The 51,717-nt window shown below is 44.1% G+C and carries 41 protein-coding genes, 1 tRNA gene and 1 other RNA gene; 33 read left to right on the top strand and 10 right to left on the bottom strand.

Annotated elements, in window-relative coordinates:
• The first annotated feature begins 74 nt into the window (after positions 1-74).
• The 13 genes from E0485_RS15425 to E0485_RS15365 all read left to right on the top strand — a co-directional run bounded on the left by E0485_RS15425 (position 75) and on the right by E0485_RS15365 (position 12,740).
• Complete coding sequence (locus E0485_RS15425) at positions 75-1,007, top strand: IS3 family transposase (protein ID WP_132417162.1); 933 nt, start codon at positions 75-77, stop codon at positions 1,005-1,007.
• 253 nt (positions 1,008-1,260) lie between these two features.
• Positions 1,261-1,992, top strand: a complete 732-nt coding sequence (gene hisA, locus E0485_RS15420) for a 1-(5-phosphoribosyl)-5-[(5-phosphoribosylamino)methylideneamino]imidazole-4-carboxamide isomerase (protein ID WP_132418964.1) — start codon at positions 1,261-1,263, stop codon at positions 1,990-1,992.
• Positions 1,993-2,014: 22 nt separating this feature from the next.
• Entirely contained in the window at positions 2,015-2,773 is a 759-nt protein-coding gene (hisF, locus tag E0485_RS15415; protein ID WP_132418963.1) for an imidazole glycerol phosphate synthase subunit HisF, read from the top strand.
• On the top strand, positions 2,770-3,423 hold the full coding sequence (gene hisIE, locus E0485_RS15410; protein WP_132418962.1) for a bifunctional phosphoribosyl-AMP cyclohydrolase/phosphoribosyl-ATP diphosphatase HisIE: 654 nt from the start codon (positions 2,770-2,772) through the stop codon (positions 3,421-3,423). Before hisF ends, hisIE begins: the two co-directional genes overlap by 4 nt.
• Before the next feature lie 10 nt (positions 3,424-3,433).
• Positions 3,434-4,240, top strand: coding sequence for a histidinol-phosphatase HisJ (hisJ, locus tag E0485_RS15405; RefSeq protein WP_132418961.1), 807 nt, complete (start codon positions 3,434-3,436; stop codon positions 4,238-4,240).
• A gap of 115 nt (positions 4,241-4,355) precedes the next feature.
• The gene (locus E0485_RS15400) at positions 4,356-5,309 is read left to right on the top strand and encodes a ribose-phosphate diphosphokinase (protein WP_132418960.1); all 954 of its coding nucleotides are present in this window, start codon (positions 4,356-4,358) and stop codon (positions 5,307-5,309) included.
• A gap of 160 nt (positions 5,310-5,469) precedes the next feature.
• A complete protein-coding gene (locus tag E0485_RS15395) occupies positions 5,470-7,212 on the top strand; it encodes a tetratricopeptide repeat protein (RefSeq protein ID WP_407944854.1) in 1,743 nt (580 codons plus the stop codon).
• A gap of 82 nt (positions 7,213-7,294) precedes the next feature.
• On the top strand, positions 7,295-8,242 hold the full coding sequence (trxB, locus tag E0485_RS15390; protein WP_132418958.1) for a thioredoxin-disulfide reductase: 948 nt from the start codon (positions 7,295-7,297) through the stop codon (positions 8,240-8,242).
• Between the two features lie 300 nt (positions 8,243-8,542).
• Entirely contained in the window at positions 8,543-9,490 is a 948-nt protein-coding gene (locus E0485_RS15385; RefSeq protein WP_132418957.1) for an ROK family glucokinase, read from the top strand.
• An 18-nt stretch (positions 9,491-9,508) separates the two neighbouring features.
• The gene (rapZ, locus tag E0485_RS15380) at positions 9,509-10,396 is read left to right on the top strand and encodes an RNase adapter RapZ (RefSeq protein WP_132418956.1); all 888 of its coding nucleotides are present in this window, start codon (positions 9,509-9,511) and stop codon (positions 10,394-10,396) included.
• Positions 10,397-10,426: 30 nt separating this feature from the next.
• The gene (locus E0485_RS15375; RefSeq protein ID WP_268957588.1) at positions 10,427-11,413 is read left to right on the top strand and encodes a gluconeogenesis factor YvcK family protein; all 987 of its coding nucleotides are present in this window, start codon (positions 10,427-10,429) and stop codon (positions 11,411-11,413) included.
• 4 nt (positions 11,414-11,417) lie between these two features.
• On the top strand, positions 11,418-12,350 hold the full coding sequence (gene whiA / locus E0485_RS15370; protein ID WP_132418955.1) for a DNA-binding protein WhiA: 933 nt from the start codon (positions 11,418-11,420) through the stop codon (positions 12,348-12,350).
• A gap of 120 nt (positions 12,351-12,470) precedes the next feature.
• Positions 12,471-12,740: an HPr family phosphocarrier protein gene (locus tag E0485_RS15365; RefSeq protein ID WP_132418954.1), complete on the top strand. Its 270-nt coding sequence runs from the start codon at positions 12,471-12,473 to the stop codon at positions 12,738-12,740.
• A 119-nt stretch (positions 12,741-12,859) separates the two neighbouring features.
• Here E0485_RS15365 and clpP read toward each other — a convergent pair whose 3' ends face one another.
• Together clpP and E0485_RS15355 are read right to left on the bottom strand one after the other, a co-directional pair.
• Positions 12,860-13,444: an ATP-dependent Clp endopeptidase proteolytic subunit ClpP gene (gene clpP, locus E0485_RS15360; RefSeq protein ID WP_132418953.1), complete on the bottom strand. Its 585-nt coding sequence runs from the start codon at positions 13,442-13,444 to the stop codon at positions 12,860-12,862.
• Between the two features lie 169 nt (positions 13,445-13,613).
• Positions 13,614-13,685: transfer RNA gene (locus tag E0485_RS15355), tRNA-Arg, on the bottom strand.
• A gap of 211 nt (positions 13,686-13,896) precedes the next feature.
• On the opposite strand from E0485_RS15355, the gene E0485_RS15350 reads away from it, so the two are divergent.
• The 10 genes from E0485_RS15350 to ssrA all read left to right on the top strand — a co-directional run bounded on the left by E0485_RS15350 (position 13,897) and on the right by ssrA (position 25,328).
• Positions 13,897-14,922 carry a sugar-binding transcriptional regulator gene (locus E0485_RS15350; RefSeq protein WP_132418952.1) on the top strand — a complete coding sequence of 342 codons (1,026 nt, stop codon included), beginning with the start codon at positions 13,897-13,899 and terminating at the stop codon, positions 14,920-14,922.
• Positions 14,923-14,995: 73 nt separating this feature from the next.
• Positions 14,996-16,000: a type I glyceraldehyde-3-phosphate dehydrogenase gene (gap, locus tag E0485_RS15345; RefSeq protein ID WP_132418951.1), complete on the top strand. Its 1,005-nt coding sequence runs from the start codon at positions 14,996-14,998 to the stop codon at positions 15,998-16,000.
• Between the two features lie 94 nt (positions 16,001-16,094).
• Positions 16,095-17,276 carry a phosphoglycerate kinase gene (locus tag E0485_RS15340; RefSeq protein ID WP_132418950.1) on the top strand — a complete coding sequence of 394 codons (1,182 nt, stop codon included), beginning with the start codon at positions 16,095-16,097 and terminating at the stop codon, positions 17,274-17,276.
• Between the two features lie 21 nt (positions 17,277-17,297).
• On the top strand, positions 17,298-18,053 hold the full coding sequence (tpiA, locus tag E0485_RS15335; protein ID WP_132418949.1) for a triose-phosphate isomerase: 756 nt from the start codon (positions 17,298-17,300) through the stop codon (positions 18,051-18,053).
• Positions 18,054-19,592 carry a 2,3-bisphosphoglycerate-independent phosphoglycerate mutase gene (gene gpmI / locus E0485_RS15330; protein ID WP_132418948.1) on the top strand — a complete coding sequence of 513 codons (1,539 nt, stop codon included), beginning with the start codon at positions 18,054-18,056 and terminating at the stop codon, positions 19,590-19,592. It abuts the gene before it with no gap.
• 67 nt (positions 19,593-19,659) lie between these two features.
• Complete coding sequence (gene eno, locus E0485_RS15325; RefSeq protein ID WP_132418947.1) at positions 19,660-20,955, top strand: phosphopyruvate hydratase; 1,296 nt, start codon at positions 19,660-19,662, stop codon at positions 20,953-20,955.
• A 145-nt stretch (positions 20,956-21,100) separates the two neighbouring features.
• Complete coding sequence (gene secG, locus E0485_RS15320) at positions 21,101-21,337, top strand: preprotein translocase subunit SecG (protein WP_132418946.1); 237 nt, start codon at positions 21,101-21,103, stop codon at positions 21,335-21,337.
• 89 nt (positions 21,338-21,426) lie between these two features.
• Positions 21,427-24,159, top strand: coding sequence for a ribonuclease R (gene rnr / locus E0485_RS15315; RefSeq protein WP_132418945.1), 2,733 nt, complete (start codon positions 21,427-21,429; stop codon positions 24,157-24,159).
• 114 nt (positions 24,160-24,273) lie between these two features.
• Positions 24,274-24,759: an SsrA-binding protein SmpB gene (gene smpB, locus E0485_RS15310; RefSeq protein WP_132418944.1), complete on the top strand. Its 486-nt coding sequence runs from the start codon at positions 24,274-24,276 to the stop codon at positions 24,757-24,759.
• A gap of 205 nt (positions 24,760-24,964) precedes the next feature.
• Positions 24,965-25,328, top strand: a transfer-messenger RNA (tmRNA) gene (ssrA, locus tag E0485_RS15305).
• A 100-nt stretch (positions 25,329-25,428) separates the two neighbouring features.
• Here ssrA and E0485_RS15300 read toward each other — a convergent pair.
• A complete protein-coding gene (locus E0485_RS15300; protein ID WP_132418943.1) occupies positions 25,429-26,418 on the bottom strand; it encodes a zinc-binding dehydrogenase in 990 nt (329 codons plus the stop codon).
• Positions 26,419-26,547: 129 nt separating this feature from the next.
• Here E0485_RS15300 and E0485_RS15295 point away from each other — a divergent pair, with 129 nt between their 5' ends.
• Positions 26,548-27,405, top strand: a complete 858-nt coding sequence (locus E0485_RS15295) for a LysR family transcriptional regulator (protein WP_132418942.1) — start codon at positions 26,548-26,550, stop codon at positions 27,403-27,405.
• Positions 27,406-27,606: 201 nt separating this feature from the next.
• Here the strand turns inward: E0485_RS15295 and E0485_RS15290 are convergent, their stop codons facing one another.
• Both E0485_RS15290 and E0485_RS15285 read right to left on the bottom strand, forming a co-directional pair.
• Complete coding sequence (locus tag E0485_RS15290; protein ID WP_165921202.1) at positions 27,607-28,791, bottom strand: twin-arginine translocation signal domain-containing protein; 1,185 nt, start codon at positions 28,789-28,791, stop codon at positions 27,607-27,609.
• On the bottom strand, positions 28,757-29,392 hold the full coding sequence (locus E0485_RS15285) for a TetR/AcrR family transcriptional regulator (protein WP_165921201.1): 636 nt from the start codon (positions 29,390-29,392) through the stop codon (positions 28,757-28,759). The genes E0485_RS15290 and E0485_RS15285 overlap by 35 nt, the downstream gene beginning before the upstream one ends.
• A gap of 443 nt (positions 29,393-29,835) precedes the next feature.
• Between E0485_RS15285 and E0485_RS15280 the strand changes: the two genes are divergently transcribed.
• The 4 genes from E0485_RS15280 to E0485_RS15265 all read left to right on the top strand — a co-directional run bounded on the left by E0485_RS15280 (position 29,836) and on the right by E0485_RS15265 (position 35,267).
• Positions 29,836-30,531 (top strand): response regulator transcription factor, encoded by a 696-nt coding sequence (locus tag E0485_RS15280; protein ID WP_132418939.1) that lies wholly within the window; start codon positions 29,836-29,838, stop codon positions 30,529-30,531.
• A 20-nt stretch (positions 30,532-30,551) separates the two neighbouring features.
• The gene (locus E0485_RS15275) at positions 30,552-31,985 is read left to right on the top strand and encodes a HAMP domain-containing sensor histidine kinase (RefSeq protein ID WP_132418938.1); all 1,434 of its coding nucleotides are present in this window, start codon (positions 30,552-30,554) and stop codon (positions 31,983-31,985) included.
• A gap of 100 nt (positions 31,986-32,085) precedes the next feature.
• On the top strand, positions 32,086-32,853 hold the full coding sequence (locus E0485_RS15270) for an ABC transporter ATP-binding protein (protein WP_132418937.1): 768 nt from the start codon (positions 32,086-32,088) through the stop codon (positions 32,851-32,853).
• A 5-nt stretch (positions 32,854-32,858) separates the two neighbouring features.
• Complete coding sequence (locus tag E0485_RS15265; protein ID WP_132418936.1) at positions 32,859-35,267, top strand: ABC transporter permease; 2,409 nt, start codon at positions 32,859-32,861, stop codon at positions 35,265-35,267.
• A gap of 191 nt (positions 35,268-35,458) precedes the next feature.
• Here the strand turns inward: E0485_RS15265 and E0485_RS15260 are convergent, their stop codons facing one another.
• Together E0485_RS15260 and E0485_RS25165 are read right to left on the bottom strand one after the other, a co-directional pair.
• A complete protein-coding gene (locus tag E0485_RS15260; RefSeq protein WP_268957586.1) occupies positions 35,459-36,238 on the bottom strand; it encodes an alpha/beta hydrolase in 780 nt (259 codons plus the stop codon).
• Between the two features lie 720 nt (positions 36,239-36,958).
• Positions 36,959-37,105, bottom strand: coding sequence for a hypothetical protein (locus E0485_RS25165; RefSeq protein WP_165921200.1), 147 nt, complete (start codon positions 37,103-37,105; stop codon positions 36,959-36,961).
• 268 nt (positions 37,106-37,373) lie between these two features.
• Between E0485_RS25165 and E0485_RS15255 the strand changes: the two genes are divergently transcribed.
• From E0485_RS15255 to E0485_RS15235, 5 genes are all read left to right on the top strand, one after another.
• On the top strand, positions 37,374-39,332 hold the full coding sequence (locus tag E0485_RS15255) for a putative thiazole-containing bacteriocin maturation protein (RefSeq protein WP_132418934.1): 1,959 nt from the start codon (positions 37,374-37,376) through the stop codon (positions 39,330-39,332).
• Complete coding sequence (locus E0485_RS15250) at positions 39,329-41,272, top strand: TOMM precursor leader peptide-binding protein (RefSeq protein ID WP_132418933.1); 1,944 nt, start codon at positions 39,329-39,331, stop codon at positions 41,270-41,272. The genes E0485_RS15255 and E0485_RS15250 overlap by 4 nt, the downstream gene beginning before the upstream one ends.
• A gap of 53 nt (positions 41,273-41,325) precedes the next feature.
• Positions 41,326-42,906, top strand: a complete 1,581-nt coding sequence (locus E0485_RS15245) for a SagB family peptide dehydrogenase (RefSeq protein WP_132418932.1) — start codon at positions 41,326-41,328, stop codon at positions 42,904-42,906.
• Positions 42,907-43,217: 311 nt separating this feature from the next.
• Positions 43,218-44,114: an alpha/beta hydrolase gene (locus tag E0485_RS15240; protein WP_132418931.1), complete on the top strand. Its 897-nt coding sequence runs from the start codon at positions 43,218-43,220 to the stop codon at positions 44,112-44,114.
• 315 nt (positions 44,115-44,429) lie between these two features.
• Positions 44,430-46,163, top strand: coding sequence for a methyl-accepting chemotaxis protein (locus E0485_RS15235; protein WP_132418930.1), 1,734 nt, complete (start codon positions 44,430-44,432; stop codon positions 46,161-46,163).
• A 30-nt stretch (positions 46,164-46,193) separates the two neighbouring features.
• On the opposite strand, the gene E0485_RS15230 is transcribed toward E0485_RS15235, so the two are convergent.
• From E0485_RS15230 to E0485_RS15220, 3 genes are all read right to left on the bottom strand, one after another.
• A complete protein-coding gene (locus E0485_RS15230) occupies positions 46,194-46,811 on the bottom strand; it encodes a DUF1796 family putative cysteine peptidase (RefSeq protein WP_132418929.1) in 618 nt (205 codons plus the stop codon).
• A gap of 341 nt (positions 46,812-47,152) precedes the next feature.
• On the bottom strand, positions 47,153-49,630 hold the full coding sequence (gene cdr / locus E0485_RS15225; protein ID WP_132418928.1) for a CoA-disulfide reductase: 2,478 nt from the start codon (positions 49,628-49,630) through the stop codon (positions 47,153-47,155).
• A 246-nt stretch (positions 49,631-49,876) separates the two neighbouring features.
• Positions 49,877-51,717 (bottom strand): S-layer homology domain-containing protein (locus tag E0485_RS15220; protein WP_132418927.1); only part of this gene is annotated, 1,841 nt, incomplete at its 5' end.

Raw genomic sequence — 51,717 nt, 5'->3', positions numbered from 1 at the left:
GAGAAAGAACTTGAGAACGAAATCTTGCGTGAACTAGTAAAAAAGCAGAACCCTGCTTATCTGAAAAATTTGAAATAGCTCATCGTTTCATTAAGCAGGGAAATCCAGCCACACTTGTTCTAAGGATCATAGGGTTAGCAGAGTCCACTTATTACGCACGAATTAAACGAGCCAAGCAACCTAAAGAACATAAACAAACCGCTCGTAAAGGCCGTCCCTGCCCGGGATACTCCTTGACAATTAGTGGCGTTCAAATAGACGATGAGCAAATTAAGAAATGGCTCTTGGAGCTCCTAGAGGGCGAAGAGCACATCTATGGTTATAGGTGCTTAGCTCAGTGCCTTAGGAACAAATATGGACTTAGTTTGAATCCTAAAAAGTGTTATCGCTTATGCAAAGAGCTGGAAATTCTTCAGCAGCAACGCAAGAAGAAAATCAATTATCCACGTAGATTGCCTGTGAATCGAATGGTTACAGGTTCGAACCAGCTATGGCAAATGGATATTAAGTATGGTCGCGTAGTAGCTAGAAACCGCTTCTTTTTCATTCTGAGCATCATCGATATATTTGATCGTGTAATCGTTGGTTACTATGTTGGCACAACTTGTGAAGCGAAACATGCCGTTCAAGTCTTAGGAAAGGCTCTACAGGATCGCATACAACCCGGCGAGCCGCTGCCAACCATACGTACTGACAACGGCCCACAGTTCGTGAGTGCACTCTTTGAAGATATGTGTACAGCTTGGGGCGTTGTACACGAGAGGATTCCTCCGAAAACCCCTGATTTGAATGCATATATTGAGTCATTCCATAGTTTGGTGGAGCGAAATCTATTTGCCATGGAGATATTTATGACACTAGAACAGGCTTATGAAGCTATGGATCGTTATATGGACTTTTACAACAATCGTAGATTGCATGGAAGTTTGAAGCGCATGCCGCCAGCGAAGTTTTCTAAATGGATTTTAGAGCAAGAAGATCGGACGAAATTCTACAGAGCCTTGTAAACAGATGAAATAATGAGCTTTGCTAACCAAACTGGTTTTTTAATAAGGTAGACTCCAGAATAAGGGGGCCTAACCGAAAAATACAGTCAAATCCAGCCAAATATACTAATTTCCAATAATCATACGATTTTGACTGTACGAAATGCAGTCAAATGCTCAAATTAGCTGAATGTCGCCCATTTGACTGTACAAAATGCAGGCACACTCAGCATTTTTAAGGCTAAATACTCAGGAACGAAAGGAAGAGTCTATAATGTCAGATTTTATTATTTATCCCGCTATTGATATTCGCGATGGTAAATGCGTACGTCTCGTGCAGGGTGACTATAATCAAGAAACGGTCTATAACGACCAGCCAGTAGAAGTAGCGGCAGAGTGGGAAGCACAGGGGGCGCAGTGGATTCATCTGGTCGATCTTGATGGTGCTAAGGCAGGTTATCCTGTAAATGCTGACTTGATCGGGCGTATTGCGAAGTCAGTTGGCGTGCCTGTTCAGCTTGGGGGCGGGATTCGTACAGAGTCTGACATTGATCGCTTGCTCTCTCTCGGCGTATCGCGTGTGATTCTAGGTACGGCGGCAATTGAGGATCGGAAGTTCGTACATGAAGCACTTCGTAAGCATGGCGAGCGCATTGCAATAGGGATTGATGCCAGAAATGGATTCGTTGCAACTCGCGGTTGGCTTGAAACTTCAGAAGTCAAAGCCGTTGATCTCGCTGTTCAGTTAGCTGAGTATGGGGCAAGAACCTTTATTTTTACAGATATATCGCGGGATGGCATGATGGGTGGACCGAATGTCGAAGCGATTGTGGCAATGGCTGAAGCTTCAGGGCAGACGGTTATCGCATCAGGGGGTGTGAGTCAGCTAAGTGATTTAACGCGTTTAGCTCAGTATTCCACATCTGGCGTTGGTGGAGCTATTGTTGGCAAAGCTCTGTATACAGGAGCCATTCAATTATCGGATGCATTGCAGCAGATAAATTAATCTACATGAAAGGAGGAGTATTATGTTAGCCAAACGTATTATCCCTTGTCTGGATGTGAAAGACGGGCGAGTCGTAAAGGGCGTTAATTTTGTTAATTTGCGTGATGCAGGAGATCCTGTTGAGCTGGCTTCTATCTACGATAATGAAGGCGCGGATGAGCTTGTATTTTTGGATATTTCAGCTTCCGTAGAAGGCAGATCGACCATGATTGAGGTTGTTCGTAAAACTGCTGGCGAGATTACGATACCTTTTACCGTGGGCGGAGGAATTTCAACTGTTGATGATATGACAAGACTCCTCCGAGCGGGTGCAGATAAAATAAGTATTAATACGTCAGCAGTCAATAATCCGAGTCTTATATCCGATGGTGCAAGACGCTTTGGATCCCAGTGTATCGTCGTTGCTATTGATGCAAGATACAACCCCGAGTGGGGTGAGTGGGAGGTCTATACGCATGGAGGACGTAAGGAAAGCGGAATGAAAGTATTAGAGTGGGCTAAACGCGTACAAGAGCTTGGTGCAGGGGAAATTCTGTTGACATCGATGGGTGCTGATGGTACCAAAGATGGATTCGATCTGCCTCTAACGCGTGCTGTATCCCAAGCGGTATCCATACCTGTGATTGCTTCTGGTGGTGCAGGCAGCATATCCGATTTCTATGATGTATTTACAGAAGGAGCTGCTGATGCGGGATTAGCTGCGACTATTTTTCACTATAAAGAGATTGCGATTGCGGAAGTTAAAGATGATCTTCGCAGTAAAGGAGTGGAAGTACGATGACGACAATCGATCTAACAAAAATTCAATTTGATGCAAACGGACTTATACCTGCTATTGTACAGGACGCCACATCGAAGGATGTGCTTATGCTTGCCTACATGAATGAGGAGTCTCTACAACGTACGATCGAATCGAAGCAAACCTGGTTCTGGAGTCGTTCGCGTGGAGAATTGTGGAACAAGGGAGCGACATCTGGCCACATACAGCAAGTAAGAGATATCCGTTATGACTGTGATGCAGATACGCTGCTAGTGCTTGTTGACCCGCAAGGACCTGCTTGTCACAATGGTACTTACACTTGCTTTACACAATCGTTAGACGAAGCGGCTCAGCCACTGGAAGGCGAAGCGGAACGATTTGCGATTTTATCCAATCTGGAATCTGTCATCGCATCTCGCGATTTGGAGCGCCCGGTAAATTCTTATACGACTTATTTATTCGAGAAGGGAATCGATAAAATTCTGAAGAAGATTGGCGAAGAGGCTTCAGAAGTGATTATTGCCGCCAAGAATTCAGATCCTGAAGAACTAAGATATGAAGCTAGCGATCTTATTTTTCACTTGATGGTATTGCTCCGAGAACAGAAGTTGTCGCTAGATGAATTAATGGCAGAGCTTGATCGTCGTCATCTAAAAACGCGCAAAGGCTAGGTACGATAAGATGTTAATTGATTATCATACACATCATGCTCGGTGCGGTCATGCTGAGGGTAATCTTGAAGACTATGTGAAACGTGGAATTGAGATTGGATTATCCCAGCTTGGGTTATCTGATCATATGCCGCTCATTCATGTAGATCCTGCTACTTACCTCCCAGGTATGGCGATGCCAATGGAAGAGATGCCTTTTTATGTAGAAGAGGCGCTTGAACTGAAGGACAAATACAAGGGTCAGATCGATCTGCGGGTTGGATTAGAATGCGATTATATTGAAGGCTATGAAGATCAAATAGCTTCGATTATCAAGCAGTATCCTTGGGATTATGTCATAGGTTCGGTTCATTTTCTCGGAACATGGGATGTTTCGGATTATCGGCAGTTAGATGGCTGGAATAATCGTGATGTCGATGAAGTATATAGACAGTATTATGATGCTGTTCAGAAGGCAGCTCGTACAGGACTGTATGATTTTCTTGGCCATATCGATATGATCAAACGATTTGGTTACAAACCATCGGGAGATATGACCCAGTTAGAACGTCAAACGCTCGATATCATTCAAGCAAGTGATACCGCAATTGAGCTTAATGCTTCTGGATTGCGCCATACGGCTAATGAGATGTATCCTAGTCCATCCATGCTGGAATACGCTTGCCAAATAGGAGTTCCGATCACGATAGGCTCAGATGCACATCAGCCGGAACGGCTAGGAGAGAACCTGAATTTAGCATTAATTGAACTGAAAAAAGCAGGGTATTCCCAAATTGCCACTTTTTGTTCAAGAGAACGTAGACTTATTTCTTTTTAATTTCGACGGATTTCATGTATAATGGAAAAATAGGTAACAATAATCGACAGCCTGAACGAATAACTTCCCGATAAGGGAGGTTATTCGTGCGGAATCTATCCCTCGGAGGTTATCCATGCTCTCACCAGAACAAGTTAAAATTTTTTCAGGTTCATCCAATCCTCAGCTCGCACAAGATATTTGTGATGAATTAGGCTTACCGCTTGGCAAAATTAAGCTATCAAAATTCAAAAGTGGTGAAAGCTATTGCTGCTACCAGGAAAGCGTTCGTAATTGCGACGTATACTTAGTTCAAACGTTCTCTCATCCGATCAATGATCATATGATGGAACTGTTAATTATGATGGATGCAGCAAAAAGGGCATCGGCAAGAACGATTACCCTTGTGATTCCTTATTACGGTTATTCCCGTCAGGAAAGAAAAGCAGCGCCTCGTGAGCCGATCTCGGCTAAACTGGTTGCAGATTTGTTCAGAGCAGCAGGTGCACATCGTCTAATTACAATTGATCTTCATGCACCAGCTATTCAAGGTTTCTTCAACATTCCTGTTGATCACCTGACAGCACTTGATGTAATCAGTGATTATATGATGAAAAAGAATGTTAAGAATCCGATCATCGTATCTCCTGATGCAGGCCGTGCAACAACTGCCGAGAAGATGGCTAACATCCTGAATGCGCCATTTGCTATCATGATCAAAAAACGTCCAGAGCATAATCAATCCGTAATTACACATGTCATTGGGGATGTTAAGGATCGTACTCCTATTATCATTGAAGATATGATTGACACTGGTTCTACGATTGTTAATGTGGTTGAAGGACTTAAGGAGCGTGGTGCACATGATGCATTCATATGCGCGACACATCCTGTATTCTCTGGTCCAGCACTAGAGCGTCTTGATCATCCAAATATTCAAGAAGTTGTTATTACGGATTCTATCGCGATTCCAAGTGACCATCCAGAACGCTTTAAGGTTCTATCTGTTGCTCCATTATTAAGCAGCGCGATCAACATTGTTTCAGCAGGTGGTTCTATTTCATCCTTATTTAAACACGGTGGCGTATAGTCCTGATTTGGTATGTGAAGTGGTCTATGCTATACTTAGCAAAACTTAGATTTGAAATATTAGCAAGTATATCCAATACTTAGCTTCTATTTCTCGCAGAAACGACAGCCGTCTTTTCACAAGACGGTGTAATCGTATCTACTTGCCTAGGAGGTGCCTTATTATGGACAAAAAGCGAGTTTCCGCGAACACACATATGAAAGTCATACCCATTCGTTTGGATGCTTCGTTCTTTTTCGAAAGAGCTGTCCAATCGCTCGATCGATACCACTACGATAAGGCATTAAAATATTTTCGTCGGGCTATCGAATTCGAGAAAGATAACCCAATGAATTATTGTAATCTAGCTGGTGTATTATCTGAAATGGGCCAATTCGAAGAGTCCAATCAGGTGCTCCAGGAAGTAATAGATACCATAGACCCTTCCATGATTGAATGCCATTACTATATGGCTAACAATTATGCCAATATGGAACGTTTTGAATTAGCGGAAGAAGCTCTCGGATACTACTTGGAGAATGACCCCAAAGGGAGTTTTCTAGAAGAATCCGATGAATTGATGGATTATTTGTCTTATGAGCTTCAACGTCCAACACGAATTAAACAGATTAAAGCCAGAGAGGGATTGTTTGAGCACGACGGCGCGCGTGGTCTATTGGAGGAAGGTCGATTTACGGAAGCGACAAGAATGCTTGAAGCAATCGTAGAGAAGCAGCCAGACTTCATGGCAGCCCGTAATAATCTGGCTTTAGCCTATTACTATACAGGTTTATTTGATAAATCGGTTGCAACGATCAAGGAAGTACTGGAGCTAGAGCCTGGCAATTTGCATGCGTTATGCAACTTGGCTATTTTCTATCAGCATCTAGGCCTTGAAGCTGAAGTGCAAGAACTGATTCGCACACTTCGCAAAACCTATCCTATGCAGCTTGATCATATGTTCAAAATGGCTACGACGATGGGAATTCTAGGCGAGCATGATGGAGCCTATCAATTGTTTAAGCGTCTGCTTAAACTTGGTGAAGGTGAATCCGACCCTAGTTTGTTCCACTATACAGCCGTAGCTGCTTGCAGCATTGGACGCTATGAGGAAGCTAGACGGATGTGGAAGCAGGTACAGAAGCTGGATCCAGGTTCTGAAGTTGCAGCCTACTACCTTCGCTATCTGGATACGAAGGACGAAAGTCAAGAAGCTATTAAATTGCATTATCATTATCATTTGCCGTTCGAGGAGCAATTTCGTGCCCTTACGAAATCCGAACATGGAATACCAGAGGGGCTGAAAGAAGATCCACTCGTACGGTCGTCTTTTTTCTGGGCGCTTAGACATGGTGATTATGCGACAAAGCTCCAAGTGATTCAAGCGTTCGGTTTAATAGGGGATAATGAAGTGCGAGAAGCCCTTACCGATTTCATCGCGGATGCGAATGAAGACGACTATTTGAAGCGTGCAGCCATATTCGTACTTCGTGATATGGGAATCAAAGAGCCGCTAATGGCTCATCTTGGTGGCGAATCTAGAATGGTCAAGGATGCAGCATTCGGTCTGAATTTGCCAACTTGGGAAGCCAAGTGGCAGGCAGTGATTGAGCTTGCCCATCGCAATATGCACGGTCGATATGATTTAATTGAGCAGCATGACTTAGAAACGATGTGGATTGAATTTCTAACGCGTGTTTATCCCAATGTTCCTAGAATTACCAAAGTCGAGGGATGGGCTGCTGCACTTGAATATTTAACAGCCAAAATGTATCATCGTGCTATTTCCTACCATGAAGTAGCCGCTCGTTATCAAGCTTCCGTATCAACAATTAGGAAGAATGTCAAACTAATTGATGAGGTATGCGGCTTGAAAGACAAAATGGATGCAATCCTTTCACAGCTATTGAAGATCAAGCAGTAATTGCGATATGATCTTCAGCCAATGAATCGACGTATAAGCTAATTACCTCATAGATTCTTACGATGGAAGGATGTTTGAGTGTATGCATAAGGTGATTGTTGTTGGAACTGGTCCTGCTGGATATACAGCAGCGATTTACTTAGCTCGTGCGAATATGATGCCTCTTGTAATTGAAGGACCTGAGCCAGGTGGGCAGCTAACCACTACGACAGAGGTTGAGAACTTCCCGGGCTTTCCTGATGGAATTACAGGTCCAGAATTAATGGCCAATATGCGCAAGCAAGCGGAACGATTCGGTGCGGAGTTTAAGCCTGGATTCGTGACGCGAGTTGATCTTAGCAAGCGTCCATTTCAAGTAGAGGTTGAAGGAGTCGGGGAGCTTGAGACTGAAGCGCTCATTATCTCGACAGGAGCTTCAGCCAAATATCTAGGTATAGTTGGGGAAAAGGAGAATATTGGTCAAGGTGTAAGCACTTGCGCAACATGCGATGGCTTTTTCTTTAGAGGAAAAAGATTGGTCGTTATTGGCGGTGGTGATTCAGCGATGGAGGAAGCCAATTTCTTAACTAAATTTGCTACAGAGGTTCGACTTGTTAATCGCCGTACGGAACTTCGTGCATCTAAAATTATGCAGGAACGTGCTCGTGAGAATGAGAAGATCACTTGGAGTCTCAATTATACACCTCTTGAAGTACAATCAGATGGCATGAAGGTTACGTGTCTTAAAGTACGCAATAATGATACAGGCGAAGAAGAGTTGTTTGAGACAGACGGTATTTTCGTTGCAATAGGGCACAAACCGAATACTGATTTTCTTGGCGGACAGATTACAACGAATGAAGTTGGCTACATCGTTGTTAAACCAGGTACGACCGAGACGAATGTTGCTGGTGTATTCGCTTGTGGGGATGTCCAGGATCCGAAATATCGGCAAGCAATAACGGCTGCAGGCAGTGGCTGTATGGCAGCTCTTGATTGTGAGAAGTTTCTGGAAGGAAGTATCGTGGCAGACTGGAGTCAATCACTTTAACAATCGAATGTTCCAAGCGCTAAGAGACGTGGCTGAAGCAACTTGCATCCGCGTTTTCTTCAGTTATTCAGAAAGTATAAGTTTTCACTATACTTCCTCTGAATAACCTTAGGAAACGCTCCGTCCCCAAAGGACGAATAGCCGTTTCCTCTTGGTTATAGAGTAGATCAGGTATGTAATTATCAGGAACTAACCCGTTTCCTTGACCTGCTCAGGAGGGTTCGCGTATAGTTCTAATTAAAGCTTGTGTTAACGAAGACTGCTTTCCTGAGGGGAAGCATTTTGAGAGGATGAATAGAGATGACAGATCAGATCTATGTTGGTGTCGATCTAGGCGGGACGACAATTAAGGTAGGCGTATGCGACAGCGAGGGTAATTTGCTTCACAAGTATGAAGGTCCAACAGGTGTAGAATTTGGTCAAGATCATGTTATTGGCAAAATTGCCGAATATGCGCGTGCAGCGGTGTCAGAGACATCCTATGCATGGGATCAAGTGGTTGGAGTTGGAGCTGGTATAGCTGGCTTCCTTAACATTGCTGAAGGTATTATCGTTGCATCGGTTAATCTTAATTTGCATAATGTTCCAATCAAACAGCGTTTAGAAGAGATGCTCGGGAAACCTGTTAAGATCGATAATGATGCCAACGTAGCAGCGCTTGGTGAAGTATGGAGCGGTGCAGGCAAAGGCTTGTCTGATGTTGTCTGCTATACACTTGGTACAGGTGTTGGCGGTGGTATTGTTGAGAACGGTAAACTGCTGCACGGATTCAAAGGTATGGCTGGCGAAATTGGCCACTTATGTGTGGTGCCAGATGTAGAAGCTATTCAATGTAATTGCGGTCGCGTGGGTTGTCTAGAAACGGTATCCTCTGCTACTGGTATAGTTCGTATGGCAACGAATGCAGTAGAACGTGGCGAATTCACTTCGTTAAGCCTGCTGGATAAAATTGAAGCGAAAGATGTATTCGAGGCGGCAAGAGGCAAGGATGAGGTTGCCCTACGGATTGTCAATCGAGCAGCTTATTATATTGGCAGATCGATGGCAACGCTAGCCGTGATCACAAATCCGCAACGCTTTATTATTGGCGGTGGCGTGTCTCGCGCTGGTGAAATTTTGTTTGAGCCAATTCGTGCTGCATTTAATAAATATACACCTGAGCCAATTAAAGATGGCGTTGATATCGTTGCGGCTACACTAGGGAACGATGCTGGTATTGTGGGAGCTGCGGGACTGAATTTGAAGTAATTAAGGGAGAGGGAAAGCATGGACAGTACGAGCGGGGCTGCTAAGCTCGTTATTATCACAGGCATGTCTGGTGCTGGTAAGACGATTGCCGTTCAATCTTTTGAAGATCTTGGTTTCTTCTGTGTTGATAATCTACCTCCAATTCTAATTCCTAAGTTTGCTGAGCTGATTGAACAGTCTCAAGGCAAAATTGGAAAAGTCGCACTTGTGATCGATCTAAGGGGAAGAGAGTTCTTCACCTCTCTAAATGAATCGCTTCGTACCTTGAAGGATCATCCTTCGATTACTTACGAGATTTTGTTCCTTGATGCTACAGATGCATCTCTTGTTCAGCGTTACAAAGAAACGCGCAGACGTCATCCGCTTGCGAATGGAGGTCTACCGTTAGACGGGATTCATTCCGAACGGAAGCTGCTGGAGGAGCTCAAAGGCTTTGCTACGCAAATTATAGATACAACTTCTCTTAAGCCAGTGCAGCTTAAAGAGCAGATTTCTTCTAGATTCACCAATCTTCAGTCTAATTGCATATCTATAAATGTGATTTCATTCGGATTTAAGTACGGCGTTCCAATTGATGCTGATCTTATCTTTGACGTGCGGTTTCTGCCTAACCCACATTATGTAGATACACTTAGACCCAAAACGGGTCAAGACCAAGAGGTCTATGATTATGTAATGAAATGGCAGGAAACACAAGAATTTTTAACTAAGTTGCTTGATATGCTTCAATTCCTTATGCCACAGTATCAAAAAGAAGGCAAGAGTCAAGTTGTCATCGGAATTGGATGTACGGGCGGTAAACATCGTTCGGTTGCGATTGCAGAATACCTCGGTAAAATGATGGGGAGTTCTGAAACAGAATCTGTCAGAGTCAGCCACCGGGATGCGGAACGAGATCGTAATTAGTCAAGCTAATAGGGTTATAGGGGTGAAATTTTGTCAACGGATCTCAAGCTACCAAACAATCCAAAAATAGTCGTTATCGGTGGAGGAACTGGGCTATCGGTAATGCTCCGCGGCCTGAAGAATAAACCGCTCGATATTACAGCAATTGTGACTGTTGGAGATGATGGAGGCAGCTCTGGGATTCTACGCGCAGAGCTTGGTATGCTGCCACCAGGTGATATTCGCAACGTGCTAACTTCTATGGCGGATGTTGAGCCGCTGCTTGCACTTATGCTGCAATATCGTTTTCCTGAAGGAACAGGCCTTGCGGGACATTCACTAGGTAATTTAATTCTAGCTGCGATGAAGGATATTACGGGAGACTTTGTGACGGGCATCAGAGAGATGAGCCGGGTATTTGCTGTTCGCGGCAATGTTCTTCCTGTATCTAGTCAACTTATTACGCTTAAAGCAGAAATGGAAGATGGGTCAATTGTAGAAGGAGAATCCAAAATCCCTCAATCAGGTAGACGAATCGATCGACTTTTCATTGAACCTGCTAATGTAAAGCCTCTTCCTGAAGCAATACAAGCTATTCGTGAAGCTGATGCGATTCTATGCGGACCTGGATCTTTATATACAAGTATACTTCCCAATTTGCTAGTAAAAGGAATAGCTGAGGAACTGGTTAAATCGAATGCGGTCAAAATGTTCATTTGTAATGTAATGACACAGCCAGGTGAGACCGATGATTACTCTGTTAGTGATCACCTTGAAGCGATTCATAAGCATGTGGGACATCAATTGTTCGATTATGTTATCGTCAATGATGGAGAGATTCCTCCACAGGTCCAAAGCAAATATGCGGAAAAAGGCTCCAAAGCCGTTCATCTTGATTTAGAAGAAGTGACAAGACGAGGCTATCAGGTAATTGCGGATACGCTAGTTTTGTTCCGAACTTATTTACGTCACGATGCTGAGAAGCTCAGTGATCATATTTACCAGATCGTAGATAATTGGATGTCCAGAAAGAGGTGATGAAGTGTCTTTTGCAGCGCAAACCAAAAAAGAATTAACCTTAATTGAATCGGAAGCTTGCTGCGAGAAGGCTGAGTTGTCTGCGCTAATTCGGATGAATGGCTCAGTTCAATTCAGCAACGGACGTGTGATTCTCGACATTCTGACAGAGAACGCTGCAATTGCTAGACGAATTTATTCTCTCCTCAAAAAAACATACGGCATCCATACTGAATTGCTTGTACGTAAAAAAATGCGGTTGAAAAAGAATAATGTCTACATCGTTCGCGTTCCGGTAGGTGTTCAAGAGCTGCTTAAGGATTTGTGCATCGTTTCAGAGGGATTCTTGTTCACAGATGGAATAGATAAGCGAATTATCCCATCTGCTTGCTGCAAACGAGCTTATTTACGTGGTGCATTCTTGGCAGGTGGATCGGTGAACAATCCAGAAGGCTCGTCCTACCACTTGGAAATCGCCTCCATTTACGAAGAGCATTGTCAGGCTCTTGCTAAGCTTGCAAATCGTTTTGATCTAAATGCGAGATTCATTGAGCGCAAAAAAGGATTTGTGTTATATATCAAAGAAGGCGAGAAAATCATTGAATTCTTATCCATCATTGGCGCTCATCAAGCTTTGCTTAGATTTGAAGATGTGCGAATCATGAAGGATATGCGCAATTCCGTGAATCGAATCGTTAATTGTGAAACAGCTAATCTGAATAAAACCATTGGGGCGGCTGTGCGGCAAATTGATAATATTCGATTGCTGCAAAAAGAAATCGGTCTTGAGAATTTGCCTGATAAGCTTAGAGAGGTAGCTGAGATGCGACTTAAGCATCCTGATATAAACCTTAAAGAGGTAGGCGATTTGCTAAAAGGCGGAGTGAGCAAGTCCGGTGTGAATCATCGTTTACGTAAAATTGATGAGCTTGCTGAAAAAATCCGAAGCACTCAGTAACGGATCTTCATAATAATTCCTAGTTTATTTTGCACTAGAGTGGTATAATATTAATAATTATGCGTTTTTGTGTGCCGTAATAAGCAAAGATTTTTACAGATAAAAGGGGGAATTGGTTCGATGTCAAGACGCCCAGTGATAGTGAAACTGAAAACCGGTTTACATGCAAGACCGGCAGCTCTATTCGTACAAGAAGCTAATAAATTTTCATCTGAAATTTTCGTTGAGAAGGATGAAAAGAAGGTCAATGCGAAGAGCATTATGGGGATTATGAGTTTAGCTATTTCAACAGGCACTGAGGTTTATATCTCAGCAGAGGGTTCAGATTCAGATCAAGCCGTAGATGCTTTGATTTCCCTGGTGAGTAAAGAGGAATTAGACAATCAATAATGCGGATCTGATTGTTAACGCATTCATTGTCTTAACTTGTCACTAACTAAAACAACGTGTCATCTTATTGAGTTCCAATAGGATGACACGTTGTTTTATCTATATGTCCCGAAATTGAATTACAGCTTTTCGATTACTTTATCAATTAAGCCGTATTCCTTCGCTTCTGCTGCAGACATGAAGTAGTCGCGGTCTGTATCGCGATCGATACGCTCAAGCGGTTGGCCTGTGCGATCAGCTAGAATTTTGTTTAAGTTCTCACGCATTTTAATAATGCGGTTCGCGCGAATTTGAATATCGGAAGCCTGACCTTCAACGCCGCCTAATGGCTGATGAATCATCACTTCAGAATTCGGCAGCGCATAACGCTTACCAGGAGCGCCAGCAGTTAGAAGGAATGCACCCATTGATGCAGCCATACCAACACAGATGGTGGATACATCGGATTTAATGAATTGCATTGTGTCGTATATTGCCATTCCAGCAGTAATTGAACCACCAGGTGAATTGATGTAGATCGAAATATCTTTCTCTGGATCTTGGGCATCAAGGAATAGCAACTGAGCGATAATGGCATTAGCCACTTGATCATTTACTTGTGATCCAAGAAAAATGATGCGGTCTTTGAGTAAACGGGAGTAAATATCATACGCGCGCTCCCCTCTCGCGTCTTGTTCGACAACCATAGGAACTAATAGGCTCATATGTAACAACCTCCTTGTGTGTTGATCTTTTACTTGTTTGAATATATCCATATCATACTCCAAATAAACCTAAAGGTCAATTAAGGTCAAACATTATAAGCAGATTATTTAAAAGCCTATAGAAAAGAGCTCCCAACTGTGGGAGCTCTCTTTAGTTTGAAGATTATAACGCGCCCACGAGGAATCGAACCTCGATCTCAGGCTCCGGAGGCCTACGTCATATCCGTTGGACCATGGGCGCATAATAGCAAGTGTTGACTCTGAAATAAGCGAGTGCAACAGCAAAGGTAATTATATGATAGATAGGCATGAAAATCAATCTAAAATTAATGCAGTTAGCAGGTTGCACCATGAAAAAAAATGGGATATAATGAAAACGTAGCTAGCGGGACTAAAAATGTACTAACGGGACATTTTTTGTCCAGCATGGTGTGGGAGAGATTAGATATATTATGAAACGGATTCTGGAAGTACAGAAACAACTAGTACCTGATTTGCTCGATGTGATGAAGAAGAGATATACAATCCTACATCACATCATGATTTCAGGTGTGATTGGCAGAAGAACACTCGCCGTATCACTTAATATCACGGAACGTGTTCTTCGCGGAGAAGTCGATTTTCTTAAATCACAAGGTCTTCTGGAAATTGAATCTAACGGTATGCGAATCACTCCTGCTGGGCAACTATTGCTTGATCAAATAGAGCCCATGATTAAAGAGGTATTCGAATTAACGGATCTGGAATCGCAGATTCGAACTACTTATGGATTATCCCAAGTTATTATCGTTCCAGGGGATTCCGATCGTTCATTCTTTACCAAGAAGGAACTTGGACGAACGGCGGCAACCATTCTCCGTAAGCTTGTAACTAATGGTGATGTCGTTTCGGTTACAGGCGGCTCGACAATTGCAGAGGTAGCGAATCATATGAGCAGTTCGGCTCCTATTAAAGAAGCTTGGTTCGTTCCTGCTAGAGGCGGTCTTGGAGAAAGCGTGGAATTGCAAGCTAATACCGTCGCATCGCAAATGGCGCAGCGTATTGGTGGACAATATCGCTTGCTACATGTACCTGACGATCTTGGCGAAGAAGCTTACCAAAGCTTGCTTCAAGAGCCGAGCGTAAAGGAAATTGTCAGTTTTGTCCGCAACTGTCGCATTGTTGTTCACGGAATTGGAGATGCTATGGTCATGGCTAAACGACGGAAAGTTGGAGAAGCTACGATTAGCATGCTGCAAAATGTTGGAGCGGAAGCTGAAGCATTTGGGTATTATTTTGACAACAACGGACATGTCGTTCATAAGATGATGACACTTGGTCTTCAGCTTGAAGACATTCAGGAAACAGAGGTTGTTATTGGAGTAGCTGGTGGTCAAAGTAAAGGCAAAGCAATTGCAGCTTTTTTGAAATTCGGCCATGAGGATATTCTTGTGACAGATGAAGCTGCCGCTCTTGAAATCATCAAGTACGCACCTTAAGCAAGTTATCTCGACTCGCCCCTTAAGGCTAGTCTTGAAATATATATATTATTTTTAGGGAGGAACCATAATTATGACTAAAGTTGGTATTAATGGTTTTGGACGTATTGGACGTAACGTATTCCGCGCAGCACTTAACAATCCAGAAGTTGAGATCGTAGCGATTAACGATCTAACAGACGTAAAAACACTTGCTCACCTTTTGAAATATGACACAACTCATGGCAAGCTTGATGCTACAGTAGAAGCTGGCGAAGGCGAACTTAAAGTTAACGGTAAATCCGTTAAAGTATTTGCTGAGCGCAACCCTGCTGATCTTGCATGGTCAGACTTCGGCGTTGAAGTAGTAGTAGAATCCACTGGTATCTTCACAGCTAAAGAAAAAGCAGAAGCACATATCAAAGGTTCTGTTAAAAAAGTTATTATCTCCGCTCCAGCAACTAACGAAGATATTACAATCGTTATGGGCGTTAACGAAGATAAATACGATGCTGCAAGCCACAACGTTATTTCCAACGCATCTTGCACAACAAACTGCTTAGCACCATTTGCTAAAGTTATTAATGACAAATTCGGTATCGTTAAAGGTATGATGACTACAGTTCACTCCTACACTAACGACCAAAACGTTCTTGACCTTCCGCACAAAGACCTTCGTCGTGCTCGTGCAGCAGCTGAGAACATTATCCCTTCAACAACTGGTGCTGCTAAAGCCGTTTCTCTAGTATTACCAGAACTTAAAGGTAAATTGAACGGTATGGCTATGCGTGTTCCTACACCTAACGTATCCGTTACTGACCTTGTAGTTGAACTTAGCAAGAACGTAACTGTTGAAGAAGTTAACGGTGCTTTGAAAGAAGCAGCTAACGGCCCACTTAAAGGCATCATGAACTACACTGAAGAGCCGCTTGTATCTTCAGACTTCAACAGCGACCCAGCTTCCTCCACAATCGACAGCTTGTGCACAATGGTAGTTGGTGACAACATGCTTAAAGTTGTTTCCTGGTACGATAATGAGTGGGGTTACTCCAACCGCGTAGTTGACCTTGTACAATTCATTGCTAAAAAAGGTCTATAATAGTACCCACTTATACGGGTGATTTGTAAAAATAAGAGGAGAAGTGATTCTCCTCTTTATCTCTGATACAGACAAACTTTGGGGAGGCTATCCTATGAACAAGAAGAGTGTACGCGACGTTGAAGTTTCAGGCAAAAAGGTGTTTGTGCGCGTTGATTTTAACGTGCCGATGGAGAACGGACATATTACCGACGATACTCGTATCCGTGAAACATTGCCAACGATTAAATATCTCGTTGAGCGCGGTGCGAAAGTAATTTTGGCTTCTCACCTTGGTCGTCCAAAAGGTAAGTTCGTTGACGAGATGCGTTTAACACAGGCTGGAGTTCGTCTTTCTGAATTACTTGGTAAGCCAGTAGCTAAGGCTGATGAAGCAATTGGCGATGCGGTGAAAGCACAAGTAGCGGCGATGAATGATGGTAATGTGCTGCTTCTTGAAAACGTTCGTTTCTATGAAGGTGAAGAAAAGAACGATGCTGAACTGGCTAAATCATTTGCAGAGCTTGCTGATCTGTATGTTAACGACGCATTTGGCGCTGCACACCGTGCTCATGCTTCAACAGAAGGTATTGCTCATTACTTGCCAGCGGTATCCGGACTATTGATGGAGAAAGAGCTTAGCGTACTAGGCAAAGCACTTTTAAATCCTGAACGTCCTTTTACAGCGATTATCGGGGGCTCCAAAGTTAAAGATAAAATCGATGTTATCAATAAAATGATTGAAATCGCAGATAATGTGATCATTGGCGGCGGTTTATCTTATACATTCATCAAAGCGCTAGGCCACGAGATCGGTAAATCACTAGTTGATAACGAGAAGCTTGATATGGCGTTAGGCTTTATTGAGAAGGCAAAAGCGAATAACGTGAATCTATTGCTTGCAGTTGATATTGTCGTAGCAGATGATTTCAGTCCGACAGCGAATACCAAAGTCGTCGATGTAACGGATATTCCTGCTGACTGGGAAGGTCTAGATATTGGGCCGAAAACTCGCGATATTTATGCTGATACAATTAAAAACTCCAAGCTTATCGTTTGGAATGGTCCAATGGGCGTATTCGAAATGGATGCTTTTGCAAACGGTACGAAAGCTGTTGCAGAAGCATGTGCGCAAACAGCAGGTTACACAGTCATTGGCGGTGGCGATTCTGCAGCAGCAGTTGAAAAATTCGGTCTAGCTAGCAAGATGGATCATATTTCAACTGGTGGCGGCGCATCACTAGAATTCATGGAAGGCAAAGCACTGCCAGGTGTTGTTGCACTTAACGATAAGTAATAGAGAGGAAGCTTGATTTAGATGACTAGAACACCAATCATTGCAGGAAACTGGAAAATGTTCAAAACAGTTTCCGAAGCTACAGCATTTGTAAATGAAATTAAAGGCGGCGCGGAAGTTGCAGGAGTAGAGAGCGTTGTATGCGCACCTTATACTTGCCTTCCTGCACTTGTGGAAGCTGTTAAAGGCACTTCCATTAAAGTAGGCGCACAAAATATGCACTGGGAAGAAAATGGCGCATTCACTGGGGAAATCTCTGGCCTAATGCTTCAAGATCTAGGCGTACACTATGTCATTATCGGACACTCCGAGCGTCGTGCTTATTATGCAGAAACAGATGAAACAGTGAACAAGAAAGTTCACGCTGCATTTAAGTATGGTGTTACACCAATCGTCTGTGTTGGAGAGAAGCTTGAGGAACGTGAAGCTGGACAGACGAAAGACGTGTGTAAAGTGCAAACAGAAGCTGCATTCGCTGGACTTTCTGCTGAGCTTGCTAAGCAGGTGGTTGTTGCTTATGAACCAATCTGGGCGATTGGAACAGGCAAATCCTCGACAGCAGCAGATGCACAAGATGTTATTGGCTACATCCGCAGCTTAATTGCAGCTTTATATGATTCATCCGTAGCAGATGCTGTTCGTATTCAATATGGCGGTTCTGTTAAACCTAATAATGTTACTGAATATATGGGCGAGCAAGACATCGATGGTGCTCTTGTTGGTGGAGCGTCTCTTGAGCCTGCTTCCTATATCGCACTTGTTCAGGGGGCGAAATAAATGGCTGCTCGTAAACCTGTTGCGTTAATTATTATGGACGGATTTGGTTTGCGTGACGAAGTACAAGGCAATGCGGTTGCGCAAGCAAAGAAACCTAATTATGATCGGTTTCGTCAGGAGTTCCCTTTTACAACTTTAACTGCTTGTGGTGAAGCTGTTGGTTTGCCTGAAGGGCAAATGGGCAACTCGGAAGTCGGACATTTGAACATCGGTGCAGGTCGCATCGTATATCAAGATCTAACTCGTATTACCAAATCCATTCGTGATGGAGAATTCTTTGAAATTGACAAGCTTGTAGACGCAGTACGAAGTGCTAAAGAGAAAGGCAAGCAATTGCATTTACTCGGTCTTCTATCTGATGGTGGTGTTCACTCGCATAACTCTCATCTATATGCCTTGCTAGAATTAGCAAAGCGTGAGAGCTTCAATAACGTTTATGTTCATGCTATTTTGGATGGACGAGATGTAGCACCTAGCTCGGCTGTTGGTTATTTAGAAGAGCTCCAAGCAAAAATCAAAGAAATCGGTGTAGGACAGATTGCTACAGTCCAAGGCCGTTACTATGCAATGGACCGCGATAAGCGCTGGGAACGTGTGGAGAAATCTTATCGTTCTATGGTTTATGGCGATGGTCCTACGCATACAGATCCAATCCAGGCGGTTAAAGAATCGTATGAACAGAACGTACTTGATGAGTTCTTTGTACCAACTGTTATCACGGATGGCAGTGGTAAGGCGCTTACTACAGTAGCATCAGGCGATTCCATGATTTTCTTTAACTTCCGTCCTGACCGTGCGATTCAAATTTCACAAGCTCTAACAAATCCTGAGTTTAATGGTTTTGATCGTGGTGCTAATCACCCAGAGGAGCTTAACTTTGTATGCATGACGACTTATGATGCGTCTGTTAAAGGATCTGTAGCTTTCTCTCCTAAAGATATTACGAACACAATCGGTGATGTGGTATCGAATAAAGGACTTAAGCAATTGCGAATTGCTGAGACAGAGAAGTATCCGCATGTAACGTTCTTCTTCAATGGTGGACGTCATGAAGAGCTCCCTGGTGAGAAACGCATTCTAATTCCTTCACCTAAAGTAGCTACTTATGATCTACAGCCAGAGATGAGTGCTTATGAAGTAACAGAAGCAGTTCTGAAAGAAATTGAAGCTGATGCACAAGATATGATTATCTTGAACTTTGCTAACCCTGATATGGTGGGTCACTCTGGTCTTGTTGAACCGACAGTTCGCGCTGTTGAAGTGACAGATGAGTGCATGGGTAAAGTTGTCGATGCGATTCTTGCCAAAGGCGGAGCTGTTTGCATCACGGCTGACCATGGTAATGCGGATCTCGTTCGTGACGAACAAGATCGTCCATTCACTGCACATACGACAAATCCAGTGCCATTCATCGTTACAGATAAGAATGTGAAGCTTCGCGAAGGCGGAATTCTAGCAGACATTGCACCAACTATGCTAAATTTACTTGGGATTGAACAACCTGCCGAAATGACAGGAAGATCAGTTATAGAGAAATAATCAATCTAACCAATACTACAAATTTTGAAACATAACCGTTTCAGCAAATTAAAGGAGTGTAATTCAAATGACAATTATTTCAGACGTATATGCACGCGAAGTGCTTGATTCCCGTGGTAATCCAACAGTTGAAGTAGAAGTATACTTAGAGTCCGGCGCAATGGGCCGCGCAATTGTACCTTCTGGTGCTTCCACAGGCGCACACGAAGCTGTTGAGCTTCGTGATGGTGACAAAGGCCGTTACCTTGGTAAAGGTGTAGAGAAAGCTGTTAAGAACGTTAATGAAATTATCGCTCCAGAATTAATCGGTCTAGACGCTCTTGATCAAGTTGGCGTAGACAACAAAATGATCGAGCTAGATGGTACTGCAAACAAAGGCAAACTAGGAGCTAACGCTATTCTTGCTGTATCCATGGCAACTGCTCGTGCAGCAGCTGAAGCATTAGACATTCCTTTATATGTATACCTTGGCGGATTCAACGCAAAAGCTCTTCCAGTTCCAATGATGAACATCATCAACGGTGGCGAGCACGCAGACAACAACATCGACGTTCAAGAGTTCATGGTTCTTCCAGTTGGTGCTCCAACATTCAAAGAAGCTCTTCGCACAGGCGCAGAAATCTTCCACAGCTTGAAAGGCGTATTGCAATCCAAAGGCCTTAACACAGCTGTAGGTGACGAAGGTGGTTTCGCTCCTAACTTGTCATCCAACGAAGAAGCAATCACAACGATCATCGAAGCAATCGAAAAAGCTGGTTACAAACCAGGCGTTGACGTATTCCTAGGTATGGACGTTGCTTCCACTGAGTTCTACAAAGATGGCAAATACACACTTGCAGGTGAAGGCAAATCCTACACATCCGCTGAGTATGTTGATCTTCTTGCTTCATGGGTTGAGAAATATCCAATCATCACAATTGAAGACGGTATGTCTGAAGATGACTGGGAAGGTTGGAAATTGCTTACTGAAAAATTGGGCAACAAAGTTCAGCTTGTTGGTGACGACTTGTTCGTTACAAACACAGAGCGTCTGTCCACTGGTATTGAAAAAGGAATCGGTAACTCCATCTTGGTTAAAGTTAACCAAATCGGTACGCTTACTGAAACATTTGATGCAATCGAAATGGCTAAACGCGCTGGTTACACAGCAGTAATCTCCCACCGTTCCGGTGAATCCGAAGACAGCACAATCGCTGACATCGCAGTAGCGACTAACGCTGGTCAAATCAAGACAGGTGCTCCTTCACGTACTGACCGTGTTGCGAAATACAACCAATTGCTTCGCATTGAAGACGAATTGGCTTATGTTGCACAATATGCTGGTCGCAAAGCATTCTACAACTTGAAGAACTTTGCTAAGTAATTAGCTTAAATAGCTTGAGGGACCTCGTGAGGGGTCCCTTTTTTATGACTGTTGTGTATAAATATTGCTACTGATCACTATCTGTGTTAAAATAATAGATGCTTGTTTTATTTTTTATGTTGAGAAATAACTATGAGGTGTCGATATGGAATTATTATGGAAAGTGTTACTTGTGATTGCTTCGGTTGGATTGATCATTGTAGTTTTACTACAAAAAGGTAAAAGTGCAGGACTTGCAGGCGCAATTTCTGGTGGTGCTGAACATTTGTTCGGTAAACAAAAGGCACGCGGCTTAGAGTTGTTCTTGGAACGTCTAACTATTGGATTGGCAAGTGCATTTTTCATATTGTCTCTTGTCGTAGCTTATTTTGTAAAATCATAGTAACAAATAAATTTAAGACAGCAGGGGCAACCTATACCTGCTGTTTTTTATTTAGGATTATAGAAGCAAATGGATAGAAGGTGACGATAATGATTACAGAACAGGATATTCTAACGTTCATGCGAGAAACTGCTTATAGACCCATGACCTATGGTGAGCTAGAAAAGCATTTTGGCATTCAACGCGCGGAAGATTTCAAACAATTCTTGAAAGTTCTGAATGAGCTTGAAAATAAAGGGTTCATTCTACGCTCCAATAATGATCGGTACGGTGTTCCTGAACGGATGAATATGTTAAGAGGCAGGCTGCAGGCGCATGCGAAGGGTTTTGGCTTCCTTATTCCTGATGATCGGGATCAGCAGGATATTTATATTAATGCGGCCGATATGCATACTGCGATGAATGGAGATACGATTCTCGTTCGCATAACTTCGCAGAGCCCTTCAGGTGGTAGAACTGAGGGTGAAGTTGTACAGGTTATTTCAAGAGCAAACACACAAATCATTGGTACATTCCAATCGAATGGTACGTTTGGCTTTGTGATTCCCGACGATAAGCGCGTGAATCGGGACATTTTTATACCTGAAGGTTCGTTCCAAGGTGCTGTGAATGGTCAGAAAGTGGTCGCAAAGATCGTATCTTATCCAGAAGGACGTGCTGCGGCAGAAGGGCAAATTGTCGAGATTCTGGGTCATAAGGATGATCCAGGTGTGGATATTCTTTCGATCATTCGCAAATATAATTTGCCAGAAGCATTCAGTGAAGAAGTCATGGCCGAAGCTGCTAAGGCGCCAGAATCAATCAGTGATGAAGAGCTTCTAGGACAAGGTCGGCGTGATTTGCGAGACAAACAGATCGTAACTATCGACGGCGAAGATGCTAAGGATCTAGATGATGCTGTCAATGTGGAACGATTACCGAATGGGAATTACTTACTTGGGGTACATATTGCAGATGTAGGCTATTACGTCAAAGAAGGATCTATGCTTGATCGTGAAGCCTATGCGCGTGGTTGCTCCGTTTATTTGGTGGACCGCGTGATTCCGATGCTGCCTCATCGATTATCGAACGGAATATGCTCGCTTAATCCTCAAGTCAATCGCTTGACGATGTCTTGTGAGATGGAATTCGATAGCGAGGCCAATGTGGTACGGCATGATATTTTTACATCCGTCATTAAGACGACGGAGCGCATGACTTATACGAATGTCCGCAAAATCTTAACAGAGCCTGATGAGCATCCAGAATTAATGGAACGATATGCAGGGCTTGTCGATCACTTTAAGCTGATGGACGAGCTTGCGATGAAGCTTCGCAGCAAGCGTCAGCGCCGTGGTGCGATTGATTTTGACTTCCAGGAATCCAAAGTTATCGTAGATGAGAACGGGAAGCCGACGGATATTATTAAACGAGAACGTTCGATTGCAGAGATGATCATTGAAGAGTTCATGCTAGCTGCGAATGAAACCGTCGCGGAGCATTTTTACTGGCTGAAGGTGCCATTCCTGTATCGTATACATGAAGATCCCGATCAGGAGAAGCTGATACATTTTCTGCAATTCGTTGCGAACTTTGGTTATGTGGTTAAGGGTGCAGGCAACAAAAAGGTTCATCCAAGAGCGTTGCAGGATGTACTTGAGGAGATTAAGGGAACGAAAGAAGAGACGGTTATCTCGACAGTTATGCTTCGCTCCATGAAGCAAGCGCGGTATGAGGCCCAGAGTCTTGGCCATTTTGGATTGGCAGCAGAGTTCTATTCGCATTTTACATCACCAATTCGTCGTTATCCTGACCTCGTCATCCATCGGATGATTCGCGAAGTGATCGAGAATGGTGTGTTATCTGAGCAGCGTAATGAATACATGACGGAACGCATGAAGGATATTGCACAGCAATCTTCTGATCGTGAACGAGTGGCTGTGGACGCCGAGCGTGATACAGAAGCGCTCAAGAAGGCAGAATTCATGCTGGATAAAGTCGGTGAGGAATTCGAAGGGATTATTTCATCGGTTACCGGCTTTGGTATGTTCATTGAACTGGACAATTCAGTTGAAGGCTTAATTCGTCTTAGCGATCTAACAGATGATTATTACAACTATCACGAAATGTATCATATGCTGATTGGCGAACGTACTTCCAAGACATTCCGTATCGGAGACGAAGTGAAGATCCGCGTGGCACGCGTGAACATGGATGATCATACCATCGACTTTGAGATGGTAGATATGAAGCCTCGCAATGGCGGTAAGCAAAGTCTGTTCGATAAGTTTGGCGGACGTACTAGAGGTGGATCAGGAGTTCCAGGCGGCGGTCGAGGCAGACGTGGCGGCAAGCGCGACGATCAAGGCAATGCTGGTGGCTTCGGTCAAAAAGGGAAGAAGGACCGGAAATCGCAGTTTAGTGGAGAGTCTGCTAAGTCGCGTAAGAAGGATAAAGACGGTAAGATTGGGATTCAAGTAGGGCAATCCATGAGTGATCCAAGTATCGATCCACCATTCAAAGACCATGAGTCTACAAATGGAGGGTCAGACTACTTTAGCAATGCTCATGATGCGAGCGGTAAAGGCCGCCCTGGAAAACGCGGTGGGAAATCGCGCAATGGCAAAGGAAGCAGCCAAGGTGGAATCTCGCTAGGTGCTAATGGCCAGCAAAGTTCGGGCGGCGATCGTTCTTCTGGACGTGGGAAACGGAAGAATGATACCAATTCATCTGTTCAAACAGGATCCAAGCGCGGTAAAGGTGACGACAGTAAAAATAGCTACTCAGGTGACTGGGCAAGCAGTGTGAATGTGCTTAGAAATAAGGGCAAGCGTCCACGCTGATCACGGAACTGAATCATGACTCCACCTTGATTTCTATGGGCGAAGTTGGTACAATGGGCGAAGGCGAAAATCTTCGCTCATTGCTTATTTCCTCAAAGAAAGGAGTCCTCTCGCATGGTGAAGAAGAATGAGAACGGCGGCAAAGTGCTTGCACAGAACAAGAAAGCATCTCATGACTATTTTATCGAAGACACATTTGAATGTGGTATGGTATTAACAGGTACGGAGATTAAATCACTACGCCAAAGTAGAGCCAATATTGGTGATGCGTTCGCAACGATTCGTAATGGAGAGGCATTCGTGCATAACATGCATATATCCCCTTTTGAGCAGGGCAATCGCAGTAACCCAACTGATCCGACCAGAGCTCGTAAGCTTCTTCTGAAGAAGGTTGAGATCAATAAGCTGATTGGATTAACCAAGCAGCAAGGTTATACACTAGTACCGCTAAAAGTGTATGTACGTAATGGCTATGCTAAGCTGCTACTCGGTCTTGGTCGAGGTAAGAAGCTATACGATAAGCGTGATACAGCCGCTAAGCGCGATGCAGATCGTGACATTCAGCGCGCATTGCGTGAGAGACAGAAGGTAGCTAGATAATTAAGATTTTTTTTGTGGTAACAACCACCTGAACTCCCATTAACATTATCGGCAGCAATCAGGAGGATATGATATACTAAGAATGTATCAAGCGCATTAAACATATGCGGAAGATACAATTAGCATCCAACTCGTTAACTCGGGGATACAGATGCGTCTTTATGAAACGGGCGTGTGATTAGCACGGGCAATCGTTTCACATTACGGGGGCGTTTTTGGATTCGACGGGGATAGTTCGAGCATGGATAGCGGGTAGTGGGGAGCGTCCGCTTCATCAACGCTAAAGCCTATTAAACGGCAAACAAAACAACAACTTCGCATTCGCAGCTTAATAACCTGTGAGCGAGCTTCTACCTTGTATCGCCCATGTACCAGGATAGGGGCCCAACTTTAGTGGGATACGCTGTCACATCTCCGCCTGGGGTGTGCTGAAGAAGACAATCAGGCTGACCTAGGAAGAAGCCGGTTACGGGGCGTCAGCCTAGGTGACATCAAATCTGTGACTACACCCGTAGAAGTCTATGTGGCGTTGTCTTCGGACAGGGGTTCGACTCCCCTCGCCTCCATACAAAAAATCCACAACCGAATCCGGTTGTGGATTTTTACTATTATAGAAAATAGAAAAACAAGCTGACCCAAACGAAAATGGAGATGAATACCTTCAGAGTCTCAATCTATTCTTATTCCAATATTCCCAAATTGCTCCCCATGTTGCATTCGCTGAAAGGCTTGAAGAGTGTCTTGTAAAGGATAGACACTATCAATGATAGGGTGTATCGAGTGGCGTTCCATAAATTGAAGCATAGCAATAAACTCTTCACTGCTTCCCATGGAGGTACCGATGATACTGATTTGGGGGTAAAATATGGATCGTACCGCTAGTTCCATGCGATTTCCTGAGCTTGCTCCATAAGTGACGATACGGCCATTCGGCTTAATGACATCAAAGTAATGTTGGAACGTCGCTGGCCCGATACTGTCTAGGATGAGATCCACTGTTTCTCCTTTCATATTTTCCTTCCAATCGCTATTACTGTCAAAGGCATGATCTGCCCCATGTGCAAGAGCAGCCTGCCTTTTTGCTTCACTGCGTGATGTGACACTGACTCGTGCACCCGCTGCTGAAGCCATAAGCATGGCATAAGTCGCCACACCTCCACCAATACCTGGGATAAGGATATGATCGCCTTGCTTCAAGCTACCTCTCGTGAACAAAGCCCGATAAGCTGTCAAGGCAGACAAGGGCAATACGCCAGCTTCGTCCCATGACAAGTAAGCTGGTTTGCTGACGGCATTTTGCGCAGGGATGATGATAGACTCGGCGAATGTACCATCCGAAGGACCGCCCACTATGGCTGGAACGGTCGGGACATCGTGGGTGGTTTCCCACCCGATACACGGATTAATGATGACATCGGTACCTACTGTAATGTTTGTTACACACTCACCTACCGCTTCAATTCTACCCGCGCCATCAGAACCCATAATTAGGGGGGCATCCTTATTTGTTCGATTCGCCATGAGAAATAAGTCTCGATGATTCAATCCTGCTGTTTTCAGCCTTACTTTTACTTCGCCGAAGCCCGGCTGTTTGTCATTAACGTCTTCATATGTTAAGCCCTTCAAGCCGTTCATCCCAGTATGTATGATTGCTTTCATCCTAACTCCTCCAGTAATTCGTATTTCGATGCATCTATTGTGAATTGTACAGAGTGGGAAGCATACAGTAAAATGAACAAAACCGAATGTGAGTATCATAAATGATCATACCAAGCAGGTGAAATAGAAATGGAAAGCGGAGATTTAAGAATATTCCAAGCTGTAGCTCGAGAGGGGAGCATAACCAAGGCTGCGCAAATGTTGAATTATGTACAGTCTAATGTGACGAACCGAATTCAGTATCTTGAGGCGCAGTTGAAAACCCCCCTTTTTCGGCGATCCAATCGAGGGATGACGCTAACTCCGGCTGGCGAGAATTTACTGGGGTATGCGGATAAAATACTGATTCTGATAGACGAGGCAGTGAAATCTACACAATACTCGGACCATCCTTCAGGGCCACTTCGGATCGGTTCCATTGAAACGACTGCGGTCATTCATCTGACGCCTTTATTGACTGAGTATCAATCACGATATCCAGATGTTAATGTATCCCTCATTACGGGTGTGACACATGCACTTTTACAAAGGGTGCTGGATTACGAGCTTGATGGGGCTTTTGTATATGGACCAATTGACCATCCAGACATAGAACATGTCGCGGCTTTTGAAGAGGAGTTGGTACTGATCTCGGAGCTGGGAAAAAGCGACATGCACGAGCTGCTTTCGAAGCCGATGTTGTTTTTCGATGTTGGATGTACGCATCGGGAAAAAGCGGAGAGTTTTCTGAGAGGAACTGGTCTGACCACCTATCAAATTATGGAATTTGGCACATTAGCAGTTATTCTAGATGGGGTTTCCGCTGGGCTCGGCGTGTCTATGCTACCACGATCATCGATTGCCAAGGCGGAAGAGAAGGGCATAATCGCTTCCCACCGTTTGCCTGAAGAGTACCGAGCTTTGCAGGTATGGTTTGTGCATAGACATGACTCAATTTACTCAAGTGCATTGACAAGGCTAATACAATTACTTGAAGCTAAGCATTAATAGTTAACCCGCAACGATCAATAGCGTCGAGTGTTAGTGCTAGACCACATCAACAAACAACCTCATCATCATGCTGCGGTGAATTGTGAATTTGTACGGTCGCGATTTGGAGTAGAGAAGGGGAGTAAACCCCTGTCGGGGTTCAGTCCCACGCGCAGTTTTTTTAGGATTTATTCTGCCTATCCGTGCATAAGCTTCTGTTTAATGATGAGTCAGTAATACTTCCTCAGCAGGACGTCTAGGGCTGGCTAATGCCTGACCAGTGGGATAACCCATACGGAAAGTAAATAACCCTTCATAACCCGGAGCATTGACTAGCTTCTCTATGGCTTTACCGAAGAGGGGTTCGATGCCTAGCTGAAGCTCGCGATCTCTTCTCTCATGCAGCTGATTCAAAGGTTGTGCAGCCAGCCCATTGGTGACAGCCCAAAGATGCATTCGCTGCCATAGCCTTCCGGCTTGCATTAACTGAGTTCGATCCCTCTGATTGCGAACGAGCAGCATGCCAAAGACGGATGCAGTTGAGACTTGAGGGCTCTTCGTCATCTTGAGCCAGTAGTCGTTAAAGGATTTTACAGAGTCAGGAAGCACTTTCCCGAAAAACCGAATCATCTCGGAATTGCCTGACGCGTCAATTGATATGCCGTCCTTATGCCGTTGAAGCTCATCCCAGTCATGTCTATTCCATTTATGGCTATCCCCTGACTGTGATTGATCGCCGATGATAGCTTCCGTTGCGTGAATAATCAAATTACCCACTTCCGTCTTCTTGTCCGCATCCGTAAACCAAGCAACTTTCACGTCGGGGAACTCACTACTGAGCTTCTCCATTTGCTGCAACGTGGCAGGCTCTACTTGCTTATCTGAGTCATAAGCTGCACGGTCGGTATGCCGCTTTCCAATTACATGGTAGAGGTCTGGCGAAGTCATCACCCCTGGTGTTAATGTGATGTTCGCGACATGAATCTGCTCGAATCCACCGGGATATAGAGTAACCTTGGATTCGTAGCTGGATGCGTTGGCAGCTAGATCTAAATTCTCAATTGCGCATCCTAAGCTGATATTCATCTCTCTAAAATAAGGATCCATCGTGCCAATATTACGCGATATATCAGTATATAGATCTATCTCGTTTTCTCTGATACGGTATAGCCATGGCTGCGTATTGTGCGCGTTAGAGGCTAGTATCGATGCTTTAACGAAACGGAATAACGGGTTTGTATCGGAGTCTATATCCTCTTCATTCCATGATTGCCACGGCTCATAGGCCGGACCTTTCCCTGTGGAAAAAGCTCCTTGATCGAAGGCGCGAATGACCCCACCTGTCGATATCAAGGCTATTGCGGCGGCGCTAGTCTTCAGAAAGTTTCTTCTCGATATGATCATACGAATTCCCCTCTCCGGCATGAATCGCTATGTAAGGCTTAATAATGGACAAGATGAGCTCCAAACCTTCTTGCAACCGTGCTGAATCTACAGTAACCCCGTTCATTTCTAAGAAACCTAACCAATTGGTCGCGACAATCCAGCCCGCCGTAAAAAGCTGACGATGATTATCAACGCCATGGTTAAATTGAAGAACACCACTTTGAACGAATCGCCCAATGAAAGCCTCTTGATCGAGCATTCTGCTCTCCATCATTTGCTGGTGCTTCTGTTTCAATTCCGCATCTGCTTGCAGCAATGCAATGGCTTCTCGATAAAAGAAGCGATATTCCCACAAAATTTCGAAGTTTAATAGAAGTCTACTTCTTAAATCCTCAAGTGTTACCTGAATGTCATCAGGGAGTGACCATATTGGATGCCATTTCGCATACATTTGGTCTAGGATAGCTCGAATGATCTCTTCTTTGTTTTTAAAATGATAATACAAATTGCCCGGACTCATTTGAGCCGAAGTGGCAATATGGTTTGTTGATACTTTTCCCGTACCTTGTTCATTAAATAAAGTCACAGCGGTATGCAGAATAAGTTCCTTAGTACGCAATACGATCACCTCAAACATTAGAGTATTTACTCTAATTATAGGATGAGGGGAGTTTTACGTCAATGTTCATCTATTCAGGGCAATGAATCTAGTGATGAACAAATGAAGAGTTTCTTATTGGACAATAAAAAGAAGTTATTGGATAGTTTCATTGAAATGTAGGGACACACGCGACACTCAGTCTCTTTCCACCTTGGTTGGAACAACTGAAAATGCGGCAAAAATGAAAAAAGCCTTAACCCACTTGAATTCCGCCAGCATAAAATGCTAATCTCGTTAAATATAGTATTTTTCATCTTAAGCAGAATCTTCAAATATCAAACTCACCATGATCATACCTCTTGGCCAATTTGAAATGACTTCCGGAAAAGTGGTTGTATCAGATCTCTGTTATGACCTGAACGCGGATTTGTAAATTATAAATACATAGCGGAGATTAAACGATGAATCGACCAAGTAAAATACTCGTAATTGAAGATGAAAAAGATATATCCCGTGTTTTGAAAGATTACATAACGATCAGTGGATATGAGGTATTGGTTGCTGAGAACGGTCAGGATGGATTGAATTTCATAGACATCTTGTCCCCCGATTTTATTATTTTGGATATCATGCTTCCGGATGTGGACGGGATCGAGCTCTGCCGCCAAATTCGCGAGACATGCGATACGCCGATTCTAATTTTGAGCGCTAGAGGCAGCGATACGGATAAGGTACTTGGACTCGGATTTGGCGCGGATGATTATATGACAAAGCCGTTTTCTCTAAGCGAGCTCGTCGCCAGAATTAACGCCCATTTGCGGAGAGGAAGCATGGAAAATAAGCCAAAGCAAGATGAATTGCTGCAGTTTGGGAGCCTTATCATTGATAAAAAAGCCTACAAGGTAACCATTGAAGGCCAAGAAATTTCGTTATCTGCCAAAGAATTTGAACTGCTGTACTACTTATCGAAACATAAGAATCAAGTGTTCTCCAAAAGTCAGCTATTAGACGCAGTATGGGGATACGAAACACTTGGAGATGAAAGCACAATAACTGTTTATATTCGAAGATTGCGAGAAAAGCTGGAGCCGGACCCTTCAAATCCAATGTATATTAAAACGGTCTGGGGCGTTGGCTACAAATTCAGCTCGGATTAGGTCAGGGGATGGGGACTACCATGTATGTAAGCCGTTGGTTAAAAAAGTGGATTTGGGCCGTATGCTTATGCCTTGTCATCGTGATCAGCTGTGGAGCGTACATCATATGGATCGGGAAAGAAGACAATGTTCAGACGAACTATGTCATTAATCAAGTGCGTATCAAGGTCAACGATATGATGTTATTTCTTGAAGAAAATCATAAAACGATCGCTACGGATGCGACATTACAACAAAACTTGCTAAAGATGAGTGAAAATAGCGGTGCACGCCTTCTGTTTGCACAGTTGGATGGCAGAGTTATTTTTAATTCCGCACCTGAAACGAAGGTCCAAACCATCGATTTAAGGACTTCTCTTCATTATGATTTATATGATTCGAAGGTAGATAAGGATCTTTTCAAAATTGCTTTTCCAGTCATCAACCCAGAAACACAAACTCAAATTGGAAACGCCATTTTTACATTGCCAGCAGCACTTGTCATCCCAAAACAATCACATCATGCTCTCCTTTTTACTCTCCTCCTGATGGTGACATGTTTACTGTTGGTATTCATTTTATTGTGGTTCCTTAGAAGGAAAATCAACAACGACACCATCCGGCCCATTCAAAAATTAAAATATTATTCAGAAGCGATTCTAAAGGGAGATTACGAGCACAAAGCGGAGTATGGCCGTATGGACGAAATCGGGGAAGTTTACGCCATGTTCGAGCAAATGAGGCTGGAAATCATACATCTTAACAAACGAAGAGATGAGCAAGATAAGGCCCAGAAAGAGCTGGTGTCGAATTTATCCCATGAACTCAAGACCCCTTTGACTACGATCAATGCATACCTTGAGGCCATACGTGCAGGCATTTGTCCCGATATGGAATCGGTAATGGAATATATTCAAGTGATGCAGACCAATACGCATAAAATGACCGTGCTTTTGGACGACCTGCTCTTGCATGCATTAAAAGAATTAGGGCAAATTTCAGTCCATAGGACAGAGCAATACAGTAAAGAGATCCTGCTGCAAATCCTTAAGCCGATGGGTCACAACGTTCGTACGTCAGGTATTATCTTTATCGAACCCGCAGAGATTCCCAATGTGCTCATCAACGTGGACGCGAACCGGCTGGAGCAGGTTATTTCCAATCTCATTGCGAATGCCTTGAAGCATACATCCCCGGGAGATTCCATCCGAATTAGCATTGAACAGGAGCTGGAGCGGCTCATCATCACAATCTCAGATACGGGAAAAGGAATTCTTCCACAGGACATGCCGTTTATTTTTGAACGTTATTTTAAAGGGCATGCTGGCGGTGGGGCTGCTAAAGCCAAAAATGAGGGTTCGGGGTTGGGCTTGTCCATATGCAAATATATTATTGAAGCGCATAAAGGTTCGATTTCCTTTAAAAGCACCCCGGGGCAAGGAACAACCTTTTATTTTTCCATTCCATTATGCTGATTCTCCGCTTGTAATACTTTATTAATAATCTGATAAGCAGCATGCAAGAAATGCCCTTTACAATGACAAATATACTGAAATTGCAGGAGGGCTTGAATAGATGACAGATAAAAAAACGATAATTCATGCAGCAAACCTATGTAAAACGTACTCTACCAGCAGCGAGCAATATCATGCCATTCGTAATGTGGATATCGAAATTTACCAAGGAGATTTTACGGTCATTATGGGGAATTCCGGCTCAGGAAAATCTACCTTGATGTATCTTCTGAGTGGACTGGATAGCGTGACGGCTGGAGAGGTGTATTATCGAGAGCAGCGCATCGATACCTATAGCGAAAAGAAAATGGCGGATTTTAGGGCACGGAAAATCGGATTTATTTATCAGGGGATTCATTTGGTGCCAGATCTCACTTTTTTGGAAAACATCGCATTACCCGGCTATATCACCGGTAATAAGAAAAATGAAGTGAAGAATAAGGCGCTTTCGCTGATGGAAGCGGTGCAGATTGGGAGCCTGGGCCAACGCTTGCCGGCGCAAGCTTCGGGGGGACAGCAGCAGCGGGCGGCTATTGCAAGGGCGCTCATTAACTCTCCGGAGGTCATTTTTGCCGATGAACCGACAGGCAGTTTGAATTATGACCAAGGCGTCGCGATATTGGATATTTTAACGGAGATGAATCGTCAAGGGCAATCGGTTGTCATGGTTACGCATGATATCAAAGCGGCTTGCCGGGCGGATCGGCTCATTTTCATCCAGGACGGCAAAGTTGGCGGCATTCTGGAATTTGATAAATATGAGCCTGGCAATGAGGACATTCAGGACAGAGAAAAAATCATATTTGCTTATGTGTCAGGGAAGGAGTGACTGTGATGAATGCGGTCTGGACTCTTTTCCGATCTAACGTAAGAACGAAGAAGCTGCAAAACGGGCTTACAACATTGCTCATTTTGTTATCTGCGCTGATGTTGTCGACATCCGTGATTGTGATCTCAAATACGCAAAATTTATTTACGGACATGCATAACAAAACGAACGGTTCCCATCAAATTTTAACTTTAGAACGTGGCCTGCATGATCCGAAACAGTTTAAGCAATGGTGGGACGAGCAGCAAGGTGTTACGGCGTCCGAACTGATGCCCTATCGAAATTTATCCGGAATTATTCATCAAGGAAAAGAAATCAATAAAACCTTGTATATGATGGATACGCCGAAACTTCCCTTTAAGGTTGATAAGCTGGTCTGGGCTCAAGGAGAAGAAAGAAGCACTCCTGAAGCCGGAACCGTATGGATACCCACTTCACTCTCTTATTCCAACGGAATTAATGTTGGTGATAAAGTTAGCTTTAAAACAGGCCAGGGTATATTTGAGTTAAAGGTAGCGGGCGTAGTCGTGGATATTCCTTATGGTGCTCCGTTTACAACAAATGCCCGCATTTGGATGAACTCGCAGGATTATGAAAAGCAGTTTCAGTCCATGCAAGGAAAAGACATGTATATGATGGGGCTTCGGTTCGCAGATTACGACGCAAATACACAGTATTGGAAACTCTTCGAGCAGAAGTTCGGAACCCCAAACCTTGAATCTAAGGACAGTTTCGAATCGATATTTTCATTTTATTTGATTATGAATAAAATGATCGGATTCGTAATGATTTTTCTTGGAGTTGTCATGCTGCTTGTGGCGCTATTCACGATTGGGTTCACAATTTCTGACGCGATATTGGCTAACTATCGAACGATTGGCATATTGAAAAGCTGTGGCCTATCTTCGGCTGGAATTATCGCTACTTACATGTCTCAATATGCTTTGCTTTCGATCGTCGGCATTATTCCCGGACTAACTTCCAGTCATTTTTTATCCAAAATCATTGTGGAGAGTTCCCTTTCATCTTTGAAAACAAGCCGTTCAAATCTGGCGATGCAAGGCAATGTTATGGCTATAGTAGTGGGAATATCCGTATTTTTACTTGTCATTTTATGCGTGTTGATTTATGCCAATAAAGCCCGTTCCGTACAGCCTGTGCAAGCGATCCGATATGGCATGTCTGAAATGGATAACAGCAAGCGGACAAGACGTTTAAGTACTGATGGAACGCACCAGCTTGGATTCGATCGTTTTCCAGTAATGCTCACCATTGGGTTTCGTAATGTTCTGAAAAATGTAAAATCTTCTCTCTTAATGCTCGTTCTTACAACGATTACGTCAGCTGTCCTTGTATTCGGATTTGTCCTATTATATAGCATCATTGCCATACCGAAGACGGCGTCCTTATGGGGATATGATAATTCAAATATCGCTGTAACCATCTTTAATGAATCAGCTTTTTCGCACAATCAATTTGAAAAAGACATGCGGTCCGACCCTAGAATCAAAAACTTCGGATGGTATAAATATATTTCAGGAGTGATTGCCTCAGAAAAATCCGAGGACTCTGGAACGGCAGACGCACCATCCATGAATGTATATATAAGCGTCGCTGGCGGGAGTTATGATCAGGCGGGATTTTCTGTATTCAAAGGTACCAACCCTCAACACAAAAACGAGATAGCCATTGGAGTTAATATTTCCAAGAAGCTGAATAAAGACATTGGGGATGTCATGGAAGTATACATCAATGGGAAGAAGCATTCCCTTATGGTTACGGGGATTTATCAATCCATCGCTAACATGTCTTATTCCGCAAGGATAACAGCCGATGTGATCTCAGGGGAAAACTTCGGGAACAGCAATGATGAAGTGTGTTTTGTCAATTTGCATGATAGCACCCAATCCGATCAAGTCGTACGCGAGATCAATGAGCAATATAAGGAAGCTCTCTCCGCAGTGACACAGAAAACGTTAATCGATTCCGTATTTACGGAGGCAGTTGGGATGCTTATTTTGCCGATGAGTATCATGGACTTGATATTTATTGTGGTCACTTGCATCATCATCTATAGCACTTGCCGTATCAATATTAGAAAAGAGAGCAAAACCTATGGCATTTATAAATCGATTGGCATGACCGCAAATCGAATCCGAATGTCGGTAGCCATGGGAATCGCGGCTTTATCCGTCATCGGGGCGATCATCGGCATTTGTGCCGGAATATATATCCTGCCGATCATACTGGAACAAATCCTGGCCGACTATGGGATTGTAAAACTCCCCCTTGTTATGCACTGGGGCGGTATTCTTCCTATTGCCTTCATCAGTATCGTATCCGCGGTGTTTGGTTCATGGTTATCAACGAGAGTGATTGCCAAAACAGCCCCTAGAATACTAGTGATAGAGTAGAGCTGCAGAAATCATATTGGGTTAGAGCGCGCCTGCGTTCTGACCCAATTTCTTAGATGACAGACGTTGCTTAAGATGCTGTTTGAGGCACCTCCCCAAACATCCGAATCATCATACTACGGTGAATTCCACAACCGATTGAGGTTGTGGATTTTTACGTTTCTTAGGTCTGATAGATGCAGCACTTGTGACTATTTGCCTTGCAGGAAGGTATCCGTTTGTTCGATCAGCTCGTCACGATGCTTTTCATAGAGCGCCCAATGGGTGGCATCCTTAATCACGACTTCCTTTTTATTCTTTGCCTTCGTCAGCTTATTGATTAAGCCGGGATCCGCAAAGATGTCCAAATCTCCCCTAATAATAAGAACAGGGGCTTGGATTGCTCCAGCGTCGAAAATTGCCCTGTTGCTCCAAATCTCATACAAGTCGACTAGCGGCCCCATAGGACGCTGTACCGCATGATTGTCGCGTGAGCTGCTCGCAGGATCGCTGGCGTTAAATACTTGCTTGACCGCTTCCCATGCTTTCGGCTCGACCAGATCTTTTCCGTTCAGCATCATATGCCAATGATGGATCGCCTTCTCCCAATCGATTATTTGATACGCAGGCATTGCCGCGTTAATGACTCCCGGCTTGTCCGGCGCTTCGTATGTTTTGGCCATGGATGGCAGTTCAAAACCGTGCATCGCGCCGTACAGGACAAGCTTTTCTACGCGGTCCGGATTTTGCGCGGTATACATACCGCCGACGACTGCGCCCCACGACCAACCTACAATGCTAATTTTATCTACCTTACGCTGCTGGCAAATGTATTCTACAACTGCGGCCAGATCTTTCACCCCATCAGTCGCACGGACGACCGGTTTATTTGACTGTGGAGGCTGCTGCATGGCTGCCGGTCTAGTAGAGTGGCCATAGCCGCGGAAATCCATGGCCCAAGTGTCGTATCCTTTTGATGAAAAATCATCCATCCAAGAGTATTCCGGAACATCGAACGCTTCCGCTGTAGGCACGCTGAAAGGTTCAAGAAACAGTACTACTTTGTTTGGTTGTAACGTTTTACCGTTATCGGTTGCCGTTTTATGCCGTACGTAAAGCTCGATACCCTGCTCCTGGCTAGGGATTTTTGTTTCCGTTAGTTCAATTTTCTGTTTGGCGGGGCTAGCCTCTGACGAACAGCCGCTAACAGCAACAGTTAGAAAGGCTACCGCTGTTAGAATCGAAAGAGAATTGCAAATTTGGAACGAATCAAAGGTGACTCTCCTTTATTATGGTTTGCAGTTGCGTCAACAATTGTACCGTGCTTCTAGGAAAGATAGGACCACCCGATCGGGCTATATTGGTGACAGAAGTTTATATTTTTTTTGAAAATTGTATGTCATACGAAGAAAAACAAACTATAGGCATTTAGATCAGTAACAAGAGCGGAGTCCGATTCATATGTTGTCATTGAGTATTAGAATTGGCAGATCTCACAGGGGCAGTTGGTTCTTGAAATATAAGAAAGTCTAAAAGTAAATTTCATACTTAGCTTATATTTCTTGCAGTTATTGCTGCCAGCAAAACAATTAATAAAAAATGGAGGTAAGAGTATGAATGAATTTCAAAATGATTTAGCGAAATTGAATGTTTCCCAAATTAAGGCGAGTGAGGCGACTCCTTGGAACGGTCAAAACGAAGAATCAGCTCGTCTATGCTTCTTTTCTTGTTTTAATTGCTTCCGTTGCTTCAACTGCTCCAATTGCTTCAACTGCTCCAATTGCCACAACTGCTCCAATTGCCATAATTGTAGTAACTGTCACAACTGCTTCAATTGTCATAACTGCCATAACTGCCATAACTGTCACCGTGGAGGACAATAAGGTGTTTGTTGCCGATAAGGCTGCTTAATGAGAAAAGTAAGGCACCTGAATCAATTCACCCCCTAAATCGATATTAGAAAAACTCTAGGTTAATCTAATCTAATTAGGGGGTGTTATGTGTTGGCAACGAAAGGACAGAAGTTTAAACGTTACAGACATGAGGGACAAATAGCTGTACATAAGATTATTTGTGAAGTGATAAGTGTTGAGGCAGATTGAGAACAGCTAACGGAGGAGGTATAGAATGACAAATTTAAACCCTTCCATGCGTCTAAAGGTGAAAAGGGATACTTTTTTTCTCCCTGATTTGAGCGGTGTGTATTTTCGAAACAATGCAAGCTCGTTCCGCATGGAAGGTGAGGCGATCGATCAGTGGATTGAAAAGCTGATACCGATATTCAATGGGGAGTATAGATTGGGGGATTTGACAGACGGATTGCCGGACCAACACCGGAACCAGGTATACGAAATTGCAGAAGTTTTGTATCGTAACGGCTTTGTTCGGGATGTGAGCCATGATGCTCCACATCAATTGTCAGAAGAGGTTCTCAAAAGGTATGCTTCTCAAATTGAGTTTTTGGATCATTTCGGTGATTCGGGTGCGTATCGGTTTCAGTCTTATCGTCAAGCCAAAGTATTGGTGGTCGGTTCTGGTCCATTTCTGATCTCGGCAATTTCTGCGCTGCTTGAATCCGGGTTACCCAAGTTTTATTTCCTCGTCTCGGGTTCGGATTCTACTAATCGGCAACGGATAGCAGAAAAGGCGGTACATGCCCGTAAAACAGATTCCGAGGTGGCAGTTGAGGAGGTTACCTTGCAGAAGGAGGAAGGGTGTTGTTGGCGGGAGACTGTGAGGCCATTTGATTCGATTTTGTTCGTGTCACGGGAGGACGATATCGAGGGACTTCAAGCTCTTCATACCGCTTGCAGGGAGGAGAAGAAGGTGTTTCTTTCTGCTGTATGCTTGCAACAAGTGGGTCTGGCGGGACCGCTAGTGCATCCGGATGCCCAGGGATGCTGGGAGTCAGCATGGCGTCGCATACACCAATCTGCGATTTCTAAAGACCCGCAATTGCACACCTTTTCTTCCACAGCGGGAGCGATGTTGGCAAATGTCATTGTGTTTGAATTATTCAAAAAGTTAACAGGAGCGAACGATTCGGAACAGAATAATCGATTTTATCTGTTAGATCTGGAGACTTTGGAAGGAAAGTGGCATTCCTTCATGCCTCATCCGCTTGTGACTGGACTTAGCATACCTGAATGGATTGATGATATCGATCTTCAGCTTGAACGGAGATCCAACACAAGTGAGAACGGATTGATTCCTTACTTCAGCCGATTGACATCGGCGGAATCAGGAATTCTTCATGTTTGGGAGGAAGGGGATTTAAAGCAGCTACCACTCTCTCAGTGTCGCGTTCAAGCAATCGATCCGCTATCGGAAGGACCGGCTGGGCTGCTGCCGGACATGATTTGTACCGATCTGACGCATGAGGAGGCGCGGCGAGAAGCGGGGCTAGTTGGGATTGAAGCATATGTGTCGAGAATGGCCCGTCTGCTCGTTTCTATGCTGTCTTCCCATCAGGGAGTAGAGGGCAGAAGGATAGAAACGCAGGAGTTTATTGGCATAGGAGCAGGCGAAACGGTTGCGGAAGGTATTTGCCGAGGGTTGCAAAGGTGTTTGGATGAAGTACTGGACACGCAGCAGGCGTATCAGTTGCCTTTTGTCTCCCGAGTACAGTTAGGTACGGTAGAAGATAAACATTGCCTTTTTTATTTGAAGGCATTGACGACAATGAAGGGAGAGCCGATGATCTCCATTGGAGAGGAAGTGTTCGGATTTCCTGTGGTATGGATCGGTACGAGGGATGGTTGGTATGGCAATGTAGGCTTAAATGTGACAATGGCTTTACGCAAGGCATTACTACAGGCTCTGCTAGCAGCACAAAACCAACCGGATTGCCACAAAACGCAAGCGTTGGAGTTTTCATCTTTGCATCTGGAAGAACAGGTGCCAATAAGGCTCGAGATCCCTGCATGTGAAGCAACGTCACAACCAGAGGTTCTACAGTCCGCCTTGCAGGTTTTGAATCGGAACAGTAAGAGGCTCTTTGTCCTCGATTTGGCAGTAGAACCATTTTTGAAGGAGGAAATAGCAGGGGTGTTTGGTGTGGTGCTGCGAGAGGAGGGATCCCGGTGAGCGGTATCATTGTGATTATTGGAGAAGGGGTGTTGGCAGACTGCGTGTATGGGGAACTGTCAGCCCAATTTGAGGTCGTTCGTCAGATCGATTTCGAGGCAGGAGTGCCTGAAACGGTGGATTTGGTTCTGGTGTTGCACGATGCTTGGCATCCTTACGCTCATCAAAAAGCAGAAAAGGTGCTGCAGCCAGCCGGCATACCTTGGCTATGCGGATTCGTTCAATTTGGCGAAGGCGTGATCGGACCGTTGGTTAGTCCGGGCACACAAGGTTGCTCCCAGTGTGCAGACACACGGCGCCTCATGGCGGGACGTGAACGCAAAGAGATGCGGGAGCTGAAGCAGAGGTTGGTAACACATGGGGGGATGCCACGTGATGCATGGGCGTCTCGTACAGGAATTTTTCAGGTCGCTCACTTGCTGGTAGAAGAGACACGAAGGGTGTTACAAGGCAAGACGGTTCAATTGGCAGGGAAGGTGTATTTGATCAACTTGAAAACGCTGGAGAGCACACTTCACCTCATTCTCCCTGACCCGTTGTGTCTGGTTTGTAGTCAATTACCTGATGATTCATCGACAGCAGCCCATATTTCCCTGCAACCAAGCCCTAAGATTAGCGCAGACAGTTACCGCTGCCGCGGGGTGGATGAATTGAGTAAATTTTTGACCAAAGACTATCTGGACTACCGGACCGGCTTTTTGAATGGAAAAATGGTTAACCTTAAGTCAACATTTGCCGATATGAGTGTGAATTTACCGTTGTTCGCAGAGGATGTGGGAACTGCAGGACGGACTCATTCATATGCAACGAGTGAGTTGACCGCTATATTGGAGGGGCTAGAGCGGTACTGCGGTTTGGCACCCCGAAGTAAACGGACGGTAGTCCACGATAGCTTCCGCAACCTGAAAGATCAAGCACTTGATCCTGTTAAAGTAGGGGTGCATACGGAGGAACAATATGCCCAGCCGGGCGCTCCTTTTACAAGGTTTAATCCTGATCAACCGATCAATTGGGTATGGGGCTATTCGTTTTTACAAGAGCGTCCAATTTTAGTTCCGGAGCAGCTCGCCTATTACAGCATGGGTTGTGGGCACAACTTTGTGTTTGAAACTTCCAACGGGTGTGCGTTAGGCGGAAGTTTGGAGGAGGCTATTTTTTACGGCATATTGGAAGTAGTGGAGCGGGATTCGTTTCTGATGACTTGGTATGCTCAGCTGCCTCTCCCGCGCCTTGACTTAAACTCCGTTAATGATCAAGAATTGCGATTGATGATCGACCGTTTACAGACAGTGGCGGGGTTTGATGTGCATTTCTTTAACTCCACGATGGAGAATGGGATTCCAAGTGTATGGGGAGTAGCGAAAAACAGGAAGCAAACAGGAGTGAATCTCATCTGTACGGCTGGAGCTCATCCGGACCCGGTACGGGCAGTGAAAAGTGCGGTACACGAGCTAGCCGGTATGGTACAGTCGCTTGACGAAAAATTGGATGCGAACCGGGAGGCGTATGTTAGAATGCTCCATGATTCATCTCTGGTGCAGCAGATGGAGGATCATTCACTGCTTTACGGATTGCCGCAAGCGCAGGAGCGCTTGCAATTTCTGCTGGATGAAAATCGCCCCTTGCGAACGTTTGAAGAGGAATTCGAGCGGGGGGCAAGGCATACTGATTTAACGGATGACCTTAAAGACATTCTTAATGCGTTCCACCGACTCAACCTCGATGTGATTGTGGTAGATGTAACAGCGCCGGAAATTAATCGAAATGGACTGCATTGCGTGAAAGTGCTGATCCCTGGGATGCTGCCGATGACATTTGGACATCACTTTACCCGCCTAGCAGGGTTAGAGAGGGTGCTCCGGATACCTGCGGAACTCGGGTACGTGAAGGAGCCACTTGAGCTAGACGATCTCAATCCATATCCGCATCCATTTCCATAGATATAAAAATGTGGCGTGGTTGACTACCATCGTTCATATAAGGAGGGACAAGGATGAGTCTGGAAGAGTTTCTGCATAATCTGCATTATGACATTGATAAGACCAAACCGCCGGACTTGGTGGTGGATTGGGAAGACGGACCGCTTGCATATAAGCTCTATCGCGGTTTGCCCGTGGTTCCGTTATCTCCAGAGGTACCGCTGACGCTCGAAGGCAGTGAAGCGTCGGTGAAGCCCGACCTTCGTCGATTGGGTCATTTTCTCTGGTACGTATTCGGGCTCACTCAATTGTCCCAGTCAGTCCTTGCCTCGAATTCCATGGTGCAAACCATGGGCCTGTTGCAGCTTTATCGGCGGTTTGCTCCCTCTGGGGGAGCGTTATATCCCAATGAATTATACGTGTATCTAAAAATAGAGGATTTGCCTGCAGGGGTATATCATTATGATGTGGCACATCATCGTTTGGTTTTGCTGCGAGAAGGTGACTTCGATTCCTACTTAGTAAGGGCACTTGGTTATCGCTGTGACGTGTCAGCATGCTTTGGTGCCGTATTTGTATCGAGCATGTTTTGGAAAAACTTTTTTAAATACAATAACTTTTCCTACCGCCTGCAAGGACTTGATGCGGGAGCGCTGATCGGGCAGCTTTTGGAAGTGGCCAAACGGTTTGGCTTTGCATCGGGGGTGTACTTCCAGTTTCTTGATCGAGCTGTGAATCATCTTCTCGGGGTATCCGAACAAGAGGAAAGCGTGTATGCGGTGATTCCGCTGTCGATGGAGTCTGGGATTTCATGTTTTGCCAATTGGAACGAGGGAGAGGAGGTTGTCTCGGCTACTGAATTATGCCTGGAGTTGCCAACGGTTCATCATGACCATTACGTCCGGTCCCGGAGGGTCAGGGAATTTCCGATGCTAATCAGAATGAACGAGGCTTCCATATGCGAATCACTTCAGTCGATACCGCGAATTAGGGAAGAGAAGATCGTTCACTGCGAGGATTCAGTGCTAACTCTGCCCCACGTGAAGCGGTTGGTGTATGATCTGGCGTCAGTGAGCCGAAAGCGGTATTCGCCGGACAGTGATTTTATAATGAGGAAGGTAAGCCAAGAGCAGTTGGCCTTACTGTTACAGGAGGCCACGGCTTCCTTCAGGTATTGGAATGATTTAGATGGAGATCATGCGAACTCTGTTTCCCGCGTCTCACTGTACGTATGTCTGTATAACGTTGATGGTATTCCAGAAGGTGCTTACCATTATGACAGCGCTGCTCATGCGTTACGATTAATACGTCGTGGGGATCATCGGCTTCAACTGCAGCAAGGAATGTCTTCCGATAATGTGAACCTGTTCCAAGTACCGCTATGCTTTCATATAGCAGGGTACAAGGATCACCTTACAACAACGATGGGGTATAGGGGATACCGCATCCAACAGATGGAAGCAGGGATGCTTGTACAGCGTTTACTGTTAGCAGCATCATCTATCGGGTTAGGGGGACATCCGCTCCTCGGATTTGATGCCCGATTATGTGATGAGATCTACAAGATGACTTCCCAAGGATTAACCAGCCTAATCCAAGTCCCGGTAGGACCCCATCGTCATAGCCCTCGTTTAACAGGAGGCTTGCATGGCTAGAAGATGTATGGGTAAAGCTTCTGTGAATATTATAGTCGTTTGAGACAGCAATTGAGATGCTATTAAAAAACATACGAATCAGCACGGCAAATTGTGGCTTTGCACAGCGACGGTTCGCCTCCACCATGAAAAGCCCGACCTCATGCGGTCCGGGCTATTGTTATGTTCAGTTTTATGGTTGGCTATTTTTTCATGATATGGTAATCTTACTGTAAATAAAGGTCATATCTAGTATTCAATAATTTACTTTTTCTAAAAGATAAGTTGAAGGTATGAGTCTGGATAAGCGGACTTGTTAGGAGATTGTAATTATGTTGGTTATTGCTAGAAAATTAGTTTTCGTTCTAGTTCTATCGTTCTTTATATCATTCGCGGTTTCCGGCTGTACGCTTTCCGTTCCTGCAAAAGAAACGGGAGGAGCAGAAGTCATGAAGGCCCATACCGACAAAATATCCTTGCACAGCGATGCGTTAAAGAAGGATATGAACGTAAATGTCTATTTGCCCGAAGGCTACTCTACCGAAAAACGCTACCCCGTGCTCTACCTGCTGCATGGACGGGAAGGAAACGAGAATACGTGGATCAAGGACATGGATGTGTCGAACAAGGCTACCGCATTAATCAGGGACAAGAAAATAAATCCGCTTATTATCGTCATGCCCAATTACAATAACAGCTATGGCATAAATTATTCGGAAGAGACGTATTCAAAGGCAGGAAGGCAATACGGGCGTTATGAAGATTATTTGACTAGAGAACTGATCGGTTATATCGATGCCCGTTACAGCACGATAGAATCAAAAGATGGCCGCTACATCGGCGGGGTCTCTATGGGCGGGTTCACTGCGCTCTTCCTTGCCTTTACGCATCAGGATCTATTCAGCAAAGCAGGCGGCCATAGTCCGGCCATGTTCATGGATTCGACGGATAAACTGAATTGGCTATTTAAGGACGAGGACATGCGCAAACGCACAGATCCGTTATTTCTTGTCGACGAAGTCGATCTGAAGCCACTACGGTTGTATGTGGATTACGGCGATCATGATATGAAGCATGTCATAGACTCCACGAATCAGCTGTACGAGAAACTGAAGAACAAGGGGGTCGACGTGAAGTTTCGAGCATCGTCTGGCGGGCATGACAAGTATTATTGGAAGGCGAATACGGAAGACTATCTGATGTTTTATGCAGGTTTGCAGGGCTCATGATAATCGCAGCAACGGTGCGGTTGCGCGAGATGGATTGTTCGACTCCCCTCGCCTCCATTTTGGAAACCCAGTCCCGATAAGGACTGGGTTTTTGTTATTCCTGAAATTGTAGACGGCTAGTAGACTTACTAACTTCGAGAACAAATGGTTAGCTATTACGCCCCTCGTTTTATTCGAGATACTCCATTAATGGTTATTCATCATTTGAGATAAATTTGTTATTTTTTGTAGGATTTCGTTAGAAGATGTCGAATAAGGATTCTATTCAACTAAATCTGATTTCTGGATTATTAAAACATCACAAGGGAGTTCATCATGAGAAGTAGCTTAAAGATTAAAATGTTAATGGTTTTTTCAATTCTACTTGTTATTTCGTGTTTTCTAATTAGCTTTTTTATTTACCGTTCATCATTAGATCTAGTGAAAGAGGTAGTTGGTCAGCAAAATTTAGCTATGATTGATCATGTAATCTCTAAGATAGATGATAAAGGTTATCAAATTTTAGAAATTGGTGCTAAAAAGGAAGGATATTATCAAGAATTACAAAAAGAACTAAGCTCTGTTAAAAAGTTTTATAAGGTATCAAGTTTGTATACGATGTCTCGTGTGAAGAATGGTGAAGACTACGAATACTACTATATGGTAGATAGTACGCCAAGTGAGGATTCAAAGATTGGTGTTAAAGAGGAATCGCCTGAATCCTATCCTCTAATGAAACAAGTATTTGAAACAGGGAAAATACAATTTCAGTTATCGAATGATGCACAATATGGTGCTGTATTAGCAATTTATGCTCCGATAAAAAATAATGCGGGAGAAGTGATTGGATTTGTGGGGGCAGATTTGGATGCCACAGATGTTTATGCACACATGGATGCCAATCAAATGAAAATTATTGCTATAACATTGATAGTCTTAATAGTGGGAATCTGCATTGTTTATTTCTTCACAGATTATTTAACGAAACCTATACGAAAATTAACATCACAAGTGAAAAAAGTTGGTAATGGTGATTTAACTGTTGTGATAGAAACAGGTCGAAAAGATGAAATTGGACTTTTAACACATGCATTTCAACAGATGATACTGGATTTACAAAATATCATACTCGGAATCAATGTTGGGTCCAAGCAGTTAATTGACACGACCAATTCAGTGGCAAAAAGTAGTGAGAAGGCAAGTGAAGCGATTAGCCATATTTCTGTGTCCATTCAGGAAGTATCGGCAGGTGCTCATGCACAGTATAAAAGCTCGGAGGAAAGCTCTGCTACATTAGAGCAAATGTCAGAGGGCATTCAACAAATTGCTGAAGCTTCTTCAAATGTATCTCAATTATCATCAACTAGCTTACAATATGTAGAGCTTGGAAATAGTAGCATTGAAAAAGTGATTCATCAAATGAATGTTATTCATCAATCTGTTCAATTATCGGCAAATGCAATAAAAAAACTCGAGAATCAATCAAACGAAGCTTCACTTATTATAAATATCATTCGTGACATTGCTTCACAAACGAATCTACTTGCATTAAATGCTGCGATTGAAGCAGCGAGAGCTGGTGAATCTGGAAAGGGCTTTGCTGTAGTAGCTGAGGAAGTTAGAAAGCTATCTGATCAATCGGAAACATCAGCTAATAGCATATCGGATTTGATTTCTAAAATAAATGTGGATACGAGTCTAACAGTACAAGCAATGAATGTTGTAACAGAAAATGTAGAAGACGGTATTCAAGCTGTTGAAGAAGCCGGAAAATCATTTGAAAGTATTCTTCATTCTATTCAAGGCGTAGTATCTCATACGAAACAAGTTTCTGTAACTTCAGAAGAAATGTCAGCATTCTCGGAGGAAATCACAGCAGGAGTAATGGAAACGACGATGCTTGCAAATAAGGCCGCAAAGGCAACAGAAAGTGTGGTCGACCGAACAATTGAACAAGAAAACTACAATCAAGATATCCTTCATACCGTTTTGAGGCTTAATAAAATGGCGGAAGAACTTGAAAAGACTGTTTCAAAGTTTGCTGTAGGTGTCAAAAATACAGACAAGTAGCCATTTCTAGTGAGGGGTTGAACTGGAAAGTCATGAATTAAGAAAGAACCCTTCCATAATGAGATCCCAATGATGGTCTGAGCCTCTCCAATCCTTGCCTGATGGAATTGTTACAGAAGAAACGCGCTGTAGTCCCCAATCGTCATAAATGACGCCCTTTCCCGATTGATTATGGAAATTAACTATGAGTATCCTGAAATCTTTGTGCGAAATGCCATATAAAGCTTGTTCCAGGAGCTGCGCCTCCGAGCTTGAAGTTTGTGTACGCAAGAAACAGACAGGGCCGGTTTTTATTGTTTTTAAAAATCTGGATATCCTACGGTCCATTTGCTCTTTAAACTGAGGGTACAGCTGGTTAGGATTATAAGGAACGGGGAAATCATGATACGAATCTACATGGTGTTCCATATCACGTAAAACATAATGATGATCGACTATGTTTATAAGACGCAAATTATTTAATTCCATAAATCCTTTGAACTTTGTCTTGACAAGGTGTGAAATTTTCGAGGAAGGAAAGGAAATAAACCAATCAAGTGGGCCACTAAATTTGCGAAGTTTTAATCTACTTAATTGATGCGCAGTCTGGCACGTTGCTCCAAGGCTGATAAATGCATGGTAAGTTCCTCTGTTTTGATTCCAATCCAAAGAACTTCACCTCAATTTCATATAATTGGGCGGATACATATCATTTGCCCTATTCTTTTCCTATTGTATGGGTATCTAGAAATTTAGCCTGTTCAAATGCCTAGATGATAATTTTTTGCTTGAGAAAAGATTCGTACTAAAGCATACGGATAGGATGGGGGCATGAAATATAGCGGCTACAAACCCAATAAGAAACGTAGTGATATTTCGTTGCACACTCATTGCAGAGCAAGACGGAAGACTGTTCTAACATAATAGAAAAGATGAAGCACCCGATTACCTAAGAAGGTTCGGGTGCTCATTTATTTGAAGTACTGTAGGTTTATAGTTACCTGATTCGATTAGATGAATAGATTCAGATTAGAATCGTCCGTCTTACCTAAATAGGTAGCTACACCTGCGATTTCTACTCCATCAATTAATTCCTCAGGCTTGATGCCCATAACATCCATGCTCATGGCGCAAGCGACAAAATGAACTCCAGCTGCACGAGCATTCTCGATTAAAGTATGAATGTCATCAACGTTCTTCTGTTTCATTACGTTTTTCATCATTTTCGTGCCCATGCCCATCATGTTCATGTTGGATAACGGTAATGCGTTTGCTCCTTTAGGCATCATCATTCCGAACATTTTCTCCATAAGGTCTTTATCGACAGAGGGTGCTTCTTCTCGTCTAAGAATATTTAATCCCCAGAAGGTAAAGAACATCGTCACTTCTTTACCCATTGCTGCTGCACCACAAGCAATAATAAAGGATGCCATCGCCTTATCAAGCTCACCGCTGAAGACAACGAATGTCGCTCCGTCTTTAGCAGTGGTGCTAGAGATTGAACATTCGCCTATTACGGCTTCTGTAGATCCCTTTTGAATCTGTACAACCGCCGCGTTATTCTCGAAGGTTGAGGATTGCAGCGTATTGCCTGTTTTCTTACACCATGCTTGAATGTCTTTGCTAAAGCCAGGATCAGTGGCTTTGATCTCAAGAACATCTCCAATCTTCATCCGATTCATATTCTCGGCTACTTTCATAATCGGGCCAGGACATTGCAGACCACAAGCATCGACTTGAATGCTTAGGGGCTCATGACTTGGTGAAACTTTGACTGCTTGGGTCACATTAGCTTCGCTAGTTCCGCTGTCCGAGATGGGCGCATCATCCATCTTCAACATTTTCCAATGTACACTTGAATACGTCTTATAGCCTCCATCGACATTGATCGCTCGGATTCCATGCTGCTGCAGGATACGTGTTGCCAGATAGCCACGCAAGCCTACCTGACAAGAAACGTATACCGGCTTATCTTTCGGCAATTCATCGACCCGATCACGGAGTTCTCCAAGTGGGATATTGATCGAACCTGGAATGATGCCCATTTCACGTTCAATCGGTTCACGAACATCAACTAATAGTCCACCCTGGGCTATGATCTCATCGATCTCGTGCCATTGCACAATTTCGGTATCGCCTTCCACGATATTGGATGCAACGTACCCTGCCATATTCACAGGATCTTTAGCAGAAGAGTATGGAGGTGCGTAGCTCAACTCTAGGTCGGGTAGATCCAGGACGGTTAATCCACCTTTAATCGCAGTCGCAATCACATCAATTCGTTTATCTACACCATCTCGTCCTACAGCTTGCGCCCCCAGAATGCGACCATTCTTCGGATCAAAAATTAATTTTAAGGAGATAGGCGTAGCTCCTGGATAGTACCCCGCATGGGAATTGGGATGAATGTGTATGGCGTTGTACTCCATACCTAGTCGGCGTAATGTTTTCTCGTTATTCCCTGTTGCCGCAACGGTAAGGTCGAAAATCTTTGCAATCGATGTGCCAAGCGTGCCTGGATAACGCACTTGGCGGCCATAGATATGATCCGCGACGATGCGCCCTTGACGGTTTGCAGGCCAAGCGAGCGGAATCATGGTCGGCTGCCCATTGATGAAGTCGGTTACTTCAATCGCGTCACCAATCGCATATATACTTGGATCTGCCGTTTGAAGTTCATCATTTACTTTGATCGTACCGCGTATTCCAAGCTCCAATCCTGCATCCTTTGCTAAGCTATTCTCCGGCTGAACACCGATCGCAAGAATTACCATATCCGCATCAATGGTTTGTCCACTGTTTAATACCACTTTCTTGCCTTGGGCTTCAAAGTGATGGACACCATCTTCCAAAATAAGATTCATGCCTTTATCAGCCATATGCTGATGAATCATCGATGCCATCTCATAATCCAATGGAGCCATGACCTGATTACCTAATTCAATGAGCGAAACCTGCATTCCGCGCTCGTGCAGATTCTCGGCCATTTCGACGCCAATAAATCCACCACCAATAACGACGGCCGATTTAGGGCTGTTATGGTCTACGTAATTCTTAATCCGATCGGTATCTGGAATATTCCGCAGTGTAAATAAGCTCTCTGCTTCCTCAATCCCTGGGATCGGGGGTCTCATTGGTTTGGCACCAGGAGATAGAATCAAGACATCATAGTTCTCTTCATAAGTCTCATCGGTATTTAGATTGTGGACACGGATTACTTTCCGTTCACGATCAATCGCTGTTACTTCGCTTCGATTGCGAATATCCAGATTGAATTTTTTGGACATACCTTCTACAGTTTGTACGAGTAGTGCTTCACGATTCTGGATGACTCCACCAATATAATAAGGCAAGCCGCAGTTAGCAAAAGATATATGCTCCCCCCTTTCAAACAAAACAATGTGAGATGTTTCGTCCAAACGTCTTAACCGTGCCGCTGCAGTTGCGCCTCCTGCAACTCCACCTACAATAACAATCTTCTTATTCATATTAAGTTCCTCCATTCGATAATTGATTGAAACAATATGAGATTAAAATCACAAAATACCGTATGGGGTATGTGAAAGTGTGTGCTGTATACCCATATGGGTATATTAAAAGATAATTTTCACTTTGTCAAACCAACAATTTTGCCTATGTGGCGTGTCTTGACACTCTCGATTTACGCTTTATTGTATATAAGACAGGCTGCGAGTCAAAAAGCTCGCAGCCTGATTTTTAAAGCGTTACATGCTTTACTTCGCTAGCAAATTGTAAAGCACCTGCGCCATTTCTGCCCTTGTAGTCGTGGCTGTTGGGGTGAGCATTCCGGCGTTGCCGACGATGCTTCCCGTTTCGACCAGCAGCGTGATGGCTTCTTTCGCCCAGGAGTCGATCAGACCGGCGTCGGTGATATCAGAGAGTGTCTTGCCGGAATTACCTTGCGGCAGTTTTTCGATGACATTCAAGGCATTATAGAGCAGGGTAAACAATTCCTGGCGTGTGATTTCCTTTTCTGGTGCGAACATATTGTTACCCACACCTGAGGATATGCCGAGCCGCATTGCCGCTGCAAGATAGCCGGTATAGTAAGTATTGCCTGCGTCGGAGAAATTATCCGCCGGATTAGTATCCGCAGCTATATTATATGATTTCATCAGCATTACAAGGAAATCTCCACGGATTAGTTTTGTATCAGGGCTGTAATTCCCGTTGCCTGTACCTGTGGTAATTTCCCTTGCGGCTATAAAGGAAACCGCTTTGCCAAACCACGTGCCTGCCGCCACATCCTTAAAGCTAACTTGATTGTAGCTTACAGCGTAGTAGCTGAAATGGGTGGTGGCAAAGGTCACGGTTCCTGTGACTGGGTCATAACGTCCGCTTGGTACGAAGACCGCTTTGCCGCTGCCGTCGATGTACCAGATAACAATGCTATCGGGATTTATTAGCTCGGCCGCTATAGGTGTATAGGGTATGGATATAATGACCGGTGCATTGGGATTATTCCACTCAATCTGCTTTCCGCCTATATTCACTGCCAATTGGATCAGTGGCCTATCACCTATGGCTGTTATTACGTTGTCAGGCATACCTGATTTATCGCCCCGTCCAATGGTAATTTCAGCTTTCTGTCCTTCTAAGCCCAAAATAACTGCCAACATATCCGCAGGAAGGGTTATCGTTCCTGCATTGGTATTGAAGACCAAAGTACCTTTACTATCTGGCGTGGACAGGTAATCAACGGGAATCCCCAGGGTATAGGCATTCACACCAGGGATGGCAGGCATGGAGATAACAATTGTTTTTCCACCATTGGACATATATTTTGCCAAAGTTCCCAGGTCTACCGATGCGCTGCTGGTATCCATATTTGTAATAATAGGTAGGGTGGCCCCCGATATGCCGGTTCCTGATATAACCGCATAGTTTGTCGATGTGACAGGGGAATTTTTGCTACTGTTACTGCTACCGCCACTGTCGCCACCGCTACTGTCGTCACTATTGTTCATCCACTTAGCAAATAGGGTTAAGTTACCGGATACAGTATCTCTGCTGAAATTCCACGCGTTAGTATATGATGATTCCTTATACCAGCCAACAAATGTATAGCCTGATAATGTAGGTGCAACAGGTGCGGTTATTGTGGAGCCTGAAGTAACACCGCTTATCTTTGATACAGAACTACCACCCCGGGAGTCAAAGGTGACAGTATAGGTTGTTTGGGGAGTTACAGTTGCCGATGACGTATTGTTGCCTGTGTTTGGGTCAAACTGGTCAGCATGCGATATAGTCGCTGTGTTTGTTTGTGCAGCCGGTGAGACAACCATCACTTGGAGTGTGAGAGTTGCAGACGAAGCTTTTGTGACTGTTCCGACAGCCCAAACTCCTGTAGTGGAGTTGTAGGTTCCATGACTTGGCGTTGCAGAAACAAATTTGAGATCGGTTGGCAGCAAATCTCTTACTTCCACACCTGTTGCACTATCAGGCCCATTATTTGTAACAGTGACGGTGAAAGTTATAGTGTCTCCAACATTCGGTATTGCGTTATCCACAGTATTTGTGATGGAGAGGTCTGCCTGTTGGGGAGTTACAGTTT

Origin of the sequence: Paenibacillus albiflavus (genome assembly GCF_004344915.1) — a bacterium.
GTDB classification, from domain to species: domain Bacteria; phylum Bacillota; class Bacilli; order Paenibacillales; family NBRC-103111; genus Paenibacillus_AM; species Paenibacillus_AM albiflavus.
The sequence above is the reverse complement of the archived record's forward strand: the minus strand, read 5'-3'. Positions and strand labels throughout refer to the sequence as shown.

What these genes read in the sequence shown, in the direction of transcription:
- gpmI (WP_132418948.1), top strand. Translation starts at nt 18,054, where the DNA reads ATGGCTGCTCGTAAACCTGTTGCGTTAATTATTATGGACGGATTTGGT.
- E0485_RS15295 (WP_132418942.1), top strand. Translation starts at nt 26,548, where the DNA reads ATGGAAAGCGGAGATTTAAGAATATTCCAAGCTGTAGCTCGAGAGGGG.
- tpiA (WP_132418949.1), top strand. Translation starts at nt 17,298, where the DNA reads ATGACTAGAACACCAATCATTGCAGGAAACTGGAAAATGTTCAAAACA.
- hisJ (WP_132418961.1), top strand. Translation starts at nt 3,434, where the DNA reads ATGTTAATTGATTATCATACACATCATGCTCGGTGCGGTCATGCTGAG.
- E0485_RS15255 (WP_132418934.1), top strand. Translation starts at nt 37,374, where the DNA reads ATGACAAATTTAAACCCTTCCATGCGTCTAAAGGTGAAAAGGGATACT.
- cdr (WP_132418928.1), bottom strand. Translation starts at nt 49,630, where the DNA reads ATGAATAAGAAGATTGTTATTGTAGGTGGAGTTGCAGGAGGCGCAACT.
- E0485_RS25165 (WP_165921200.1), bottom strand. Translation starts at nt 37,105, where the DNA reads ATGGCAGTTATGGCAGTTATGACAATTGAAGCAGTTGTGACAGTTACT.
- trxB (WP_132418958.1), top strand. Translation starts at nt 7,295, where the DNA reads ATGCATAAGGTGATTGTTGTTGGAACTGGTCCTGCTGGATATACAGCA.
- eno (WP_132418947.1), top strand. Translation starts at nt 19,660, where the DNA reads ATGACAATTATTTCAGACGTATATGCACGCGAAGTGCTTGATTCCCGT.
- E0485_RS15245 (WP_132418932.1), top strand. Translation starts at nt 41,326, where the DNA reads ATGAGTCTGGAAGAGTTTCTGCATAATCTGCATTATGACATTGATAAG.
- hisIE (WP_132418962.1), top strand. Translation starts at nt 2,770, where the DNA reads ATGACGACAATCGATCTAACAAAAATTCAATTTGATGCAAACGGACTT.
- E0485_RS15260 (WP_268957586.1), bottom strand. Translation starts at nt 36,238, where the DNA reads ATGGATGATTTTTCATCAAAAGGATACGACACTTGGGCCATGGATTTC.
- E0485_RS15365 (WP_132418954.1), top strand. Translation starts at nt 12,471, where the DNA reads ATGTCAAGACGCCCAGTGATAGTGAAACTGAAAACCGGTTTACATGCA.
- E0485_RS15350 (WP_132418952.1), top strand. Translation starts at nt 13,897, where the DNA reads ATGAAACGGATTCTGGAAGTACAGAAACAACTAGTACCTGATTTGCTC.
- rapZ (WP_132418956.1), top strand. Translation starts at nt 9,509, where the DNA reads ATGGACAGTACGAGCGGGGCTGCTAAGCTCGTTATTATCACAGGCATG.
- E0485_RS15240 (WP_132418931.1), top strand. Translation starts at nt 43,218, where the DNA reads ATGTTGGTTATTGCTAGAAAATTAGTTTTCGTTCTAGTTCTATCGTTC.
- E0485_RS15280 (WP_132418939.1), top strand. Translation starts at nt 29,836, where the DNA reads ATGAATCGACCAAGTAAAATACTCGTAATTGAAGATGAAAAAGATATA.
- E0485_RS15265 (WP_132418936.1), top strand. Translation starts at nt 32,859, where the DNA reads ATGAATGCGGTCTGGACTCTTTTCCGATCTAACGTAAGAACGAAGAAG.
- gap (WP_132418951.1), top strand. Translation starts at nt 14,996, where the DNA reads ATGACTAAAGTTGGTATTAATGGTTTTGGACGTATTGGACGTAACGTA.
- E0485_RS15290 (WP_165921202.1), bottom strand. Translation starts at nt 28,791, where the DNA reads ATGATCATATCGAGAAGAAACTTTCTGAAGACTAGCGCCGCCGCAATA.
- E0485_RS15340 (WP_132418950.1), top strand. Translation starts at nt 16,095, where the DNA reads ATGAACAAGAAGAGTGTACGCGACGTTGAAGTTTCAGGCAAAAAGGTG.
- E0485_RS15400 (WP_132418960.1), top strand. Translation starts at nt 4,356, where the DNA reads ATGCTCTCACCAGAACAAGTTAAAATTTTTTCAGGTTCATCCAATCCT.
- E0485_RS15300 (WP_132418943.1), bottom strand. Translation starts at nt 26,418, where the DNA reads ATGAAAGCAATCATACATACTGGGATGAACGGCTTGAAGGGCTTAACA.
- hisA (WP_132418964.1), top strand. Translation starts at nt 1,261, where the DNA reads ATGTCAGATTTTATTATTTATCCCGCTATTGATATTCGCGATGGTAAA.
- hisF (WP_132418963.1), top strand. Translation starts at nt 2,015, where the DNA reads ATGTTAGCCAAACGTATTATCCCTTGTCTGGATGTGAAAGACGGGCGA.
- E0485_RS15270 (WP_132418937.1), top strand. Translation starts at nt 32,086, where the DNA reads ATGACAGATAAAAAAACGATAATTCATGCAGCAAACCTATGTAAAACG.
- smpB (WP_132418944.1), top strand. Translation starts at nt 24,274, where the DNA reads ATGGTGAAGAAGAATGAGAACGGCGGCAAAGTGCTTGCACAGAACAAG.
- rnr (WP_132418945.1), top strand. Translation starts at nt 21,427, where the DNA reads ATGATTACAGAACAGGATATTCTAACGTTCATGCGAGAAACTGCTTAT.
- E0485_RS15275 (WP_132418938.1), top strand. Translation starts at nt 30,552, where the DNA reads ATGTATGTAAGCCGTTGGTTAAAAAAGTGGATTTGGGCCGTATGCTTA.
- E0485_RS15385 (WP_132418957.1), top strand. Translation starts at nt 8,543, where the DNA reads ATGACAGATCAGATCTATGTTGGTGTCGATCTAGGCGGGACGACAATT.
- E0485_RS15235 (WP_132418930.1), top strand. Translation starts at nt 44,430, where the DNA reads ATGAGAAGTAGCTTAAAGATTAAAATGTTAATGGTTTTTTCAATTCTA.
- clpP (WP_132418953.1), bottom strand. Translation starts at nt 13,444, where the DNA reads ATGAGCCTATTAGTTCCTATGGTTGTCGAACAAGACGCGAGAGGGGAG.
- secG (WP_132418946.1), top strand. Translation starts at nt 21,101, where the DNA reads ATGGAATTATTATGGAAAGTGTTACTTGTGATTGCTTCGGTTGGATTG.